The sequence below is a fragment of the Halorutilus salinus genome, assembly GCF_026242195.1.
Taxonomy (GTDB): Archaea; Halobacteriota; Halobacteria; order Halobacteriales; family Halorutilaceae; genus Halorutilus; species Halorutilus salinus.
This window is the reverse complement of sequence record NZ_RKLV01000013.1, coordinates 1-53417: the sequence shown is the minus strand read 5'-3', so window position 1 is coordinate 53417 and position 53417 is coordinate 1. Positions and strand designations below refer to the sequence as shown.

Below are 53417 nucleotides of genomic sequence, written 5' to 3'. Positions count from 1 at the left end.
ACGCTCACGCTCAAACAGCCGACGACTGGCTTAGGTCGTTCAGCTTCGCTTGGAATATGCTTATCTGAACACTACCCTCCTCGTGTACTTCGGTCAAGTGTTTAGCAAACATTGCTAACTTGGCAAATTCATAATCTCTAGAAAGCCATTCTTGTTGATTGTGTAAATGTAGCACCCTTTTAGATATCTGATATAAAAAGTCCTCCATACCGTCTTCGCTAAATGGAGAGAATTTCATATCAAGAAGGTTAGCTATCTTTGACATAACATTACCAAACTGTATAGTAAATTCCATGCCGGTGTCGGGTGTTTTTACATCTATTTCACATTCCTCATACTTTCTTGATTCCAATATATGTGAGACTTGGTCAGTAGACATGTTCATGTTCTCTGATATTTCTTCCAAATCCATACCGTACGCCTCTCGGAGCATCTTTATTGTTCTCGCTTCCCAGTCTTCGATTTCCATGCTTTTGATATCATAATGCCCCACTTAATTCTATGCCTGCTCTTGAGTCTTTGGGGACTCTTTCATTTAATTTGGTACTCATGAATCCAAGCAAGCTTGTGTTACGTGCGAATACCCTTTTGAAGGAATTAAGATAGAACCGTAATTCCAGAATATAGACAGCAACTACACTTCCTGCATATGGTCGTAGACCCTCTCGGTCGTCTGTATCGAACGGTGTCTAAGCCTGTTCCTCACGTCGTACAGACGGTTACCCTCCTCGTGGTTCATCATCCTGTACGCAACGCTGTGACGGAGCGTATGAGGCGTTACCTCCTCCGGCTCTCCGCGCGTACCGTCTATCCTGTACGGACGTACCTCAGCCGTCTCAGCGACCTTGTGGAGCATGTTGCGGACAGCCTGCGCGCTCATCCTGTCCGCCGACCGTGAGGGAAAGAGAGATTCCGTGTCCTTCCACCGGCTGTTGAGGTACGCGGAAAGCGTCCTCGTCGTGTCACTCGACAGTGACAGCGTCACAGGGTCCGGGGTGTTCTCGTTAGGGTAGTCCTTCTGTACCTCGGCAGGTAGGTACAGCTTCGAGTTGCTGTCTCTAAGCATCTCTACGCCGACCTGTACAAGCTCACCGACGCGGAGACACGTGTCGTACATCAACTGTATGAGTGAGTCGTCGCGTTGCTGTAGGTACGAAGGTCTACAGTCGTACACTGCGTTCCTTAGCTCTTCTACCTGCTCTGGATGTAGCCATACCTTAGCCTTCTCGTCAACTTTGGAGTCTGTAGTTTCGGGCATAGTTCTGTAGCTTCTTTATAAGTAGAAGGATCCGCATCGGGGTTAAACTTTGGACTCTGTAAGTAGAATCCTAAGTTCGTTGTTCAGAGGGGGGGGTCCTTCTTTATTCTGTCTATGCGGGAGTCCAAAGTTGGGTAATATCTTCCACCAATCCAGACTAATATCCGATTTCCGCGGGTGTCGACCTCGGTGTTCAACGCGGAGATTAGTTCATCTGAGTAGCCGTTTTCTACAGCATACTCATCAGCGCGGTATTCGAATCCCGGATAGAAGCGTCGGAAAATCAGGTCAACTCCCACCAGAGCGCATATAATAAACAATCCCCGCACAAAATAAGTGTGTTCCAAAACGTACACCATTCTCTCAAATCCCCAAGCATAACCAGATAAAAGTAAGAGAAAGTAAGTTATCATATATACCGCAAATCCTACCCCCACACCAGCGAGAACCATTAGCGATAGTTTTAGACCTGATTTGTCCCTCATATGACCCATCTCATGTAGAAAGACAGCCTCTTTCTCTCCTGCTTCAAACCTTTCACTGTTGACAAAAATATTCCCGAGAATATATCTTGAACTTCCTTTCCATATCTCATACGGACCCTCGGAATCAGATAGATTATTGAATTTTCTCTTTTGTTGCTTATCTATACGCTGACAACCGTAGAACTCCAATAGTTTAGCAAAAAGCCGACTTACCAAGCCTGTCATAAATCCAAACAAGGAGTACCTCATATTAAGCCTTCTTGAGTGCCTCAAAAGATAATCACAAGACTGCGTTGGTTACGGATATTTACAACTTACACGCGTTAGTAGTGTAGAATAGAGCTGAAAGAGTAACGCGCGTAAATTGATAGAACCCGTAACCAGAGCCTTCCGTCGTTCTGTGACAGCAGGGGCTATTTTACGTCATCTCTCAACTGAATATTCGTGTAAGCCCTCTGGTCGCTTGCTCTTCCTGTCTTCGCCTTCCCTATATGGGGGAACTTTAGCAAGGATTTCCCGAACGCCTCTTTGCTCTTTGGTGTCAAGCCCTCTTTATCGGAGAACGACTTGTACGCGTCGTATACGTCACTCACCTTCTCTGCGCCATCCATATCATCCTTCAAGCACCGTGAGTAGAAACGAACGACGGATGTGCTCCATGTAAGCCAGAGCTTACGAGTCTCTTCCGGTGTCAAGTCGGCGGTGAATCCGCCCTGCTCAGCCAGACGTTCATAACCGTTGAGCATCCAGTTCAGAATACCTGACGCCTCTCTATCTACAAGCTCTTCGTCCAAGTTGTCGACACGGTCTTCACGGGGTATACTTTCCGGGAAGGGTACTATGAGTATGCGCCGCCAGAACGCCTCGTCAGCTTCGTACACTTCGGGAAGCTGATTCGCACTAAAGACGTGTTTCGTCGTCGGGGTGAAAGTTAGCTTTTTTTGCACACCCTTGAGTTCGGCGTCCACCACATCCTTACCTGTGATTAGCTTGAACATCCCTGTATTCTCTATCATGCTACTCGGTATGTCAGCCGACACGTTGAGCCATCGGTCACGGAGAACTGCCTTACCAAACCGACGTGTGAGTTGGTGGGGAGTTGAGGCACCGCGTACCTCTTCAGGAAGCAATGCTGACAGTATACCGATGAACGTACTCTTACCAGACGCCTGTGGACCTGCGAGAAAGAGGGATTTGTGGTGAGGCATACGACCGTGCATCAGCACGTAACCGACGTACTCCTGTAGCTTCTTGCGGTCACTACCGCTTCTGGTGACCTCTTTGAGGTACTCATGGAACTCGGGACAGTTGGCGTCCTCGTCGTACCTCACAGGTAGCCTAAACGTCGCATAATCGGACTGACGCAGGTCACGCAGGTCTCTGGTTTCGAGGTCAAGTAGACCGTTACGAACTGGCACAGTCCTCTTCGGCAAGTCGAACTCGTCGCGGTCCACCTGGGTTCGTGCCCTGACGCGTTCAACGGTCTCGTTCAGGACGCGCGTGGAGAACTCCGAACCGAGCGCGGCGTCCAGAACGCGCCGGATACGGTCCTCGCCGTCGTCTTTCCACACGCCCTCGTCGCCGTGGTAGCGGTAGACGCTCTCGTCGTCACCAACAGTAGCGAAACGTTCGTATTCGAGAAGGGCACGCGCGGCTTCCTGCGTCTTCTCACCCTTCTTAGGTGTCTTCTCCTCTTCGGCTTTGTACTCTGAGAGCCACGAAGATAGAGCACCGACGGCACTACCTTCGTCTTCAAGGACGGCGTCCATGTCCACGCTACCGCCCTCGTCAGGGTCATAGTACTCGTCTACCTGGCTGAGTGCGGCGTCAACGGTCCGCTCTCCGTAGGTCTGTGAACCACGGTCCTCGTCCCACTTCGGACGCATCAAGCTGGACCGTCGGAAGAGGTTGTCTATCCGTTGACGGTCTCCTCCGGTCCAGAACGCCAAGAGACAACACAGGGCTTCGTCAGCTTCGGACTGTGACGGATAACCGGCGGTGCTACCGTTCCACAGACTCTCGAACTTGTCGCCGTTCTCTGCGTTCCGTGCCTTCCTCAGTAGTTCCTCGTCGTCAAGGTCTACGTCGGAGGGTTCCGACACGCCGGTGCCGACGCCGTCGTGACCGCCGTCTGTGGCGTCCTCGTCGTCTTCGTCGTCGCCACGGATGTAATCGGCGTGTACGTCTCTCAGTTCCGCGACGCGCTTCTCTACCGACTTCGGCGCGCCCACACCAACGTCGCCGGTGAACGTGAAGTATCGGCGTTCGTCGTACATCTCCACGTTACCGCTTCGGCTACCTTCCGGCGGCACCATACCCTCAACGATAACGTGCAGACCGGTTCCGGAGGGCGAATACTCGGTGTACGAATCAAGCCGTTCGACTATGTCGCGCGCCCAGTCATCGACCTTACCGGTCTCTGGTTTTACGCACTTGTCAAGGTCTACTCCGGCGTAACGACCGTCGCGCGAGAACATGAATCCGATTCCTTCGACCTCGTCGTCTGTCTCGTAATGGTCACGCGCGTTCTCGAAGGACGCCCAAGTGCTCTCGTCGTTCGACTTAGCGAAACCTCCGGTGTGTGGGTCCACAGGTATCTTCGTCGGTTCACCGTTCCGCTCTTCGACCTTCCAGCATACCCAACTGTCACATTCTTTCAATCCTCCGGGAATATTACTGCAATTAACCATCTTCCTCCTCCCACCATACTATCTCTACATTCATCTCGGAGTAAGCCATTCTCCATCCCCCTGATGGACTTGACTCTACCATTCCCTACCTCCTACAATAGTATTATAAAGTTCACCGAACAACTGAACAATGTCTGGGACGCGTGTCACAATTACTGGGCGCATCTCCAGTGCGCCCCCACCTCTACAATACATCAGGTCCTCTCCCCCACTACAGTATGGTTTTTTTCAATTAATCTACCCATAATATCTGCTTCTTCACTCATTCTCTACCCTCGCTAATTTGATGACTACCAGGTCTCCATCCTCCAGATTTAGGTTCTCACGTACTGGCTTAGGTATCGTAACGCGTCCTCCTCCAAACAGACGCGCGGTTGCTATGGGGAACGATTCTACCGATTGGGTATTTTCTCGACCCATGAGTAGAGTAAAGTACCCCCGTATACTATCAGTATATACAACAGATTTCGTTACAAATTCACATATAAAGGGTATAAAAATGAGCCAATTCAGCAAGTCACAGAAGAAAGCGCTACAGGAGTTGAGAAAAAAATCCGACGAAGAAACTGACTGGGAACCCCCTGCAAAGCCACTACCGTATGCAATAAAACAAACCTTTGACGAGGAGTCACGTGATGATATTGGATTTGATGATTCGTACAAAGAGAATCCTCTCTTGCTTGATAGTCCTGTAGAAGATATACCCGATAGGTACCGGGAACTCAAGTCAGATTTAATGAAATTAGATAACGCCGGACAGTTGCAACAGGAGGTATGGTTGCCGCACTGGACTAACTTAATTCACTCAGCGGAGGATGATTCTGATAGTGTTATCCCCGGATTTTATGAGCAAATACACATCGGGAGCGAGCTGGGGGAACTGGCTGAACTTTTGATGCTGGAACCAGATAAGCCCGAGAGCATCAGAGCATCTGTTACTATGGGCTTCCTTGACCAGATGTTATTAGGAGATGTGTGGAGGGAGTTAAAGTACTTAGAACAAATTAAAGAACACGTCGATAATTTGATAGAGAAGAAACAGAAGAAGTTTGTTGAAGATATTGATGAGGAGTTACCAAAGGAACTACGCCGGACTTCAAGACAGAATATCAAAAAGCAGGGAATTAAATTAGATACTGCCGTCAAGGCTCATATTGACAATGCGGTAGATGACTTCCTTGAAAAACACCCTCCTGAAGAAATAAAAGACAGTATAGAGCGGTATGTCGAACAGTATGATGAAATACCTGAAACTAACCCTTCCTTTGCCGAGACAATTGATGAGCTGGCGGATGAACACTATAATAAAAAACGGAAATTGAGAGATGAGTTGAATCGGGATGTGGAGGCACTGGTTGAAACTGAAGTAGGAGGTATCGCGGGCATAGAAGTCATCAATAATATGCCTGACGAGGGTGTGACCATCCGTTATTTATCTAATGAGGTTACCGGAGATGGCATGAGTTCTCCAAGCATTTTGAAATTATGCGAGCGACTTGAAGATGCGAGACTAACTGGGGGGGAAGAGCTTAGGGCATCTCCTATTCGTCTTGGAGATAGAAATAAACTACATGACCGGAATGTTGAGCTTACTCCGTATGGTAAGTTGCTTCGTGAGAGTATAGCACAAAATGAACTGGGTTACCGTGACCCGTTCCCCCATGTCTCTGAAGAGACTGTTGAGGAGGTAATCTAACTATACGTTCATACGTTGTTTAGGTATTTCCTCCGTTGTTCCAGCTTCTCAGACTCTGTGCGCGCGTCGTAGTGTTTCTCCAGCACGTCGCGCGAGACGTTACAGCGGTCGCTCACGACCTCCTCAGGAACATCCTTCAGTCGGAAGTGTGTAATTGACCCTCTACGTATCCGATGTGGACTCATGCTTGAGGGGCACTCGTACGCCTTACTGTTGGTAGTCCCCTCGCACTCGTCCATATCTCTGTTGTGAGGACAGTCCTCACCGAAGAAACACGGACGAGTTAACTGGTAGGTCACCTGCCGGATGTTGCTCTTGTCGTACCTCCCTTGCTCGCTCGTGAATAAGGGGTTTCTACCGTGGTTATCGGTGGCTTCATGCCTTCGATGCTCTACGTAGTCATCAAGTATCTGACAGGTCTTCGGACTCAAAGCCACAGGTCGTTCACCGTTCGCTCCGTTCTTTAGTGACGTGCCGGTTTCGGGTCGGTGTTGTACCTCTATGTACTCTTCCCCAGAGTTGTAGTCGCTCACATCAAGGCTATGAAGAGCACCCATGCGCATCCCCGTGTGCCACAACACCTGAAAGATAGTGTGTCTGCGGGAAGCATACTCAAACTTCTCCAAGTGTCCGATTATCTTCTCAGCCTTTTCAGCCTCAATCTTTACATCATTCACGTCTTCTCCGTCACTCAGCTTAGGTAACAACACCTTGTCATGGAGTCCCTGCTCAACCCCGTCTATCTTCTCACAGAACTTCAGGAAGACCCGCAGAGCTACTAACTGGTTCCTGAGGGAGACTTTCTTCAGGTCTCCGTCCTCACGCCTCCACACGCGGTATCTGTGGATAGACCTGCCTGTGAGGTTGTTCAGGTTCTCTATGTCGTTCTGTTCACACCACCGAACGAAATGCTTGAGTCGGTAGTGGTAGCCTTCCCATGTTGCCTCCGCGACCTCGTTCTTCTTCTCCGACAGAAACATGTCTCTGGCTTCCGTAGGCTCTATTGCTTCCGGTTCCATTTTCTTCACCTACGGAAACACCCCGCGCGCAGCCACGCACCGGAAAGTTCGTCAACCTCAGATGGTTGCGCGTTAGTGCGTGGACCCCGTCCCGCCGAGCGTCAGCGAGGCGGGAAAGGGAACGTAACCGCCGCAAGGCGGTGGAGTGACGGGTGTTCAAATCCGCGCTTTCCCATCCATCGATACGCTCCATGGATGCGCGGGAGCCATGCAACGCATGGCTCACTATCTTAACTTAAGATATCGGACATCTTGTGAGGTTTGCCCCAGACCGCCTTTGCAATCTAAAAATTCCTAAAAACCCGTCGCAGTGTTCCGGTAAGCTCCCCTCGCACGTTCACTCGTAAAACTCACTTGTTCGTCGTCAGAACGCAGAGCGTTCTGACTGGCTCAGAAATCCTTGAGTTCCGAACGGTGAGGAGAACCTTACAGACTAAGGGTTCAACACCTTTATATATAAAGGCGGTCTATTCAGACCATGCCATCAACCCTTGACTTCGAGGGGCGGTTGGAGGGCACAGCCGAACGTATCCATGAGTCCGAAGAGATACGTGAGGAGAACAAGGAACTACTGAGAGAGTACCAGCGTGACCGGACGCTCAACGGAATCAAGCCGTCGACGGTAGAGCGTGACCTGTCGGCGTTGAAAGTTCAGTCGGAGCACCTGAGTAAGCCGTTTGACGAGATGGACAAGGACGATGTCAAAGACCTCGTCGCGTGGATACAACGGAAGTACGACAACGACTTTACCGTGTCTATCCACAAGCGCGCTCTTCGTAATCTCTTCAAGAATCTAAACGGCGGTGAGCACCCTGACGAGACTGACTGGATAACGACTAACCACAACGGAAGCAACGGCAAGCTACCGTCCGACCTACTCACACCGGAGGAGGTAGAGGCACAGATAGAAGCGTGTCACAACGCGCGTGACAAGGCTCTCATAGCTATTCTATGGGAAACCGGCGCACGTATAGGCGAACTCATAGACGTTACCGTGGGCGACGTAGAGGACAGAAAGCACGGCATGAAGGTGACCATAGACGGTAAGACCGGTTCTCGAAGGCTACCGCTCGTCGAAAGCGTGCCGCGCCTCAACAAATGGCTGAACGAACACCCTAACCCACAGAAGGGCGCGCCGCTGTGGTGTAAGATACAGCAAGGTAGCGCCGACGACCAGCTCGGTTACAGGTACATACGGTCGAAGATTCTGAAACGGAGTATGAACGACGCCGACGTGGACAAGCCCTCGAACCCACATCACTACCGTCACAGCCGCGCGTCGCATTTAGCCACGAAGATGACCGAAGCCGAACTTTGCGAGTGGTTCGGTTGGGTTCAAGGCTCCGACGTTCCGGCGAAGTACGTCCACCTGAGCGGTCGTGACATCGACAACAAGTACGACGCGCTTCACGACCTCGTCGACGAGGAGGACGAGGAGGACGACGAGAGCGTGGTAGAGTGTCCGCGCTGTGACGAACTCAACGAGCCGGACGCGGCGTTCTGCTACCGCTGTGGTTTCGCGCTGGACGTGGACGCGGCGGAAGAGGTGGAGAAGGTTGAGGAGGATGTGACGGCGACGGCGGAAGGCGACGACCTCGAACGCGCGCAAGACCTCGTCCGTGAGTTAGCCGACAATCCGGAGGTTCTGGAAGAGCTACTGAACGAGTAGGTGGCTAATCCCACCTATCTTCGGCGTCAAAGTACCTGTTCAGTAGACGCCACGCGACTTCCCTACGCGTATCACCGAGTGTCTCTAATTTCTCTTCTACGATAGACGCCTGTTTTAATTCTTCCCAACAGTCCCTTACAGCACGCCCTCGTTCGGTCAGTTCGTAACCCCAGCCGCTTTCTGCGACAAGACCGTGTCCGTATTCACCGCTCTTTAGATATTTTCCGATGGACTGTGTCCACGTCTCCTTAGAGTTTGACTTTGTCCTGTCGGGTACGTTCGCCTTCTCGTTCTCCGATACCCATTCGAATATCTCCAAGAGTCCTTCGTCGGACAGCAACTTTATGACCGCCTGTTTCCTTTCGGTGTACTCTTCTTGTTCATCCTCAAGCCGTTTGGATTTTTGTAGCTCACCCTCCACTCTTTCAAACCCCCTGTATTCTTCGTCGCCATCATGCAATCTGTTCAGGTATTCAAGACCGTCGTATAACAGTAATATAGACTTTCTTACCTCTTCACGTCTTTTAGCCATCATGTCACGTTCAGCGTATTCTATCAGTATATCAAGATGGTCACGTAGGCGTTCCATCTCGTCTTTCGCTCGTGGCAACGTGATACTCTCGTATTCGTACCATCCGTCCTGTTTGACGTCCATGTAGAACATATTAATAGCCATCAAATCTGTGCGGAACTGCCGGATAATCTCAGGCAGATTTTGACCGACTTCGTTGTGTATCCGATACTTCGCTTTAGCTTCGTCTACGCTACATTCCGTAATCTTCCCCTCAAGTCGTTCTTCGCCGTTTATTTTTACCACATCTGGGAAGCACTTTTTTGACTTGAGGTATTCCCTCTCGCTGTTTTGAAGGGGTGAACGCGTCATTTCCTCATATTAGGAAGTACCCCTATAAAAGACTTGGTAGAGTTCCCCACGCTATGGTGAACCGTACATGCGCTCAACTGTACGCGTCAATACGAACGGAAGAGTTGTCGTTCCGTCGCACGTGCGTGACGAGCTTGGAGTAGAGCACGGCGACCTCGTAGAGATTGATGTCCGTCCAATTAGCAAAAATGACTGACGAACCGACTAACGAACAACTCGAACTCGTCGCGCGCCACGGAAGCGGAAAGTTCGTCCGCGCCTTAGCGACGGTGCGACTTCTCAAACGACAGGATCGAGAGGACGACCTGCGTGAGATAATCGGCGGTGACGACGTGGAGGTGGCTGAGGTATGAAGGAACAGGCGGACGCGTGGACAAGGCGCGCCCAGGACACGGCGGCGACGGCGGCGAACCGTCTTGACGGCGTATATAGTTCACATACGGATATAAGACTTTCGCGCCGCGCTCGTCCGAGGAGGTGCGCGTGATGGCGTCCGCTCGTCCGAAGCTCGTCGAAGAACCGTCGCAGGCGTTCAGCGACTGGCACAGAGAGAACCTACCAGAGACGGCACGCATGATGGACGTCGACCTGTGCTACTACGACGCCGACGGCGTCTACCTCGTCGGTGAGGTTATCCATATCCGACGCGGTACTCTTGAAGACGCCGGTACGGACGACTACGCCGTATGGTCACACAAACAAGATGTGCTTGAAAACCTGTCGGCGCGTCTCGGTGTTCCGGCGGTCGTCGTGTGGAAATCTCCGGAGAACGACGACGAAGTGGCGGTGAAGGTGCTACCGAACGAGGACGTGCGCCGCATGGACGCCGACGAGTACGCGTCTATGCTCAAACTCGCACGCCGACGACACCGCGAAGGGGGTGCGTCGACGTGAGCCGTGCCGACGACACCGACGACCTCGTTCTGGAAGTTCGACGACGAGGTGACGCAGACGCTGTCCACACCTGGACGCTTGCAGAGTTCACCGGCGTGCCTACCGACGACGGTGGGCGGTTTGGTTTCTCCGACGAAGACGGAAACGAACGGTTGCTACTGACACCGGACGAGTTACTCGAACTAAAGGAGGTGCTTGAATGAGCCGCGCGGCTACTGAGGTGGACTGGACGAAGCTGTGGCGCAAACTGGGACGACCGAGAGAGCCACAGAATCCAGAGAGGATGCTGAACGCGGCGCGTGCTCTCTTTGAGGACGTGTCGGACGACGCTGTGGACCGCGCGGCGGACCGTGGCGTGCTCGAACGCACGAACGACGGTGTGCGGTTCGTCGACGTGCCGGACGAAGAGGACGCCACCGACGAGGACGCCGAAAAGGACGGCGTCGAAGCCGATTCTGACGGCTCTCACCCACGGTGTTCCGCCTCAGAAGACGACGAAAACGACAATATAGCCGAACACTACGCGCGACTCACGCCGGTCCTCGAAGCTCTCGGTGAGTCGGACGGCGCGCACACTCTGGGCGTTCACGACCACCACGGCTGGTACAACAAGAGTCCTGAGAACGACACCGCCCTGATAGACGAGGGGTATGACCGGCGCGGTCGTCCGTTCGACCTCGTCCAAGACGCGGACGAGTTCCTGAGCCGGATAGATCGCCACTACTACTCGGTACTTAACTACCAGAGTCCGGAGGTACTTCGAGACGCCGAACCGTGCCGTTCGACCGAGGACGGCACAGAGTGGCGCGACAAGTCGCCTCTACCGAACTACGAAGACGTGGAGGCTCTCACGCTCTTTGTGGATGTGGACCTCAAAGACGAATATAAAGAGCGTCCCCTACCACCGGAGAAGCGCGCCACCTTCGAGGACGTTATCCGTGGCTTCGTTGACGCCTTCGGTGCGCTCGTCGGACAGGACAACGTCTACGTCTTAGATTCCGTCGGCGGTGCCTACGTCTTCGGTGCGCCGCGTGTCACAGCACCGATAGGTGACGCCTTCGACGGTGAGGAACGCGGCTGGATATTCGAGGAGTTTGCGAAACGCGTCCGCGAATGGATAGGTGAACGCGCCGACGAAGTGATACAGGAAGCCGAAGCCGACGGCCTGTGCAAGGCGGACCTTCTCGTTAACGTGAACCGTCAGTACAAGGCTCCTCTGAGCCTCCACAAGAGCATAGACGGCGTTGTTCATCCTCTGGACACCGAGGACGTGTCCTACGACTTCGTGCCGCACGATGCCGTAGGCGACACTCTCATAGACGAGACGGTAGAGTGGTGCGACGAGTTCACGGCACCGGCACAGTCCGACGAACATACCGAGAACCTCGTCAGTACGCTCTTCGAGGACTACGACGGCGCGGCGTGGCGCGACAGGCTCGAAGCCTTTGCGTCCAAACGACGAGAAGAGGAACGAGAACGAGAAGAGCGCAAGAAACGCGCCGTCGAACGCCGCGACGAACGAGAAGCCGGAGGGGTTGACTTCGAGAACGCCGAAGTGACGCCTCACGTTCAGGATGTGATGGACGCCGTCGACGACATAGACGTAGCCGACGTTATCCGGCGGTACGCTTCGGATGCATGGGACACGTCGAACCGAACACATGAAACGACGTTTTCCCTTCGTGGCGGAAGTCAGAGTCCGGTGAGTCTTGCGCCGTTGACGCTGCCGGAAACAGGTTCGTAGACAACGCCTGTAACGGTGGAGGAGGACCGGCTAAGGCGTATGCTCTCGGTCAGGGGATAATCAACACCGCCGACGAGGACCTCGTCGGAGAAGATTGGTGGCGTGCCGTAGACGGTCTACGCTCCGAAGGCTACGACATACCTGTCTGGGTACCGGAGGAGGGCACGCCGAAGAGCGACGACGGAGCCTATGACGAAACGCCTCTTTGGGCGGTCCGGAAGGGTGCCGTCGCGCTGGGTACGATAGACGCCGACGGCTTCGAGGAGAAAGAAGCCGACGGCGGCGGAAGCTACGAAGGATTCCCTGACGCTAAAGCGTACAACGAAGCTCTTGACGCGCTCGAAGAGGCTGGGATAGAACACGGACGAGACCGCGCCGAAACCTCGAAGTACGACAGTACGCCGTCCTCGGTCGACCTCGTCAAAGCCGACGGTGGCTACGGCTACGTCAGTTACGGTGACGACGGCGACGTACATGTGGACGAGGTGACCAACTTCACCCTCGAAACTGACGCGCGTGTAGAGCACGCCGACGACGGCACCAAGATGTTCAAGCTCACGGTCGTGCCGCGCGACGGTGAGCCGTATCAGGTGGACGTAGAGCCGCGCGCCTTCAACAGCCGCGACAGATTCGAGAACGAGGTTGTGACAGGCTTCTCCACATGGTTCCGTGGTCACAAGAAGGCACTAACCGACCTGCGTGAACTCGTCGCGGCGCAAGAGTCCGAAGTACTCGAAGGCACCGAACTAATGGGGCTGAACGAGGACGCCGACGAGTTCGTGACGCCGTCCGGCACGCTGAATGAGGACGGCTGGATGGACGAACCGGAGACGGTACACGTAGAGCGCGGTGTAGACGTAGAACGCAAGTGGAGCCTGTCGCCGGACGACGACCTGAACAAGAACGACGTGGACGAGGTACTACGTCTACTGCCGGAGATTCGACCGACGGACAGGTACCTCACGGTTCTGGGGTGGTTCTACGCCGCGCCGCTTGAACCTCGGTTCCTCGAAGAGTGGACCGGCGAATATCCCCTACTGTCCATCACAGGGGACACCGGAGCCGGTAAAACGTCGACGCTCTCGGTTCTGTGGCGCGCCTTCGGCATGGGTGACGAACCGCTCAACATGGACATGTCACCGTTCAGTCAGTTAGCGTCGTTCTCGTCTTCATGCGGCGTGCCGGTCTGGTTCGACGAGTACCGTCCGGCGGACGTAAACCCTCGTCGCGTCGACAAGTTCCACGACCTATGTAGGAAGACGACACGCGGCGCGACGGACTCACGCGGAAACGCCGACAGGACGACAGACACCTACCGTATCAAGTCGCCTGTCGTCGTCTCTGGTGAGCAACAGTTTCAGGACGCCGCGCTTCGTCGGCGTTCGGTGCTCGTCCACTTTCAGACAGGCGTCGCAGATGAGGGGACTGACACGCGCCGCGCCTACGCCCAACTCGTCGGTGAGAGCTTCGAGGAAGAGGACGGCGCGGTGTGCTACCCTGAACCGTCAGACCTGCGTGCGCACGCCTATGAGTATTACACATGGCTACTCGGTCAGGACGCCGACACCGTCGAAGAGCTGTGGCGCGGCGCAAACGAGGACGTGAAGGAAGTGCTTGAACGCCACAACGTCGGCGGACTTGACGGTTCAGAACGGACGGCGTTGGCGGTGACGCTCTTCGGTATGCGTCTCTACCAGTGTTTCGCGGAAGAGCGTGGTGTCTCGGTGCCTATAGACGCCGACGCCGTCGACGACGAGGTGGAGGACTCATTACTCCACGCCGCAACGAACGCGACCGGAGGAGAAGGACGGCGTCGGTCACATCTTGACGACTTCGTGGAACTCGTCGGCTACGCGGCGGCGGACGGCTACCTCGAAGAGGACGAACACTACACGCTGATACGCGACGGTGAGGTGCTCCGGTTCAACCTGTCGCGTGCCTATCCGAAGGTGAGACAGTACCACCGTGACCACGATCTCACTACGTCACTCTTCGAGGTGAGTGAATACCGAAACCGGCTGAAAGACGCGGCTGATAATGGCTACGTCGAAACCGTCAGTCAAAATACACCACCAATTAACCGCGCCGTCGGCGTCTACCTCGAAGAGGCTGGTGAGGTCGTAGACATAGACTCGTCCATGTTCGGTGGTGGCGTCGACCTACCGCCGCAACACGACGTGCCCCTCAACACGCTCGAAGAGGGTGACACAACGACCGTCACAGTCGAAGTCTGGGACGAGCGCGACATGGAAAGCGACAACGTCGCGCAAGTCGGCACACTCGAAGACGCCACCGGACGCGTTGACTTCGTCGTTTGGGACAACGGCGACGAGACGCCGACGCTCCACCCTGAGACAACATACCGCCTCGAAGGTGTGACAGTCGGCACGTACGACGACGCGCTACAAGTTCAGATTGACGACAGAACCGAGGTTGAGGAGGTGGCGCGCGGCACCGGCTGGTTGACGCCGGAGGACGCCGGAGACAACGAGCGTCTAATTGAGTCGCCTCAGTTAGTGGTCTTAGAAGAGCTACGCGACGACGAAGGTTTCGGTGAGGACGAGTTAGTGGAGCGCGTCGAAGAGCGCGGCGTGGACGAGGAGGACGCCGAAGCGACTGTTGAGACACTACTGACTGAGGGTGTGATACTTCGGAACAACGGACTGAGGTTAGCATGAACCTGACTTTACGCCACATCGGTGGTAGTTTACACCGATTTTACGCCGGTTTTACACCCCTGAACACCGCGTTGTCGGGCGAATTTTACGGATTTTACGGTATTCTGTGGGGGGATAGATACTTCCTTAGAACACACACAGACGAACGCCGCTCGTCCGTCGCGCGTGCGCGCGGTGTGGTTCCTATCCCCCTTAGGTTTGGTGTAAAATCCGTAAAATACACCAGAAGGCGTGGGGAAGGAGGGTGTAAACTGGGTGTAAACCGGTGTAAAATCCACCAGAAGGCGCGGTGTAAACCGCCGCCGTCGTGTGATTACCTTCGACGCCGCCGGAGCACCGACAACCAACTAACCGCGAACAAGCCGAAACCAATCCGACAAACATGACAGACAAACCACGAGACAACGAAGCGACAAACGGAGAAGCCCCCACGGAGGGGGACGCCGCGCCAAGCCGTGACGAAGTACTGTCGCTCCTCAAAGACGGTATGCGTGAGGCACACAAGAAGGTCAAGAGCGGACGTGTCTACGACGCCGAAAACGAGAAGGTGCGGCAGAAATGGATACGGACGCTGGCGTACACAGCCGGTCAGTACAGACAGATAAAGAAGGACGCCGACCTTGAGGAGCTTGACGAACGCCTATCCGAACTCGAAGAGCAACAGGAACGCGACGAGGTTAGGGTATGAACCACGCGCTACGTCTTCGGCTCGCCGACCTCGTCACCTCAACCGACGCGCTGTGGTTCGTGGTCACGGTGCTCGTCGGTACCGCTTACGCCGGAGGTGGAGCATGACGACGGCGCGCGACGTGGAGAACCGTATAGACGACCTCAAAGGCACAGACGAGGAAGACAACAACGACGGCGCGGTGTATATCTACGACACCGTCGACGCCACCGAACCTGCGTGTATAATCGGAGGTGACGAGCGTGACTAAGCCGTCGAAACGTGACCTACACGACCGCGTAGACGACCTCGAAGGTGACGACGAGGAGCTAAACCAACTGAGCGTAGCTATGATGCTTTCGGAGCCGGACAGGTACGACCTCGTCGACGAGGATCGGCGTATCTACCGCGACACAAAGACCGGTAGGTTAGGGCGCACGGCGTGGGTCGATGAACCGGAGGAAGCGACATGACGCCGTCGAAGCGTGACGTAGAACGCCGCGTGGACAAGCTCGAACCGAAGGACGAGGACGACACCCTAACCGTCCGTATCAACCACGAACACGTAGACGAGGACGGTGAGGTGGTAGACGAAGAGACGGAACTGTTCCGGTTAGGTACCGACGCCTTAGCAGACGGTCGTAGCGGCGCGTGTTGGCGTTCTCTCGGTCGGTATCCTTAGTCAATCCGCGGATTGACCACGGAGAAACGCCGACGAGACGGACGAGAACGGGACGCAGTCGTATTTTTTGACCGGATCGCGCGCGCGTGAGCTACCTGTTTCGGTCAATCCACCGACAGAACTCGTCGAAGTCGCGCGCACCGGCTTGTTCGGCTATGTTCCGAAGCGTGCCGGTGTTGACGCGGTCGTGGCGCGGCACGCTCACGGTACGAGGTTCGGCGTCGTGTTCCTCCGGAGGTTCCCACCTGAGAATCATGTGGCTACCGGTAGTGCGTATCCATTCGAAGTTTCCGACGTTGACGAGTACTTTCGTTATGTCGTCGCCTGAGAAGTCGCGTGTGACCATCTAACTCTCAGTTCAACACGTCAGGTAGCTCACCGCCGGTCTCGTTATCCTCCGGCTCTATGCCCACCTCACGAAGCTCCTCGTCGGTAGGCTCTCGTCCTATCTCACCCTTGTAGAGTGCGACCGCCTTGTCAAGGTTTTCGAGAGCTTCGTGGCGCGTTTCACCTTGCGAAGCTACGCCTTCCTCCTCGTCGACGGCGGACCACAGTCCGGTCTCCTCGTCCTCGGTGAGCGTTATCTTGCGGCGGACTTCGTGCTTAGTGCTCATGGTTTCACCATCCAGACGAGTGAGTTACCTACCATCTTGCTCTCTACGCGGTCCTTCTCTTCGAGTTTCCGAAGGCGGTAGTCGGCGGACTGCCTTTCGACACCCACGGCTTCGGCTACTTCCGAAGTTCCCGCCGGTTCGTGTTCACGGACGGCGTCAAGATACTCCTCGTCGGAGTATTTTTGTGATATCTCTCCGGTCTTTTCTCGTCCGTGTATCTCTCCACGTCCCATATATGCCGATATGGTGTCTTCCGACTTAATCCTTTGCTTTAGAACAAAGGGAAATACTTATTATCCTACGCTACATAGAATAGGGTAGAGACGCAGGGTGACCTTTCCGGTCGGTTCAGTAGGAAAGGTCCGGTGTTGTAGCACCGAACCTGTGTCTCTGGGTGACAGAGACATGACAACTAAGGAAACCAGCGAAAAGAACGTATCGGAAGCCGAACCACGCACAGTTCGCGCGCTCGAAGAGTACCTTACCGTACTACCAGAGCACGGACGCGTCAAGGGTGCTGACGACCTCGTGCTCGTCGTTTCGGCGTCACCGGAGGAGTACGTCGTAGACCTCCGTTCCGGCGCGTGTGAGTGTCCGGACGCCTCATACAACCTCGAAGGCGACGAACTCTGCAAACACGCACGATGCGCACGGTTCGCGCTCGGTCGTGACGCCGTCCCTGCCGAAGCTCTCGAAGCCGCCGACGTCAAACCCAACTTCGGCGTTCGTCAATCGGAGATTGACGAGCAGACTGAGCTACGCTCAGTATACGCGTTCGTCGACACCGATGAGATACACGTCGCCACGCCGGACGGCGGTGTGATTGAAGCCACGGACGACGTTCGTGAATCGGAAGATTCACGAGCCAACGAGAACGCGCCGCGTTCTCGTGACGGTGTGGTAGAAGCCGGTGACGACTCCAGGGTACTGACCGAGACGAATGGCGACGCGTGTGGGGATTGTGCTGAACTTCCCGATAAGTTACCTTGTTTTGAGTGCTACATGAGGGAGATCAACTTTGAGATGTAGACGTTCACAAAGCTTAGGTTTGAGACGGAGGGGGGTCACTTTTTATCTTTCCACAAATGATTCAGATACAATGATGGCAAAGGTATATAATATAGCGTGGATTAGTTAACAGGAACGGTGTAAAAATATGGGAGTATGGACAACGGTTAATGCTAAAATAATTGACAACGAAGACGAAAATATCAAAGACCGGCGGGATGAACTAATCAAAAAATGGTACGATAATGACTCGGTAGATCGTATATATTATTTCGAAGAGTATGTTTACGCAACTGCTGCGACTCCGAGTTACAGTTTCGCTTTTAAGTATCCTGAGTACATAGATGAGGTCATAGTTCTGGAAGCTGATGACACTACAGATCAAGGTACAGCGACGTATTTCCCTGATCCGGAGGGGGAAAATCCAACGCCCGATGACAGATACACTGAAGAGGAAGTTATCGACGGTCGTAACGTAGGTAAATTAGCATTAACCGTAGTAGGAGGAAGACACAAATTCGTAGCAAGAGATCCATATCACAACTCTCGTAATCATATATTCAAAGAAGTCGATGAAGACAGCCGAATTCTTGAGTAACTCCGTGTTTGTCTTCGGTAGGCGTGCGACTCGTTGAGGTAGCTAGCTACTACCACGGCGCACCGGCGCGCGGACGACGCCGAAAGACTGATTTCTGACGGCGTCGTTACTACTACTCAGAACGCTGATTTATATACTCGAAACGCCAAACTACGTTGAACCTTTTTATGTTCGGTGAGGAGAGGATTTGAACCCCTGGGGGCTGTGACACCCCACCGGCTTTCAAGGCCGGCGCAATAGGCCAGACTCTGCCACCTCACCCTGACGGATAGACGGGGGACGGACGCATATGCGTTACGCAACACGCCGAAGGGCATCGCCGGACTTTTGCGGCGTCGGCGCGCGTCTCCTCCATGGCAGTAAACGAAGGGAATACGGTCAGTGTGGAGTACGTAGGTAGGCACGAGGACGGCGACGTCTTCGACAGTTCGCGTGAGGACGTGGCTGTCGAGGCGGAGATTGCGCATCCGAACCGCGAGTACGAACCGCTGGAGTTCGAGGTCGGTGCGGGCGAGGTCGTCCGCGGCTTCGACGAGGCTGTCGTCGGCATGGAGGAAGGTGAGGAGAAGGAGATCACGGTGCCGCCTGAGAAGGGATACGGCGAACGTTCGGAGGAGAACGTCGTCGAGTACGACCGTGAAGAGTTCGGCGAGTCGCTCGGTGAAGAACCTGAGGTAGGTATGCATATACATACGGAGGAGGCGCACGGGGATATCGTTGAGGTGGAGGACGACTCGGTCACCGTCGACTTCAACCACGAACTTGCGGGCGAGACGCTTGTCTTCGAAATCGAGGTCGTCGAGGTGGCGTGAACGTACGAGAACGCGACATAGAGGACGGCTACGGGAGCGTGACGCTCGTTCCTGAGACGCTCGACGACCTCTGGCATCTCAGGTACGTCGTTGAGGAGGGCGACACAGTATCCGCGCTCACGCAACGGCGCGTCGAACGCAACGACGGTATGACGCGTTCGACGGGCGGCGAACGCGAGACGTTGTCCGTCGATCTCGAAGTAGGCGACGTCGAGTTCGCGCGTTTCGCAAACCGGCTCCGCGTATCGGGCGTCATCCGCTCCTGCGACCGCGAGACGGAGATCGGAAACCACCACACGGTGAACGTCGAGACGAACGACGAGATTACGGTCACCAAGACGTGGAAGTCCGACCAGTTGGAACGGTTAGAGGAGGCGGAGGAGGCGGACGAGAACGAGGTTGCGGTCGCAACGGTCGAGGAGGGCGAGGCGCACGTCCACACCGTCGAGGCGCACGGCGTCGAGGAGCGCGCGACGGTCACAGGAACGACGGGAAAGGGCGACGACGCAGCTCCGCGCGAGGAGCTTTTCGACGAACTAACCGCCGTACTCGAAAACGTCGACGCCGACGCTGTTGTACTCGCCGGACCCGGTTTCACCAAACGCGACGCTTACGACCATATACAGGAGAACGCCCCCGAACTCGCCGAGGGTATCACGGTCGAGGACACGGCGGGCGTAGGCGGACGCGGTGTACACGAGGTACTCAAACGCGGCGCTGTCGAACGCGTCGCCGAGGAAGCACGCGTGAGCAAGGAGGCGCGTCTCGTAGACGAACTCATGGAACGCGTCGGCGAGGAAGGCGCTGTAGCGTACGGTCTCGAAAACGTGCGCGACGCCGTCGAGTACGGCGCTGTCGACCATCTCCTCGTTGTCGACGAGTTCCTGCGCGAACACCGTGGTGAGATAGACCCGCTTATCGAGGGCGCGGAGCAGAAAGGCGGCGATGTAACCGTTCTGTCGTCGGAGTTTGAGCCGGGTCAACGCGTCAACCATCTCGGCGGTGTCGCCGCACTCCTGCGGTACCGACTGGATTAGTAAGCGTATGTTCAGTTTTCTTCGTCGCACGTTTACGTATTTAACATGAAGAATAATGAGAAAAGCTTAAGTAGAGTACCGTTCTTGTGTATAATAGAACATGATAGAAGACCACCAAGCGCCGGTCGTTCCGGACGCGCGACGTAGACACGCCGTCGTTGAGTCGCCCGAGTTTGGCGACGACGAGAGGAAGGAGGAGCAGGACGCCTTCGCCACCGAAGCGCCTTTCGTTCCGATGGTTTCGAAGCGGTCTTCCGACGTAGTAAACGCGTAAGCCTATCTCTTGTCGAGGAGTACGACCTCGTCCGCGACCGATTCGAGCGCGGAGGAGAAGCTTTCCGAAACACCAACCACAGTGGTTCGTGCGCCTTCTTCGTTCGCGCGGGCGAGGGCGGGCTTGAAGTCGGCGTCGCGCGTGGCGAGAACTATGTCGAAGCCTTCGAGAGTGTACGCCGTCGCGTCGACCGCGAGACGGACGTCGACATCCCCTGAAGTTACGACCGCCTCCATACCGTTCGTCTCGACAGCCTCTATGAGCGCCGAGGGCGCGCGGTGGTCAAGGTAGACACGGGCGACGTCAGGCTCCGCGACCGCGCGCAGATCCTCGAAGTCGACCTCAAACTCGTCACGTAGGAGGTTGGGACCGTCTACGAGGAGGGCGACGCGTCCATCACGGTCGCCTCTGAGGCGGTCGAGTACGCGCATACGCCGGGTTGACCGTCTCTGTGCATAAACTCGTCGGATAACGACGACGACGCACCGGTACGGTAAAATATACGTAGCGTGATAGACGTTGACAAGACGATGACCGGAAAGGAACTACGGCTTGGAAGGATACGCGACGACGAATCGGGGAACTTCGTCACCGTCCCTATGGATCACGGCGTGACGATCGGTCCCGTCGAGGGACTGAACGACGTACACGAGACTATAGACGCCATAGCGCGCGGGGGCGGCGACTCGGTTCTCGTACACAAAGGTGTTGTAGAGCACTCGTTCGGCAATGTACAGGAGGACGTGGGTCTCGTTGTGCATCTTAACGCCGCTACCTCGGTTGGACCCGACCCCAACAACAAGGTGATGGTGGGCGATGTCAAACGCGCCGTCCGTCTGGGTGCCGACGCCGTCTCCGTACATATCAACGTCGGTAGCGAAACCGAGCCTCACCAGCTACAGGATCTCGGTAAGGTCGCCGACGACTGCGACGAGTACGGTATGCCCCTCGTTGCGATGACGTACGTCCGCGGTCCCGATATCGAACCCACCGCGGAGAACGTCGCACACGCGACGCGTCTCGGTGCGGAACTCGGCGCTGATGTAGTCAAGACATCGTACACGGGCGACCCCGACGGGTACGAACGCGTTATAGACGGATCACCCGTCCCCGTCGTTATCGCGGGCGGACCCAAGGCGGAGACCGAACGCGAGGTTCTGCGCGACATACGTGACGCGATGGACGTTGGCGCGCGCGGTATCGCCATGGGACGCAACGTCTTCCAGCATGACGACGTCGAGGCTATGACACGCGCCGTCTCGCGCGTCGTACACGACGGTGCGTCCGTCGACGAGGCGCTGACAGAGGTGGATCGATGAAGGAGGTCTGGTACAAGGCGGACGAGGGGGACTGGGAAGACCGTCTTCCGCTTATAACCGCGGCGATCGAGAGCGGCGTCGACTACGTCCTCGTAGACGGCGACGAGGTCGGCAAGGTACGCGAACTCGGCGAGGTAGGCGTCGCGGCTTTCGTTTCGGAGAACGACGTCGGCGGTACGGGCGGTGGCGACGGGAAGCCCGACGTCGCTGTCGTCGGTAAGGGTGGTGAGGGCGACGGAACGGTGGAGTTCCCGCCCGACATGAGCGGTTCGAGCGACCTCACGACCGTACGGCGTATAGAGGATAACGAGACGGGTAGCTACGTCGAGATAGACGGCAAGGGATACGAACGTCTCGCCGCAGAGGCGGGCGGGTACGCCGACTACGTCGTCGTTGTCGGTGAGGACTGGAGGATAATACCGCTCGAAAACCTCATCGCCGATCTGCAGGACGAAGATGCGCGTATAGTCGCAGGGGTGGGTTCGGCGGAGGAGGCGAAGACGGCGTTCGAGACGATGGAGACGGGCGCGGACGGCGTTCTTCTCGATACGGACGACCCCGGAGAGATCAAGGAGACGGTACGTGAACGCGACAGGTTCGAGTCCGAGGAACTCGAACTCGTCGATGCGACGGTGACCGCCGTCGAACCGACGGAGATGGGCGACCGTGTCTGTGTCGACACGGCGACGTTGATGGAGCACGGCGAGGGTATGCTCGTCGGCTCCATGTCGAGCGGTCTGTTTCTGGTACATGCCGAGGTCGCGGAGTCGCCTTACGTCGCCTCGCGTCCGTTCCGTGTCAACGCGGGTGCCGTACACGCCTACATACGCGTACCCGGCGGCGGGACAAAGTACCTGAGCGAGTTAGAGGCGGGCGACGAGGTTCTGGTCGTCAACGAGGACGGCGAGACGCGTGAGGCGCTCGTCGGACGGTCGAAGATAGAGAAACGCCCTATGTTCCTCGTCGAGGCGGAGTACGAAGGCGAGAGGTACAGAACGCTCCTCCAGAACGCGGAGACGATACGTCTTGTGACGCCCGACGGCACCGTCTCAGTCACAGAACTCGAAGAGGGCGACGAGGTACGTCTGTACGTCGAGGAAGGAGGGAGACACTTCGGCACCAAGGTAGAGGAGAGCGTCGTGGAGAAATGACGCTCGACGTTTCGTCCCCCCGTACCGTCGCCGCCGTCTCGGAAGATGCGCCGCGTAAGGCGAGCGAGGCGCGCGAACAGGGCGCGGACGCCGTCGAGGTACGTATCGACATGTACGACGACGCCGACGCCCTTGACGACGTGAAGGCGTGCGACGCTCTCCCCGTCATCGTCACCAACCGCCCGAACGATGTTCAGACGGAGGAGGAGCGCGTCGGTGCGCTCGTACGCGCGACGGAACACGCCGAGGCGGTCGATATCGACGTTTCGTCGCCCTCCGGGTCGATCGACCGTACGGTCGACGCGGCGGACAAAAATGACGCCACGGTTATCGCGTCGCACCACGACTTCGACCGCACGCCGTCGGTAGACGAGATGTACACGGCTCTCGAAGATGCGTGGAACGTCGGCGACGTTGCTAAGATAGCCGTCATGCCGGACGACGAGGGCGACGTTCTCGATCTCCTGCGCCTCACTCTCGAAGCCCGCGACAACGGGGGCGCACCGTTCTGCGCCATCTCGATGGGCGCTCTCGGCTCCTACACGCGTTTCGTAGCGCCCCTCTACGGATCGTGTCTCACGTACGCGAGCTTCGGCGACGGAACCGCGCCGGGACAGCTTTCCGTACGGGAGGTGGTTGAGCACATGGAACGTTTCGAAGCATGAGCTACGAGGTTCTTGGACATACGGCGGACGCAAAGCTCCGTGCGACAGGTGCGACGCTCGCCGAGGCTCTGGAGTACGCGACACGCGGTTTCGCCGAAGTAGTAGGCGCGGACGGACTCGAACCGACCGACGAGGTACGCGTCGAGGTCGAGACGCCCGGTGAGGACGTAGAAGCGCTCCTTTTCGACTACCTCGCGCGCCTGATCTACGTTCAGGATGTCGAAGGCGTCGCCGTCGTGGACGCCGAGGTCGAATCCACCGCCGAACCGCCGCGCGTCGAGGCGACCCTGAGCGTCGCGCCCGTACGCGGTGGTCTTCTCGACATCAAAGCGCCGACCTACAACGAGATGGTAGTCGAGACGGACGACGGAAGCTGGACGGTGGAAGCCGTCCTCGACATCTAAGCCAGAAAGCTATTTCCGGCGTCGTTCCTTATGACACCCGGTATGACCGACTTTGACCTCAGACGAGTAGACGAGAACATCTACGAGATACCTCAGGACGGCGAGATGAACGCTCCGGCGCGTGTCTACGCCTCGGAGGATCTTCTCGACGAGATACGTCAGGACAAGACGCTTGAACAGGTGCGCAACGTCGCAACGATGCCCGGTATCGTCAACCACTCTATCGTCCTACCTGACGGGCATCAGGGGTACGGATTCCCTATAGGCGGCGTCGCGGCTTTCGACGCCGAGGACGGTATCATATCCCCCGGAGGGATCGGCTACGACATAAATTGCGGCGTCAGATTACTGCAAACAAGTCTCGACTACGACGACATACGCGGGAAGGAGGAGACACTCGTAAACGCCCTCTACGGCGCCGTACCGTGCGGACTCGGAAAGGGCGGCTACCTCGAAATCGACAAGGACGACCTACGCGGTATACTCGAAGGCGGCATCGAATGGATGGTCGAGAACGGACACGCGCGCGACGAAGACCTCCGCCGGTGTGAGGAGAACGGACGCCTCCCCGGCGACCCGTCGAAGGTTCCGTCGGAGGCGCTCGACCGCGGCGTGAATCAGGTCGGTTCGCTCGGTTCGGGCAACCATTTCCTCGAAGTCCAGCGCGTCGCGGATGTCTTCGATAAGGACGCCTCAGAAGCCTACGGTCTACACGAGAACGGCGTCGTTGTCATGATACATTCGGGTTCGCGCGGTCTCGGTCACCAGACCTGTACGGAGTACCTGCGCCGTTTCGAGAAGACGTACCCCGACCGTACGGACGAACTCGTCGACCGCGAACTCGTCCACGCCCCCATCGCCGACGAGATTGCGCAGGACTACCGCGACGCGATGTACGCCTCGGCGAACTTCGCTTGGGCGAACAGACAGGCGATGACTCAGGCTGTTCGGCATACGCTCGACCGCGTCTTCGGCGGTGTCGAGACAAGCCTCGTGTACGACGTCTGCCACAACATCGCAAAGAAGGAGACGCATACGGTCGACGGCGAGGAACGCGAGCTTCTCGTTCACCGCAAGGGCGCTACACGCGCATTTCCCGCAGGACGCGACGAGGTTCCCGATGTCTACGCCAACATCGGACAGCCCGTCCTCATTCCGGGAAGCATGGGCGCGGGTTCGTACGTCCTCAAGGGCGGCGAACGTTCGCTCGAACGGTCTTTTGGCTCGACGGCACACGGTGCGGGGAGGCTCATGTCACGGACGCAGGCGAAGCAGGACTTCTGGGGCGGCGACGTACAGGACGAGCTACGCGACGAGGATGTCTACGTAAAGGCGGAGTCGGGGGCGACGATCGCGGAGGAGGCTCCCGGCGTCTACAAGGATATAGACGAGGTGATACGTGTCTCCGACGAACTCGGTATAGGTGAGAAGGTGGCACGGACGCGCCCGATTGCGAACATCAAAGGATAACGTGGACGAGCGGTGTTATACCGCTCCCGCTCTCCTAATCAGCGATAGATTAGAAGGTCGCGCGGACAGTAATCGGGACGGATTAGCTACTCAAGTTCGTCCGCATCCGGCGTGTCGATGGGCGCTGAAGGCGCTGAAGGCGCGTCGGGAACCGCGACGGTGCCGTTCGTCCCCGTCGTGTTGAGGTCGTCGAGCACGGTGCCGATCTCCTCTATGTTCTCCGCGTACTCGGTGAAGTTCCCGTCACGGAGCGCCGAGTCCGCGCCGTCGTAGAGTTCGCGGAGGCGCTGTATACGCTCCGTAGAGGGCTGAGTCACGCCGGGTACCGCGGGCGGTGCGACCGCCTCACCGAACAGTGCGGAGAGTGAGGCGTCGAGCGTACGTTGCATCGTCACGCGGTCGTTGTGCGCCACTATGACGCGCTGTAGCTGGGGTAACGCGCCCTCGTTCTGTGCTTCGAGGAACAGGGGTTCGACGTACAGTATGGTGTCGTCGAGAGGTACGGCGAGAAGGTTGCCGCGGTCGACGCTCGAACCCGCCTGCGACCAGAGCGTGATGCTCTGCGAGATCTCGGTGTTCTGGTCTATACGTGACTCGACCTGTTGGGGTCCGAACACGAGATCCTGCTGGGACAGAAGGAACGACTCTATCTCACCGTAGTTCGGACGGTCGGATCGCGCCGCCATCCATCCGATGAGGTTCTGTCGCGCCTCAGGTATGAAAGGCAGTATCTGCATGAACTCGGGTTCCTCCTCGTTCGGGAGCTTCATGACGATGTAGTACGGTTCGACGGGTACGGTTTCGCCGCTAACCTCCTCGTTGGGTATACGCCATTCGTCCTCACGGTTGTAGAACGCCTGTTCGTTCTGCATGTGATAGACGAGGTTGACGCGTGCCTGTGTCTCAAAGACGTCCTGCGGGTAACGTACGTGGTCGCGGAGTTCGGGCGATATCTCGTCGAAGTCCTCGAACATCGACGGGAAGACCTTGCGGTAGGCGTTGATGATAGGGTCGTCGTCCTCGGTTACGTAGAACGTCGTCTCGCCCGAGTATGCGTCAACGACGACCTTTACGGAGTTACGCAGGTAGTTTATCTGTTCACCGTTGAACGGGTACCGTGCGGAGTAGGGGTAACGGTCGGTCGTCGTGTACGCGTCGTATATCCATTTGACCCGTCCGTTCACGACGACAGGGTAGGGATCTTCGTCGTATTCGAGGAACGGCGCGACCTCGTTGACACGCGTGTCAAGATCGCGGTTCATCTGTATCTTCGAGTCGTCCGTCACCGAGTTGGAGAAGTATATCTGGAACTCTCCGAAACGGAGCGAGTAGGCTATCTTTCTGAACGTCGACGAGAGCGGTATACCTCCGTCGCCCGTGTAGTCGTAGTAGGCGTTCTCACCGCGCCGTGGGTAGTCTAGTTCGCGCGTCCCCGAACCAACGATGTTGTAGCTGTCGGTCGTCTCGCCGTAGTAGATACGCGGCTGGTCTATCTCAAGATCGACCTCCGCACGCGGAGGTATCTGGTCGACGTAGTACTCGGGGAAGCCTTCATCACCCACCTCGCTGACGGGCGACATCACGAAACCCATGCCGTGTGTGTAGACGAGATGCTGATTGACCCACGACTGCGAGCCTTCGGGGAGTGCGTCGAACTCTATCTCACGTGTCGATATGTAGACCTGCCTGAGGTCTCCGTCGAAGGTGTAACGGTCTGTCTTGATGTCGTTGAAGTGGTAGTAGGTACGCAGGTTGTTCTGCTCGTTGTACGTCTGCATCAACGGACGTTTGTCCCAGAGACGTAGGTTGTCGATCGTACCGGGGTTGTTTTCTATCTGCTCGCGCGTGAGGTTCTCGGAGACGTTGAAGCTACGCTCGTTGATACGGTTGAGCGCGAACCCTGAACGCGTAAACTCTATCTCGTTGTCCAGATAAGGCTCCTCCTGATTGAACTCGTCGGGTTCGACGACGTAGCTCTGGTGTAGGAAACCGCCCGCGGTGCCCAGTATACCGACCAGTACGATACCCCCAACGGCGGCGTAGACGATACGGCTGTCACGGAGACGGACGTGCGCGTTGGCGATAACGGCGACACCTCCTAAGAAGGCGACGACTGCGAGAACGAGAAGAACGGGCGACGTGACAGACGCCTCCGTAGCGCCGACACCGAAGACAGCACCGCTTTCGGAGTAGACTAGACGGAGACGCGAGAGGTAGAAGTTGAGCGAGAGTACGATGAGCAACGCGCCTGCACCGACCGTGAGATGTCCGTACGCGTACGCAGAGACGCGACGCGCGAACGCCTCAGGGTCGAACTCTATACGTGAAGCGTCGAGTTCGTCGATACCTATGGCGTCCTCGTACTCCTCAAGACCGAACTCGTAGGCGTAGACGGCGACGGCGATCAGCAAGGAGACGGTTACGAGTAGGAGAAGGAAGCTGACGATAGCCTCGTACGCGGGCAGTGAGAAGACGTAGAAGGCGATAGGGCGTCCGAAGTACGGGTCTGCGGTGCCGAACGGCTCCGCGTTGACGTACAGAAGAAAGGTTTCCCACACGTCGGAGTACGCCGCGCCGAGCGCGACCGAGGTGACGACCACGCCGACCGTGTACCACGCCGAAGCTGAGTACGACGGTGTATGTTTACGTACGTTACGTACCGCTACGCGTAGCGACGCGTACAGTGCGACGAAGGATACGAGACCGAAGACGACGAAGACGACGGCTTGGTACGCGAAGACCTTGAGGAAGACGGCTTCGTAGCCGACGGAGACGAACCAGAGGTAGTCGGCGTACAGGCTGGGCGCGTTCGTCGCGACGTACAGTGCGACGAGTCCTACGAAAGCGGCTACGACGGCGGCGTTCTGCCTTCTCGACATACGAAAAGTAGGTACGGGCGACGGATAAGGGTATCCGTTCCCTACCTCGTCATTCGGCGTCGCGTATATGCGCGTTTATCGACTTGACCGTAATCTCCTCGTCGCGCGCGGATCCGAGTGCGTCGACAGCCGCCTCGGCGGCGCGTAACGTCGTTATGTAAGGCACGTCGCGGTCGACCGCCTCCCTGCGTATGTCAGCGCCGTCCTCGCGTGCGCGTTTCTCGTCGGGCGTGTTTATGATAAGGTCGACCTCGTCGCGTTTCATCAGGTCTACGACGTTGGGCGAAGCCTCGTGTACCTTCTCAACGAACTCCGCATCGACGCCGTTCTCTGCGAGGTACCTCTGCGTCCCTTCGGTCGCCACGAGTTCGTACCCCATCTCGGCGAAGCCACGCGCGACGGGCACGACGTCCCCCTTGTCCTTGTCGCGTACGCTTACGAAGACGGTGCCGTCCTCGGGTAGTTCGTTGCCCGCGGCTAGCTCTGCCTTGTAGTAGGCGCGTCCGAAGCCGTAGTCGACGCCCATGACCTCGCCCGTAGACTTCATTTCGGGTGAGAGCGTCGGCGATACGTCTTCGAGACGGTCGAAAGGCAGGACAACCTCCTTGACGGCTACATGGTCGCCGTAGGGCTCGCTCTCGTAAGGCATCTCCTTGATGGAGCGCCCCATCATCGCTTCGGCGGCGACCTTTGCGAGCGGTACGCCGACAGCCTTCGATACGAACGGTATGGTGCGTGACGAACGCGGGTTGGCTTCGAGGACGTAGACCTCGCCGTCCTGTACAGCCATCTGGACGTTCAGGAGTCCTTTCACGTCGAGTGCGCGTGCGATACGCCGGACGTAGTCGCGTGCGGTGTCGAGAACCTCGTCCTCGATGTTCTGGGGCGGTAGGACGCACGCCGAGTCGCCCGAATGGACGCCCGCCGCCTCTATATGCTCCATGATACCGCCGATGAGTACGTTCTCGCCGTCCGAGACGGCGTCAACGTCGAGTTCGACTGCATCGGCGAGGAAGTTGTCTATAAGTATCGGATGGTCGGGCGAGACGCGTACGGCTTCCTGTGTGTACTCGCGTAGTTCGAGTTCGTCCCAGACGACCTCCATCGCGCGTCCGCCGAGGACGTACGAAGGACGGACGAGGACGGGGTAGCCGATCTCCTCGGCGAGTTCGAGCGCCTCTTCCTCGCTCTCCGCCGTACCTCCGTCGGGCTGTTGGACACCCATCTCGTCCATGAGTTCGTTGAACCTATCGCGGTCCTCGGCGAGATCCATAGAGTCGGGGTCGGTGCCGACAACCTGCGCATCGGTGTCCTTACGTTCGAACTCCTCGGCGAGAGGAACAGCGAGGTTGACGCTCGTCTGTCCGCCGAACTGTGTCATCACGTCGTCGATACCTTCCGTCTCGACGATGTTGGTAACGTCTTCGAGCGTCAGAGGGTCGAAGAACAGCTTGTCGGATGTGTCGTAGTCAGTCGAGACGGTTTCGGGGTTGTTGTTGACTATCTGAGCCTCGTACCCCGCCTCCTTCAACGCCTGCACGGCGTGTACGGTACAGTAGTCGAACTCGACGCCCTGACCGATACGTATAGGTCCCGCCCCGACTATGAGTACCTTGTCGCCTTCGGTCTGTTTGACCTCGTTGACCGACTCCCAAGACGAGTAGTAGTAGGGCGTCTCCGCCTCGAACTCGGCGGCGCACGTGTCGACCATCTTGTACGTCGCATCGTCCCTCAGCTCCTCAACATCGGCGCGGGACACGTCTGCGTGGTCGGCTATCTCCTCGTCGGTGAAGCCGAGACGTTTGGCGTCGCGGACGTTCTCCTCCGTAAGACCGTCGGCGAGTTCCGCCTCCATCTCGGCTATCTTCTTCATACGCGCAACGTACCAGTCGTCGAAGTCGGTGAGTTCGGCGACCTCATCGACCTCGAAGTCGCGGCGGAACGCCTCGATACACGCGAACATACGTATGTCCGTAGGCGTTTCGAGGTAACGCCGCACCTCCTCGTCGGAGCCGAACTCAGGTTCGACTATATCGAGCGACCGCAGAGCCTTCTTTAGCGACTCCTCGAACGTCCGCCCTATGCTCATCACCTCGCCCGTCGACTTCATCGCGCTCCCTATGGTACGGTCGACGTCGGGGAACTTGTCGAAGGGCCAACGCGGTATCTTGGTGACGACGTAGTCGATCGTGGGTTCGAAAGCCGCGGGCGTCTCCTTGGTGATGTCGTTCTCAACCTCGTCAAGCGTCTTCCCCGCGATTATCTTTGCCGTCACACGCGCAATCGGGTAGCCCGTCGCCTTCGATGCAAGCGCCGACGAACGCGAGACGCGCGGGTTGACCTCGACGACCTTTATCTCGTCCGTCTCGTCGTTGTACGCCAACTGTATGTTACATCCGCCGACGATTCCGAGCGCGCGTATGACGCGTATCCCCGTCGACCGCATACGTTGGTGAACGTCGTCGGATATAGTCTGAGACGGCGTGACGACGGTCGACTCTCCGGTGTGAATCCCCATCTTGTCGATATTCTCCATGTTACAGATGGTGATGCACGTGTCGTTCTTGTCACGTATGACCTCGTACTCGAACTCCTTCCAGCCCTCTATCGACTCGTCGACCGTGACCTCGTTCGTCATAGAAAGCTCGATACCGCGTTCGACACGGCGTTCGAGTTCGTCGCGCGTACGTACGACGCCGCTTCCGCTTCCTCCGAGAGTGTACGTCGTTCGCATGATGACCGGGAGACCGAACTTCTCAACCGCCTCGTCGACCTGTTCGACGCTCTCGATGGTCATCGAACGCGCCGTGTCCTCGCCTATATCGTCGAGGAAACGCGCGAACTGCTCGCGATCCTCCGACTTGTGTATGGTCTCAAGCTCCGTACCGAGTAGCTCGACGTTGTACTCGTCGAGTATACCCTGTTCAGCGAGCTGAGCCGAGACGTTCAGACCCGTCTGACCGCCGAGGCTTGAGATAAGACCGTCCGGCTCCTCCTTCTTGATTATCTCCTCGACGTACTCGGTTTCGAGGGGTTCGAGGTAGACCTCGTCGGCGATTTCGGGGTCGGTCATTATGGTCGCCGGGTTGGAGTTTACGAGGACGACCTCTATACCTTCCTCGCGTATCGCACGGCAGGCTTGCGAACCCGAGTAGTCAAACTCAGCCGCCTGTCCTATTACGATTGGTCCGGAACCGATGAGAAGAACCTTGTCGAGGTCATCGCGCGTTGGCATCTTGTCCGTCTTTGTCAGGCGGGGGATAATAGGCTCACGGTTTCTGACGGTCGTGGGCGAGTTCGTCGACGACGGCGTCACGTAGCCCTTCGGCGTCCTCCGTCGCAGTAACCGTAACGTCGGCGTCGTCGTACGTCTCACCGAGGTCGGTCTTGTTGGAGACGACGAGAACGGGGGCGTCGAGTGACCGGATCTCGTCGAGTAGGGCGGTCTGTTCACCGACCGTGTAGCCGCACGTCTCCGACGGGTCGACGACGAAGACGACGAGGTCGGCGAGATGTTCGAGCGCCTCAACCGCTTGTTGCTCCATCTCGTTCCGCTCCTCGGCGGGACGGTCAAGCAAGCCGGGCGTGTCGACGACCTGATACGTCCTGTAGCCGTCCTCGATATGCCCCATACCGACGCCTTTGGTCGTGAACGCGTACTCGTTGATATCGGGGTTAGCGCGCGTCAGGGCGTCGAGGAGGGTCGACTTGCCGACGTTCGGCGCACCTGCGAGTACGGCGGTGGGTAGGTCGCGCACCTCGGGTACGTCGACGAGGCGCTGGCGCGCGTCGCGGAGTGTCTGGAGGTCGTCGGAAACGTCCTCAACGACCGACGAGATACGTGCGAAGGCGCGTTTACGAACCTCGATTGCTTCGGACGACGACGCGTTCGCCATCTCGCTCTGAGCCTCGTCGGCGATACGTCCGACCTGTTCGACAGCCCAGTCGACGCTCGAAAGCGCCTGACGTACCTCGTCTATATCGACCGCGGCGGAGGCGACGGCGATGTAGAAGCCGTCGAGACGGTCGAACGACGGGAACCCCTCGACGACGGCACCGAGACGCGAACCGACGCGGTTCGATGCCTTGGCGGTCATACCGCGCTGTGAGTCGACGCCGCTGTTCGTCTCCGAGACGCGCGACGCCTTCGCAAACGCGGCGTCGAGAACCTCCTCGGCGTCGGGTACGGGCGGTATACGTTCGAACGGTGTGGTCATGGACGGCGTAGCGGGCGACGGCGTAAAACGTTTCAGTTACGCAGACGGGTTTCGGATATGGAGCGAGCGAGAGCACATGTCCACGTTTCGGGGAAGGTACAGGGCGTCTACTACCGCGCGACCACACGCGACGAGGCACGCGAAAGAGGCGTGACGGGATGGGTGAAGAACCTCGACGACGGACGTGTGGAGGCTGTCTTCGAGGGAGACGAGGAAGCGGTGCAGGAGATGGTAGAGTGGTGTCACGGGGGGAGTTCGGCGGCGCGTGTTGACGATGTAGAGGTGGAGCGAGGGGAGGCGACGGGTGAGTTCGACGGCTTTGAGATACGTTACTGAGCGCGGGAAAAGCTTGATACTCTCGAAGGCTGAATACTACGCAATGACGGAGATAGTAAGAAACGAGGAACATAGCCGGGGCGCACCTACGGTAGAGGGTACAGGTATACGCGTAATCAACATAGCGTGCGCCTACGAGCACAACGGCTACTCACCCGACGAAGTAGCCGACTTCTACCCGTCGCTGACGCTCGAAGACGTACACACCGCGCTTGCATACTACTACGCCAACGTTGACGAGCTAAGGGACGGTCACGAACCCACCGCCGAAACCGTGGCATGATCTACTGCGACGAGAACGTCTGGATTTCAGGAGAGATACTTTACGCCTGAGACGCGGGGAGTATAACGTCCTTCACGTCACCCGCGCCTGCACGCCTCACAACACCCGCGACCACGTCGTCTACGTCGGCGAGCGACCTGTCGCCGCGTAGGACGACGAGACGCGCAGGTGCGCCTTCCTCGATAACGCCGCCTTCAACGCCGAGCGCACGCGCGCCGTTTACTGTCGCCATACGCAGAACCTCCTCGTCGGGGAGGTCGTAATGCTTCGATACGAACTCGGTCTCGCGCCAGACCGACGGGACGTTTAGCATCACGTTGTCGGTGCCGAGTGCAACGGTGGTCGCTTCGACGAGTTCTTCGACGGGCGGCTTTCCCACGCCGATTACGAGGTTACACCGCGGGCAGGCGACGACGGGCGTCTCCGTCTCTGCGAGACGGTCGAGATCCTCGTCGCGCGCGTGTACCATATGCACGAGAAACTCCGGGTCGTACGCGAACGCGCCGTCGATGTCGTCGGCGTCACGCTCGCCTGCGTGTATACCGAACGGCTTACCGCGTCGTCGCGCCTCCTCGCGTTCCTCCGTGAAGCCGTCGTCGCGTGCGCCGCTCGCGCCGTAGCCGTCGGCGACATCGAGAACCTCCGGAGGTCCGCTTCCAAGTGCGACCGCCTTGACGGGTGAGTCGTCGGTTACGGCGCGGAGATCCTCGGTTCCTTCGACGCCTTCCTCGCGGAAGTCGCCGAAGACGCCGACGCCCTCGGAGCGCATACGTTCGACCGTACGGCGCATCGCGGCGCGTTTCTCGTCGCGCGGCGTCGAACGGAGCATACGGTGTTTGTGGCTATCGGGTGGCGCGACGACCTCGTCGAGAGGTAGACCCCGTCCCGTCTCCTTAGCGACCGAGTCACCGATATGAGTATGCGCGTTGACGAGCGCCGGTATCACGACATCGTCGGTTTCGACCGCCTCCCCACGTACCTCAACGATACGCCCGTCCTCGACCATGACGGTTCCCTCGACAACCTCCATCGACTCACCGACGACGATACGCCCCTGTATCTCCATGGTTCAGAGACGCCGGGGACGCGAAAATGGCTTTCGAAGCTACGGTAGAGCGTCGGCACCGAGACGTTGGAGCGCCGTGTCGTGGTAGTAGGACGACCCGTCTATGACGGTTTCTTCGGCGACCGACGCACCGTAGAACTCGCTGTTCCTGATCTCTACCTTCGAGCCGGGTGCGTAAACTATACCGCGGAACTCGGAGCCGCCCTGGATATCTATCTCTGATTTGTCCCAGCCATTGTTGGACTGGGCATAGACGCGGAACGCATCCGTACTCTGTGCGTCGAATTCGACGCTATTGAGGACGAGATCAGCTGAGAAGGTGCTACGCTCGACGTATATCTCGACGGGGGCACCTCCGGTAACCTCAAACTCGCTTCCCTCAACTCGTATACGTCCGGAGTCTATGAACCCTTCCCCATCGAGCGCGATACGTACGGCTCCATCGGAGGTATCGAAGACGACGCGTTCGTCGTCCCAGCTTGACTGTATGGAGTTACTGGTATTGACGTAGTAGCCGCCGGAGTCAACTGTTACCTCTCCATCGGTACCACCGTCCGGTAGGGGAGGCGAGCCTTCAAGACCGGACACCACGCTCTTAACGCCCTCGTCAACCGACGGCGGAGGCATTCCCGCTGTTTCGTTCGGGGAGCCGTCAACCTTCTCGCCGGATACGGAGTCGTACATCGAGACTGTGACGGCTTCACCCGTGAACGAACCGCCGGTACGTTCGGCGGCAAACGGTGACGTACCACGGTTGGGTATGACGTCGTCGATATCGGACGGCGGTTCCACCGAAGAGACAGAGAATACGACGATGCCTGAGAGCAGAACCGTGAGACCAACCAGAAGGGCGACACCGATGACCGTAGACTGTGAACCGGCGGAGCATGTACGGCGACGCATCGGTACGGGGGTAGTTCAGCTCAACAGTTCAGTCTGTATGTTCATGAAGTAGAATAACCCGTGGTGTAATAAAGATCGGAGCCTGAACAGTGCCTGAACAGGTTCAACCGTCCGAGGAGGGTCGAAGAACTGTACAGACAGCCCTACGCTGTGGTGGGGTGACGATGATAAGACTAAGCGTGTCCGAGACGTAGATCGAGGGGTTCGGACTCACGTCTGTACCTGTCGTGGTACCCCTCAGCCCATCCGAGCATCCTGTCGGTGTCGTTCTGGAGAAGGACGCGCGCGATACCGTCTTCGTCGAAGGCGCTAACGAAGACGGTGTCATCTATTATCATCATGCCCATAGGTATCTCACCATCGTATACGTACGTCCCCGTCTCATCCGTCTCACCGATCTCGTCGAGCCTGTCGGTGTACCGTGAAATGATCGCGTCGGCAACCTTCTTCTCCACGACGTTCTTGACCGTAACACCACTATCGGCTATCGCATCGCTAAAAGCCTCGAAAGCCCTGTCGGTGATAACCGGGGAAAGACCACGTACACCGTCGGCGTCTTCGAGAGCCTCAATAAGACGCTCCGTCGGTGCATGCGGACTGTAGGAGCCGGAGACGGTTATCTCGGAGTCCACGAGGGTTTCCATACCGACACCGATCTCCGAGAAAGGTACGTACTCGAAGAAACGCGACAGCTTATCGAGCCCCGACATCGTTCCGACACAGTCGTCGAAGTACCCCTCAACGTACTCCCCAAGCGGCGTAGCCGTATAGATACCTTCGCTTTTCTCCGCCCAGTTGCGATCCTGTAGCTCCGACAGTATACGCTGGAAGGTGCTACGTGGCATTTCGAGACCTTCGCGTAGCTCTGCCGGTTCTCCGGAGTCCCGGACTATAGCCTTCAGAGCCACCACCCTGTTTGATGACGACGCGAGGTACTCGATACCTTCCGGCACCGTCTCCTCCGCCACCCCGTTTTGGATTTCGTAAGCCATCCTTTTTTAAATTTAGAGCTTTATACCGTTTTGACGGTTTGTACAAAAACGGTAACAACCACACGGATAAATATCTGTCGAGCGTTTCGGAAGGTGGAACACCCGAAATAAAAAGCCACCGGAACCGCGTAAATAACTCGACAAGCGTGACACGTCGGGGCTAAGAGGTAACAGCATGTTTTTATACGAACCGATACGAGGGTTAGTCTGTGAAAGGACGCGAGTGGTACCAGCAGGACGAGACCGCCGAGGAGTACGACGAATGGCGTTTCTCGCGCGGCGGCGAACTCGTCGACGAGGGTGAGAAGGAGGCGCTTTTCGACCTCGTCGGCGGCGTCGAAGGGAGGGATGTCCTCGAAGTGGCTTGCGGCACGGGTCGTTTCTCGGTAGAACTCGCCGAAAGCGGCGCGGACGTGACGGGTGTAGACATAAGCAAGCCGATGCTGATGAAGGGCGTCGGAAAGGCGCGCGAACGCGGCTTGGGCGTCGAGTTTCTCCGTGGCGACGCCAAACGTCTGCCCTTCGCCGACGACACGTTCGACCTCGTTCTCGGGATGCGTTTCTTCCATCTCGTCGACGAACCCGGAGCCTACCTGAGCGAGATGGCGCGCGTCTCTAAGGGGCGCGTCGTCTTTGACACATTCAACCGTGGAAGCGCACGCGTCGTCTACAACCGTTTCCTGCCCATGGGAAGCCGTCTCTACTCCGAGGAAGACGTGCAGGACGTGGTCGACTCGGCGGGCGTCGAACTCGTCGACAGACGCGATGACTTCGTTCTGCCGTTCGGTCTCTACCGCGCCATACCCAAGTCGCTCGCAAAGGGGTTCAGGGGTGTCGACGACGCCGTAAGGAGCGTCGGCGGCGACCGTCTTTCGAGCGTCACCTACTGGATGGTCGAGAAGTAGTTACTGCTTCTCCGCGAAGCGTTTCGCGGCGCTTTCGAAGAACGACGAGTAACGCATGAGTGAGGTTCCGAGTACGCTCATGACGAGGACGTAAGCGACGGCGAATGCGGGTACCGTATCCGTAACGAGAGGCGTGTCGAAAGCTCCCGTCGCGCCCGCGGCGACAGCGGCTATTACGAGAGAGAACTCGCCGCGTGTCACCATACCGAGACCGACGCGTGTGGAGCGCCTGACGCCGAGGTCGTAGACGCGTCCACCGACGTACCCCGTTGCGAACTTGACGGGGGCGGTGACGGCGACGGCGGCGACGAGAAGACCCGCGACGGGGACGATAAGCGACGGGTCGGTCGTGACGCCTATCCAGAAGAAGAAGAAGACGGCGGCGAAGACATCACGGACGGGTGATAGGAGCCTCTCCAGCACCTCGACGTGTCCCGTACCGCTGAAAGCCATGCCGACGAAGAAAGCCGCTACGGCTTCAGAGACGCCGAGTGCGAGCGCCGAACCCGCGACGAGTACGGTGACACCGACGGCGCGGAGCGTCTTCGCCTCGTTCGACCGTACGTCGAGGAGACGGTCGAAAAGGTCGCCGCCGATGTAGACGACGGCGACGAGGGCTGTTATGAAGCCGACGGCGACAGCCACGTCGGAGACGGCGTCTGTGAGTTCGCCGGTTCCGGTTACGAGAGCCGAGACGACAGCGAGGTAGACGGCGATAAACAGATCCTCGTAGACGAGTATACCGAGCATCGGGTCGCTCTCGTCGTTCGCGATCCAGCCGAGGTCGATGAGCGACTTGGTGATGATCGCGCTCGATGAGATGTAGACGGTACCGCCGACGAGGACCGCGGCTACGGCGTCGCCGAGCACGATGTAGCCGAGTAGAAAGCCGACGACGAGGTTGAGCAGATCGACCGTACCCGCGACGCCTATACGCCGTCTGTTCTCTACGAGACGGCTGAGAGAGAACTCCAAGCCGAGGAAGAAAAGGAGGAAGACGATACCGAGTTCAGCCCCGACCTCGACGAAGTCGTTGGCTTCGACGGCGGGCAGACCGTACTCTCCGGCGACGTACGGGCCTGCGACGACGCCCGACACGATGTAGAACGGTATGACCGACTGACCGAGGCGCGATGCGAGCGCCCCCGCGACGGCTACGACGGTAAACAGTATACCCGCTTCGAGTAGAAGTGCCGCCATCCATCAGCCGTCGTCCTCCGCCTCCTCTCTGAGCGTCTCGTAGCCCTCGCGCGGACCGACGAGGACGAGAGTCTGACCCGCCTCCAAGACGGCGTCGGAGCCGGGGTTCGGAACCGTGTTGTCGTCATCCTGTATAGCGACAACCGTCACGCCGTGTTCGGCGCGTATATCCGCGTCCGAGATGGTGACGCCGTCGAGCGCCGAACCCTCCTCTATCTCCACCCATTCGATGAGGTTTTCGTCGTCGGTCAGCGTCGCCTCCATGTTCTCGTCGGGAACGGGCTGGAAGTAAGCGCCTTCGAGTATAGAGCCGACGACGCGTGCCTCCTTGTTCGAGAGTTCGAGAACCTTCTCGGAGTCCTCGTCGGGGTCGGCGCGTGTGTAGACCTCGCGCCGCCCCGTGTTATGCAGTATGACTATGACCTCGTTGTCGTCGGATTCGAAGCTGAACTTCTTACCCACACCCGGTAGATCAGACTCCTTTACGTCCATGGACGGGGTTCGGAACGGTACGACAAAAGCGCGGCGGGAACTCAACGAGGACGATGAAGGCTTCTTTGAGGTCTTCGGAAGCGGTAGGACAGAAGCGCGGTGGGAACCGAGGAAGGGTCACCGGTACTCGGCGTCGACGTTTCCGAGCATGACGTGCTCGACATCGTCCTCGGATTCGAGACTGTCCTTGAGGCTGTTGATATACTCCTTGTGCTCCTCTAACTGTTCACGGAGATGTTCGTTTTCGAGTTCGAGACGTTCCTGCTCGCGCAGAACCTGTCTGGGAACCTCGACCTTGGGCGGGAACTCCTCGTCGTCGCCACCGCCGCGCCCCTCATGCACGAGTTCGACCGCGCCGTCGTGTTTAACGAGCATATCGACGTACTCACGGAAGATCTCGGAGAGTGAGGCGTCGCGTTCGTCTCCTATACGCGACAGCGTCTCGAACGTGTCCTCTGAGACACGGAAGGAGACTATCTTGTCCTTGTTTTCGGGCATCCTGTTGTACGTTCTTCGAACCCGTGTAACTTAACTCTAACTCAGAAGATAGTTATGCGACGGTCGCCACGGTGCTGTATGGTAGAAAGATACGCAAGGGCGCGCGTCGACGGACGGACGGTCGAAGGCGGTTTCGTGGACAACGGCGACGGTACGGTGACTATCGACGGAGAAACCGCCGACTACGCCGACCTTCTCGCCCCGTGCGAACCGTCGGCGCTCTACTGCGTCGGTAGGAACTACGCAGAGAAGATAGACCAGATGGAGTACGAGGTGCCCGACGTACCCGACTTCTTTATAAAGCCCGCGACGAGCGTCCTCGCTCCCGGCGACGGTATCGTCTACCCCGACTGGACGGACGAACTCACGTACGCGGGCGAACTCGCCGCGGTCATCGGCGAGGACTGTCACGACGTTGACGAGGACGAGGTGGGCGACCACGTACGCGGCTACACGGTTATGAACGACCTCGACGCACTCGATCAGGAACGCCGGACGGCGCGTAAGGCGTTCGACGGCTCCGCGCCTCTGGGACCCTGTGTCGCCGACATCGACCCGTCGGGACTCGGTATAGAAACCTACGTCGGCGGGGAGAAGAGGCAGGACGCCAACACCGACATGATGATATTCGGAGCCGAGGAACTCGTCTCTTTCATCTCGCGCAGGTTCACGTTACGCGAGGGCGATGTCGTCGCTTTCGGTAGCCCCGCGAACCCCGGAAGACTCGAACGCGGCGACGACGTAGAGATCACGTACGAGGGCGTGGGTACGCTCAGAAACCAGGTGGTCTGAGAGGGGTCACGGTTCGAAAGGGTTTGTGTGAACGCATGGCGGATACAACGGACGTGTGCAGGTCTGAGAGAGGTCACGGTTCGAAAGGGTTTGTCGCGGTTACGATCCTGTCGACATCGGTCGCATCGAAGCCGTCGTCGAAGGAATAGAGGTAGTCAAAGCCCTTCCTCCTCATGTACGCGACTATCAGTGAGTCGACGAAAGAAAGCGCCTCGTACCTGCAGAAGGTCGCCTTTGCGTCTGCGAAGTCGTCGGCGTTCGTACGTCTTATACGGAACCGGTCGTTCTCTTCGAGACGCGTCAGGAACTCTGTGGCGAGTTCGTGCCCTCCTTTCTCGTTCAGACCGTTCAGCGTCTCGGCGACGACGTAGCCGAGAACCACGCCGTTAGGCAGTGTCCCGTCGTCTATCCCGTGGAGTAGTTCGACGCCTTCGTCGTGTCGTGTATCGCGTGGGTACGCCGCGGCGAAAAGAACCGTCGTGTCTACGACCGCTTGGGGCATCAGTTAACACCGAAGGCGTCGTGTTCCTCGACGACATCGGTTTCGTCGCCGTCGTCGACGTACCTTTCGGGTTCCCAGTCATCGAACGTCCGCGTCGTTTTGTGTACGACATCGACTGTTAACTCACCGTCCTCGTAACGCCAACGCAGTGCGTCGCCGTCGTCTATCTCCAACGACCTACGTATCTCCGCGGGTATGTTCGCCTGATTCCCCGAAACCTTGCTCTCGGAGACGAACGCCTCTTTCTCGGTCATAGGGGATGTTCTACTCCCTGAGACATAAGTGTGGCTGTTACACTACCAGAGCGCCGCCATTCTCGGCGAACCTTTCGTCGCCGTCGTCTCTCTCGTAGACGACCTCGCCGCGCCGTAGGACGGTACGGGGAAAGACGCCGTCGAAGCCCTCGAAAGGCGTCCATCCGCACCGCGTGTGTAGACGGTCGTCGCGGATCGTCTCGAACGTCTCGTCGAAGATAGCTATATCAGCGTCGTTTCCTTCACGTATCGCCCCCTTGTCCCCGAAGCCGAGGATACGCGCCGGTGCTTGGGCGACGAGTTCTACGACGTGCGACAGCAGGAGTTCGTCGTCGAGTGCGAGCGCGAGAAGAAGAGGGTAGACCGTCTCGACACCCGGTACGCCCGACGGAGCTTCCGCGACCGTGGCGTCCTTCTCCTCCGCGGTATGCGGCGCGTGGTCTGTGGCGACGCAGTCGACAGCGCCTTCGATGAGACGTTCGAAAAGGCGTCTACGCGCGTTCTCGGAGCGCAGGGGCGGGTTCATCCTGCCGTACGTACCGAGTTCTCCGAGATCGTCACGCGAAAGCAGAAGATGGTGCGGCGTGACCTCGCAGGTGTGGCGCGTCTCGTCGATGATGTCGACCGACCGCGGATGCGACACATGAGCGAAATGGACGGCTTCGTCTGCGACATCGACGGCGCGCTCCACCGCCGTGATTTCCGCCTCGGGCGGACGGTGACGCGACCAAGCATCGGCGTCGTCGTTGTCGAGATCCACGTCGACGAACTCGTCGGAGTCCTCCGCATGGACGGTCACGAGTTCGCCACGTGAACCGACGCGTCGTACGGCGCGCTCGAAAAGCGACGCGTCGACGCCCATCTCGCCCGTCGAGTCCGCCATGAAGACCTCGCCGTACGCCGAGACGGGGCGGTCGAAAAGCTCGTCGGGTCGCCAGTCGGGGGTTACGCCCGCGTTGATACCGTGGTCTACGACGGCACGTGACGCGAGTTGGCGTTTCTCGTCGAACGCCGCGCCGTCGACCGTCGGCGGGTCGGTGTTGGGCTGGTCTACGACGGTTGTCACGCCGCCCGCGACCGCGGAACGTGAACCCGAACGCCAGTCCTCCTTCTGTGTCGCACCGGGTTCGCGGAAATGGACGTGTGCGTCGACAGCGCCGGGTAGTACGAGCGCGCCGTCCGCATCGACGGTGCGATCCACCGAACCGTCGCGTACCGACTCGGCGATACGCGTAACGACGCCGTTCTCTACACGTATCTCGACATCCTCGGGTTCGCGTGTCGCACCATGGAGTACGCGACCGTTTACGACCGCGACGGAGGTCATTCGGCGTCTAACCCCGGTTCGCGTGTCTCGACAACCCCCGACAGATCGCGTTGGGGGAACGGCATCTCGATACCCTCTTCGTCGAAACGGTTCTTGACGTTCTCTATGTACTCCGAACGCGACTTAACGAAGTCGGACCGCGACGGGTCGGATATCCAGATACGTGACTGAAGCCCGACGTACGAGTCGGCGAGCTCCGTGACGCGTACCGACGGCGCGGGGTCGTTGAGTATACCGTCGTGCGCCTCCGCCTCCTCGACGATAATCCCCGTCGCCTCCGCTATGTCGTCCTCGTACCCTATACCGAAGACGAACTTGAGCCTAAGACGGTCGCCGTCGACAGGGTTCTTGACGACGTTCTCCGTAAGCGACGAGTTGGGGACTGTGAGGAGTTCGTTGTCGAAGGTACGTACGCGCGTGACACGGAGGGATATATCCTCGACGACGCCTGAGTACGTACCGTCCTCCCACTCTATCCAGTCGTCCGTTTTGAACGGACGTTCGGTGTAGATGAAGACGCCGCTGACGAAGTTACGTATGACGTTCTGCGTGGCGAGACCGATGGCGAGCGTAGCGGCGGCGGCGATAGTGGCGAGCGAGGTAAGTATACTCCCGAACCCCGCGGCGGCGAACGCTGTGCCGAAGGCTACGAAGACGACGAGGAAACGCGTTATACGCATCAGGGGACGGCGGGCGTGTCTGTCAACACCTCTGTCGTCGAGTATACGTTTTATCAGAGGTTCGGCTGTCGAACGCGCGATCAGGTAGATACCGACGAAGACGGCGACGAAGACGGCGGCGGTGAAGACGGGGTCGGCGAGGTAGCTACCGAGCGGTGAGTCTCTCAGGTACCGCGGTGCCTCTAACAACGTGTACTCCTCCTATGCATCATACCCCGGTGAACGTGTTTATACTGTATAGACCTTGTGCCTGTACCCGACAGACTCTTTGCGCCGACGGACGTTTCGGTGGTATGCCGACGGTAGAGTACCTCAACTACGAGGTTGTCGAGGAGAAGGGATGGGACGTGGACGGCGATCCGTTCGAGAAGGCGAGCGAAGCTGACCTGTCGGACGAGGACTACGGCGAGTTCGAGGTCGACGAGGACGAGTACATACTCGACGCCGCGGAGCGCGAAGGGCACGCGTGGAACCACGAATGCCGCGCGGGGACGTGCGCAACCTGCGCCGGTATCGTCGTCGAGGGCGAGGTCGAGATGGACGTACCCCCCATACTCAGCCCCGGCGAGGCCGACGACGGCTTCCGACTGACGTGTATCGGATTTGCGAAGACAGACGCCAAGATACTTTACAACGCCAAGGGGTCCGACAGGCTCGACATACTCGTCTGACTACACGAGGTCGGGCGTAAACGGGTACTCCCACGTCTCCCCGTCCGACGCCTTGACCGCGGCGATGACGCAGAAGACGAGGTTGAGTATACCGAGCACGACGAGGAAAAGTACGCCTATGACGATCAGTATCAGGAAAGCAGAGATAATGCTGTAGACGGTGAAGGCTATCTGCCAGTTGAGCGCATTTCTGGAGTTCTCCTTGACGAAGCCGTCCTCGGTTACGATATAGACGACGAGGGGTCCGAGTATCCAAGTGACGAGCGCGATAAGATGTGTGAGCGCCCCCATCGTCGTGTCGCCGGAGTCACCGACGCGGGTTCCGGCGTCACCTGCGCCAACGCCCTCGGTGTCCCAGCCCGACGAAACGGACGTGCCGCCGTCGAGCGACTCGCCGCACCGGCTACAGTACGCGCTGTCGTCCGAAACCTCCTCGCCACACGACGGGCAGTACATGCATACGGTGTCGGAGCGGGGCGACTAAAGGCTCACGGTCGTCAACGTCCGACCAACCGTGGGTTATATGGCCGTCGTATCCGTACTACCGACGATGACAGCCGAAAGCTACTTTATCTTCGTTGTAGAGACCCTCCTACCTCTGCTGATCTTCGCCGTGTTACTGGGTTTAGTTGTCTACGTCTCGACGTACCTCGCGCTGAGGAACTTCTTCGGCGGAAAGAGCTGGGATGAGGTTAACGAGTAGCTACAGTAGCTCCGCGAACCCGAACTCCGGCTTCGTCTCCGTGACGCGCGCCTCCACCGTCTCGCCCTCCTCGCCGTCCTCGACGAAAAGTACGTATCCATCGACGCGTACGATACCGTCGCCCTCGTCGCCTTCGTCGGTTACCTCCGTCTCTATTACGTCGCCTTCGCTCACGGGCGCGTCGACGCGTCCGAGACCGACGACGTAGACCTCCGAACTCTCGTCGCGGGACGCATCGGGTGAGTATGTCGCGATGTCCTCGAAGGCGTCGTCTACCTCGTCGCGGAACTCGTTCACAGTATCGCCCTGAAACACCTTGACGACGAGGTAGCCGCCGGGTACGAGGAGACGGCGCGCGACTTCGAGTGAGTTACGCGCGAGATGTACGGAACGCGCGTGGTCGAGCGTCCATTCTCCCGATATGTCCGGCGACGCGTCGGAGATGACGACGTCGGCGCTGTCGTCGACCGCCTCCGAAACGCGCTCCTTCGTCTCGTCCTCAGTAACGTCACCGCGCAGGAACTCGACCTGCGCGCCCGAACCGCCGCCCGCCTCCGGTGCGTTGAATTCCTTGACCGGAGCGAGGTCGACACCGACCACCTTTCCTTCGTCCCCGACGCGCTCCGCCGCAACCTGCGACCAACCGCCCGGCGACGCGCCTATGTCGACGACCGTGTCGCCCGGCGAGAGCACGCCGAACTCGTCGTCTATCTGTCTAAGCTTGTACGCCGACCGCGCACGGTACCCTTCGTCGTCGGCGCGTCTCTTGTAGTCCACACCGCGGTTTCGAGCCGGTTTCGCAAAGCTTTTTCTTTTAGGCATTCCTAACATAGGGTATGTCAGCCGAAACCGAAGAGGAGTTCGATGAAGAGGATCTGCCCGACGCGTGTCTGGGTACGCTGAACAGTATCAGAAGCTACTCGACAAAGCCCGGAAGAACTGTGTTCGTGGAGCAAGGCAACCCCGACGGCTGGATATCGACCGACGAGACAGCCGAGGTACTCAAGTAAAAAACGTCCGCGGTTAACCGCTGTCTTCTGTTCCTCTACTGTCTATCTTCTGTTTCCCTACCGTCCTCCTACCTGACCGCTTTCTTCGATCGCCTTACTGCTTCAACGAGTCGTCTTCGAGGTAGTGCTCGATATGGTGCGCGTCCTCCTCGACCTGCACGAGGTTGTCACGCAGAATCTCGGCTGTCGTGTGATCGCCGAGATCCTGAACGAGCGCGATATGGTCACGGAGCGTCTCGATTATATCGCCGTACATCTCAAGGTCTTTCCCAAGCGACGTCCGTATGTCGTAGACGTCCTCGTCCTCAGCCTCAACCGGCGACTTCTCGTCCAACGTTACCATGCTCGCGTGGGGAACGCCGCCGAGAGCCTGTGCGCGCTCTGCGAGTTCGTCGGCGAAGTCCTCGGCGTTTTCGGCGGCGTCACCGAGGAAAAGATGCAGGTCGCGGAACTCCGGACCCTCCACGTTCCAGTGGTGCTTCCTAAGCTGGTGGTACAGCGTGTAAGTCGCCGCGAGGTCGGTGTTCAGCGCGTCGATTATCTGCTCCGACTTCTCCTCGTCGATACGTAGTTCGTTGCTCTCTACATCGCCCGCTTCCTGAAGTACCGAACCGTGCTCTTGGGTGCTCATGCTCATCCTCACGTAGGGTACGGAGCCTCTTATAGCTTTCTACTGTAAAAGATTTGTTTTGGTTAGCCAAAATATTTTTTTGATAACCTTCACCATGCTCTTGTAAACGGGGGACAAAACAGTGTTATGGAAGTCGTAGACATAGACCATGTCGCACTCCGTGTGACGGACATCGACGAGTCGCTTAGGTTCTACCGCGGGGCGCTTGGGCTGGAGGTACGTGATAGAGACCGTTTTGAGAACGGCGAGACGCCTTTCGTCGCCGTCGTCACGGGCGGACGGCATCTGCATCTCGTTCCGACCGACGACGAGGTGGACGTCGGCGGCGAACACGTCTGTCTCCTCGCCCGTTCGTCGGAGGAGGATACGTGGGACGAGGCGGAGGCGCTCGCCGACGAGATACGTGACGCAGGATACGAGGTCGAGAATGGCGAACCCCACGGGCGGTACGGAGCCTACGGCTACGACCCCGCCGTCTACGTACGCGATCCCGACGGACGCCGTGTCGAGCTAAAGCTACATTAGGACGGGTTCTGCCCCCTGTACGTAACGCGAAGCCGCCGACGGTGCCCCTCCGTCGTATGTGTACGGCGGTCGGTTAGGTAAGACTAAGGAGCGCTGGCGGTAACCCAAGACACGATGTCGGGATCACGTGCGCCGAGACCGTCCGACGGGGACGTTTCGACGTACACGAAGCTAAGGAAAGCTTTCCTAACGGGGGTCTCCATCGTCGTACCCGCCGTCGTGACGCTCTACGTCCTGAAGATAGCCTTCGACTTCCTCTTCGGCGCTCTGAGTCCGCTCGTGGGTCTCATCGAAGGACTCGGCGCTATCGGCGACGAGGGTACGCTGATAGCGAAGGCGCTCGCGCTCGTCCTTCTCGTGGGCGCTATCTTCGCCGTCGGCTCCGCCATGCGTCTGAGCTATGGAGAGCGCGCCGTCGGCTACTTCGATGAGGTCGTGGAGGCGGTGCCGGGTATCGGGGCTGTCTACACGAGCTTCCGACAGATGGGTGACGTTCTCCTCGACGGCGACGCAGAGAGCTTCCGCGAGGTCTACCTCGTTGAGTTCCCGTACGACGGCTGTTACGTCGTCGGCTTCCAGACATCGGAGCCTCCGGAGAGCTTCGAGGACGCGACGGGCGAGGATATGGTTACGTTGTTTCTACCTCTCGCCCCCAACCCGATGATGGGTGGCTTCCTCGCGCATATGCCTAAGGAGAACGTGGTCGAGGTGGATATGACGGTTGAGGAGGGCGTGCGGTCGGTGGCTACGCTCGGTATAGGCGTCGCGGACGACGACGAAACGGGTGTCGATGACGATATCGACGTAAAGAAGCTTCTCGGAAGGTACGAGGAAAAGGTACTCAACAGGGACGATGATGAGAGGAACCGGTAACGAAAACGATTTGCGCGACGGGGCTTCAGTTTATGTAAGAGAGATGAGCGACATAATCGCCGTCGTCGACGATGAAAAGTGCAACCCCAACAAGTGCGAGCACGAATGCATCAACTTCGACCCTCTCAACAGGTCGCCGACGGGGGCGGACGGCTTCCATATAGACGACGAAACAGGGAAGGCGCGTATCTCCGAGAGCGTGGTTATGGAAGGGCACCGGGTGTGCGCGACGAAATGTCCCTTCGACGCTATACAGATAGTCAACCTCGAAAAGGAGACGGGCGAGAAGCTACACCAGTACGGCGAAAACGGCTTCAGGCTGTACGGTCTTCCCGCGCCGAAGGAGGGCAAGGTCGTGGGTGTTCTCGGTCGGAACGGAACGGGTAAGTCGACCGCCCTCCGTATACTCGCGGGCGATCTCAAGCCCAACCTCGGCGAGTACGACGACGGCGTCGGCTGGGACAACGTGGTGACGGCGCACCGTGGCACGGAGCTACAGACCTACTTCGAAAGGCTTGCGGAGGAAGGCGTCGTCGCTTCGTCTAAGATTCAGCGCGTCGACGAGATACAGGACGCCTTCGGCGGACGCGTCGACGAACTCCTTGAACAGCTCGACGAACGCGGTAACGTCGGACGCCTCGTCGAAACGCTCGACATGGAGGAGGCGGTTTCGAAGGACGTCGGTTCGCTCTCCGGCGGAGAGCTACAACGCGTCGCTGTCGCGGGATGTCTCGCGCGCGACGCCGACGTCTACCTTCTCGACGAACCGTCGTCGTTCCTCGACGTGAAGCAGAGGCTCAACGTTGCGCGGGCTATACGGAACGAGACGGCGGACGCCGACGGCGACAGACGCGCCGTCGTCGTCGAACACGACCTTGCGACACTCGACGTTGTCGCCGATCTCGTCCACGTCGCCCACGGCGAACCCGGAGCTTACGGTATGATATCGAACGCGATGTCGTCGCGCGTCGGCGTCAACCAGTACCTGCGCGGATACCTCAAGAGCCACAACCTCCGTATACGCGACGAGGAGATCACGTTCGAGCGCGGTACGGCAGGTACGTCGATAGGCGAAACCGTTGTCGAGTACCCGACGCTGCAAAAGAAGTTCGGCTCCTTCGAACTAAACGTCGAGTCGGGCGACCTGCGCGAGGGTGATGTCGTCGGCGTCTTGGGCGAGAACGCGATCGGTAAGTCGACGTTTGTCAAGATGCTCGCGGGCGAACTCGAACCCGATAACACAAGCCTCGACGCGCCCGCGACGTTCGCGCACAAGCCTCAGCATCTCGAAGCTCAGGACGTCAAGGTTGAGTACCTCCTGATGCAGGACGTCGAGATGAACCAGCGTTTCGAAAGCTTCGTCGAGCGCCCTCTCGGACTCGATGAACTGTACGACAGAAACGCGACCGATCTCTCAGGCGGCGAACTCCAGCGCGTCGGCGTCGCGGCTTGTCTGGGACAGCAAGCCGACGTCTACCTCCTCGACGAGCCTTCGGCGTACCTCGATGTCGAGACGCGTGTCTCACTCGCAAAGACGTTACGCCGGTTCGCACGCGACGCCGAGGTACCCGTCGTCGTCATCGATCACGACCTCGTCTTCCTCGACTACATCGCCGACCGCGCCATGGTCTTCGACGGCGAACCGGGTGTTCGCGGACACGCGGGTGCGCCCGACGACGTTTCGGACGGCTTCAACGACTTCCTTTCGACCGTGGATATGACGTTCCGTAAGGATCCCGACACGGGCAGACCGCGCGCAAACAAGCCGGGGAGCCAGAAGGACAGGGAGCAACGTCAGACCGACGAGTTCTACGAGTAACGGCTTTCCCCGATCGACGGCTACCAACAGGTTTAATCTGCCGTCGCGCATCGGTAGAACGACAGACAGCCGATACCTCTAATGAACTACCAGCGCCTCATAGACTGGGTTGACGACCGTATCACCGAGTCACCCGGAAAGGTAATACTCGCGTTTCTCCTCGTCACCGCCGTCTTCTTTACGGGGTTGGGTAGCGTAGAGAGCGAGTCGGGTCAGCAACAGTTCATAGAGGATCTTTCTTCGTTTGAGGCTTTCGAGGATATACAGCGTAACTTCAACGAAAGCTTCTCAGAGACCGACCTGTCGACCACTATCCTCGTGGACTCGCAGAACGCACTGTCGAAACAGGGGCTTCTCAGGACGTTACGCGGACAGAAGAGGCTGGAGGAGTACGACCCGCTGATAGTGATCTCGTCCGACAGCCCCGCCGAGACGGTGGCGCGCGAACTCGACCCCGACGCTTCCACGGTTTCGGAGATGATACTCGCCGTCGAGTCGGCGACGGAGGGCGAGATAGACTCCGCGGTTCGTTCGGTGGACGCGGTAGGCGGCGGTTTAGGTGACGTGAGCGACGACTTCAACCCGGAAGCCGCGTCCGCCACCGCGGCTGAGATGTCGATAACACACGAGGGTTCGGAGGAACCTAACAACAGGGAGGAGAAGATAAACCGCGTGCTGTCGACCGTCGACGGTAAGTTCCGTGTTCTCGGCGACGCGCCCGACACGAACACCACCTCTCTCCTTATCGTGATGCCCGCGGCGTTGTTCTTCATAACGCTGTTCCTGATCGTCGCCTACCGCGATCTCATAGACCTGCTCATCGGTCTCCTTGCGATAGTAATAACCCTGATCTGGACGTTCGGCTTCCTCGGTCTCGCAGGAATACCGTTCAGCGTTCTCATAGTCGCCGTACCGCCTTTACTCATAGCCGTCGGCATCGACTTCGGTATACATTCGGTCAACAGGTACAGGGAGGAGACCGTCAAAGGGAAAGGTATCGTCGAGTCGATGAGGATAACCACCGACCAGCTTCTCGTCGCCTTCTTCATCGTAACCGGAACGTCGACCATAGGCTTCCTGTCGAACCTCGTTAGCGCCTTCCCGCCCGTACGTGACTTCGGTCTCGCCGCCGCCGTCGGCATCTCGTTCACGTTCCTCATCTTCGGTATCTTCCTCCCTTCGATGAAGGTCTACGCCGACAGGTCGCGCGAGTCATTGCCTATACCACAGATGGGTAACACGCCGCTTGGCTCCGACGAATCGCCGCTGGGTAAGGCGCTTAGCGTCGGCGTGGTCGCGGCTGACAAGGCTCCTGTCGCGCTCCTCGTAGTTATAGTCGCTTCGACGGGTGCCGTAGGCGTGTACGCGACGGGCGTCGACACGGGGTTCGGACCCGACGACTTCCTCCCCTCCGCCGAGACGCCCGACTACCTCCAGAGCCTGCCTGAGTCCATACGTCCGCCCGCCGAGTACGACTACGTTAAGAACGATAACTTCCGTGACAGGAAGTTTGATCAGACCGATCAGGTTCTTATGTACGTACAGGGACCGATGGAGAGGAACGGCGCTCTCGATCAGATAGACCGTGTCGGGAAGACACCGCCACCGACCTTTGAGCGCGATGGCGGGCGCGTTGATGACAGTAGCGTTATAGGTATCATCGAGGCGGTGGCTGAGACCGACCCGCGTTTCGCCGAACTCGTAGAGAGGAACGACGCAAACGGCGACGGAGTACCCGAAAACAACCTCGACGAGGTCTACGACGCCCTCTACGACACACCGTCGAGCGGTATAAGCAACTTCGTCAGCGAGGACAGGGACAGCGCACGTATCGTCTACTCGGTCGACACCGACGCGTCGGATACCGCCGTCACCGAGGACGCGTACGCTCTCGCCGACAGGTACAGGTATGACGCACAGCCGACGGGGTTTGCGGTTATCTTTCAGGAGGCTACGGACGTGATATTCACAACCGTCGTCGAGAGCCTCGTACTTACACTCATAGGAGCCGCGATCTTCCTCGTAGCCGTCTACTGGGTTCTCAAAGGAAAGCCCGCGTTGGGTATAGTCAACACGTTCCCTATCATTACCACCGTCGTACTCATAGTGGCGACGATGCGTTACTTCGACATTAGCTTCAACGTCATAAACGGCTCCATAGTCGCTATAACCATCGGTCTCGGTATCGACTACTCCGTACATGTCGTCCACAGGTTCGCCGATGAGTTCGAGGAGAAGGACCTTATACCCGCGCTCCGGCGTACGGTCGTCGGAACCGGGGGCGCTCTAACGGGTAGCATGCTGACGACGGTCTTCGGCGTCGGAGTCATAGGTCTCGCCGTCAACCCCGCTCTCGCCGTCTTCGGTATACTCACGGCGTCGAGCGTCTTCTACGCCTACCTGACATCGCTGTTCCTCCTGCCGACCGTCGTCGTCGCGTGGGAACGTCTCGTCGGCTTCAGGTAGCTTAGTCGGATGCGCCGAGAGGTTCGGAGTAGATATGCCTGCCGTCGAAAAACAGCATGTCGACGCCCATACCGGCGATGGACAGGCTTCCGAGGACGGCGAGTACGAGAGGGAGCGTCTCCGTAGTCCCTGTGAACCCGAACGGCAACGAAAGACCGAGGAAGACGTTACCCAGACCCGCAAGCCTGTACCATCCGAAACGTTCCGTAACGCGTGTGTCGAAGCCCGCAAGGAGGTTGAGAACACCCGCAACACCGAGCGCGGATACCTGAACGGCGAACAGAGGGCTGTCGAGTAGAGCGCCGGGGATGAGAGCAACAGACGCCGTGGAGGTCAGGAGTAGAAACGCACCGACGACGGCGCTAAGACGCCGTTGGGTTTTCTGTTTCATACGTCGAACTGGCGTCTACCGGACAAAAAGCTTCGGCTGTGGGAAGAACCGTCATACGAGGCGGTTACTGTCTGTCACGGTTACTGTTATGAGTCTCCGCGCCCATCTTCACGTATGCCCGAAACACTCGAACTCGTCTGTACCGACGACGGCTGTACGCTCGACATGTTCGAGCTACATTACACGTACGAGATACCCGACGACACGACGAAAGACGACTTTTCGTGCCCGTACTGCGGAGGGAACGAACTGACCGGGACGGACGTCTAAGCATGCCGGAGGTCGTTCAGATATTCGTCACGACGCCTTCGCTCGATGAGGCGCGCCCTTTCTACGAGGACGCGCTCCGTCTCAAACCCGAACGCGTCGGCGAGACGAGCGTCGAGTACGCGACACGAGGCGAGGGCGGCGGAGCTTCTCTCAAGGTACAGGAGGAGTTCGACGACGAAACCTTCGCCGAGTTCGGTCTGCGCCCCCCGCCCGAACCGCCCGCGCGGGGCGACGGGGCGGTCTTCGTACTCGGCGTCGAAAGTATCGACGAGACCGTGAAACGCGTCGAGAACGGCGTCGGTGAGGTCGTGCAGAAACAGCGTTCGGTTCCGTGGGGCGACCGTATCGCACTCGTCCGTTCGCCCGCGGGGTACGTCTACGAGCTAAGGGACTGAGACAGCGCCGTCGCCCTCGTCTTCCGCCGTTTCGAGCGAAGCGAACCCCGCGCGTACCTCCTCGTACGTCTCGTCGAGAGCCTGAACGATGACCTTTGTGTCGCTCGTGACGGGCATGAAGTTGGTGTCACCCTCCCACCGCGGGACGATGTGTGTATGGAGATGGTCGTCTATAGAGCCGCCCGCGCCCGTACCGAGGTTCAGACCCGTGTTGAAGCCGTCGGGCGAGAGCGAGGCGCGGAGAGCGTCGAAGGTCGCCTGTTTGAGACGCGCGTGATCGACGAGCGTCTCGTCGTTGAGTTCGGCGTACTCCCCCGTATGCGTATGCGGAACAACCATGACGTGTCCGGGGTTGTACGGGCTGTTGTTGAGGACGACGAAGGACTGCGACGACCGAGCGACGACGCGTTTCCCACGGTCGTCGTCCGTGTCCCTCATACCGCAGAAGACGCATCCGTCGTCTCCTCCGTCGTCGCGTCTTACCCAGTCGATACGCCACGGAGCGAAGACCTGTTCCATACAGAAAGGTCGGCTTGGTATGACTTGGCTCTGGTGAATCACTAGGTAGCGATGGATTGTATCGTTAGAGCAAGGAGAATGAAGCGGGAAACATCGAGTTG

Annotated in this window: 65 protein-coding genes and 1 tRNA gene; 35 read left to right on the top strand and 31 right to left on the bottom strand. The window is 58.2% G+C overall.

The annotated features are described in order from the left end of the window. Positions 1-10: 10 nt before the first annotated feature. The 5 genes from EGH25_RS11145 to EGH25_RS12340 form a co-directional block, all read right to left on the bottom strand. Positions 11-469 carry a hypothetical protein gene (locus EGH25_RS11145; RefSeq protein ID WP_266088580.1) on the bottom strand — a complete coding sequence of 153 codons (459 nt, stop codon included), beginning with the start codon at positions 467-469 and terminating at the stop codon, positions 11-13. 165 nt (positions 470-634) lie between these two features. Beyond that, on the bottom strand, positions 635-1258 hold the full coding sequence (locus EGH25_RS11140; RefSeq protein WP_266088578.1) for a tyrosine-type recombinase/integrase: 624 nt from the start codon (positions 1256-1258) through the stop codon (positions 635-637). 83 nt (positions 1259-1341) lie between these two features. Continuing rightward, entirely contained in the window at positions 1342-1968 is a 627-nt protein-coding gene (locus tag EGH25_RS11135; RefSeq protein WP_266088576.1) for a M48 family metalloprotease, read from the bottom strand. 188 nt (positions 1969-2156) lie between these two features. Then, positions 2157-4334: a phage/plasmid primase, P4 family gene (locus EGH25_RS12175; protein ID WP_266088574.1), complete on the bottom strand. Its 2178-nt coding sequence runs from the start codon at positions 4332-4334 to the stop codon at positions 2157-2159. Between the two features lie 357 nt (positions 4335-4691). Continuing rightward, on the bottom strand, positions 4692-4853 hold the full coding sequence (locus EGH25_RS12340; RefSeq protein WP_276591987.1) for an AbrB/MazE/SpoVT family DNA-binding domain-containing protein: 162 nt from the start codon (positions 4851-4853) through the stop codon (positions 4692-4694). Here EGH25_RS12340 and EGH25_RS11125 point away from each other — a divergent pair. Beyond that, positions 4852-6129: a hypothetical protein gene (locus tag EGH25_RS11125; RefSeq protein ID WP_266088572.1), complete on the top strand. Its 1278-nt coding sequence runs from the start codon at positions 4852-4854 to the stop codon at positions 6127-6129. The genes EGH25_RS12340 and EGH25_RS11125 overlap by 2 nt on opposite strands. 8 nt (positions 6130-6137) lie before the next feature. On the opposite strand, the gene EGH25_RS11120 is transcribed toward EGH25_RS11125, so the two are convergent. Further along, positions 6138-7148 carry a tyrosine-type recombinase/integrase gene (locus tag EGH25_RS11120; RefSeq protein ID WP_266088570.1) on the bottom strand — a complete coding sequence of 337 codons (1011 nt, stop codon included), beginning with the start codon at positions 7146-7148 and terminating at the stop codon, positions 6138-6140. Positions 7149-7626: 478 nt separating this feature from the next. Here EGH25_RS11120 and EGH25_RS11115 point away from each other — a divergent pair, with 478 nt between their 5' ends. Next, entirely contained in the window at positions 7627-8817 is a 1191-nt protein-coding gene (locus tag EGH25_RS11115) for a site-specific integrase (protein WP_266088568.1), read from the top strand. Between the two features lie 4 nt (positions 8818-8821). Here the strand turns inward: EGH25_RS11115 and EGH25_RS11110 are convergent, their stop codons facing one another. After that, positions 8822-9700, bottom strand: a complete 879-nt coding sequence (locus tag EGH25_RS11110) for a hypothetical protein (protein WP_266088566.1) — start codon at positions 9698-9700, stop codon at positions 8822-8824. A gap of 67 nt (positions 9701-9767) precedes the next feature. On the opposite strand from EGH25_RS11110, the gene EGH25_RS12335 reads away from it, so the two are divergent. The 5 genes from EGH25_RS12335 to EGH25_RS11090 all read left to right on the top strand — a co-directional run bounded on the left by EGH25_RS12335 (position 9768) and on the right by EGH25_RS11090 (position 12338). Then, positions 9768-9896 carry an AbrB/MazE/SpoVT family DNA-binding domain-containing protein gene (locus EGH25_RS12335; RefSeq protein ID WP_420841105.1) on the top strand — a complete coding sequence of 43 codons (129 nt, stop codon included), beginning with the start codon at positions 9768-9770 and terminating at the stop codon, positions 9894-9896. Continuing rightward, positions 9889-10053, top strand: a complete 165-nt coding sequence (locus tag EGH25_RS11105) for a hypothetical protein (protein WP_266088564.1) — start codon at positions 9889-9891, stop codon at positions 10051-10053. The genes EGH25_RS12335 and EGH25_RS11105 overlap by 8 nt, the downstream gene beginning before the upstream one ends. 133 nt (positions 10054-10186) lie before the next feature. Next, the gene (locus EGH25_RS11100) at positions 10187-10594 is read left to right on the top strand and encodes a hypothetical protein (protein WP_266088562.1); all 408 of its coding nucleotides are present in this window, start codon (positions 10187-10189) and stop codon (positions 10592-10594) included. Further along, on the top strand, positions 10591-10797 hold the full coding sequence (locus EGH25_RS11095) for a hypothetical protein (protein WP_266088560.1): 207 nt from the start codon (positions 10591-10593) through the stop codon (positions 10795-10797). Before EGH25_RS11100 ends, EGH25_RS11095 begins: the two co-directional genes overlap by 4 nt. Continuing rightward, positions 10794-12338 (top strand): hypothetical protein, encoded by a 1545-nt coding sequence (locus EGH25_RS11090; protein WP_266088558.1) that lies wholly within the window; start codon positions 10794-10796, stop codon positions 12336-12338. The genes EGH25_RS11095 and EGH25_RS11090 overlap by 4 nt, the downstream gene beginning before the upstream one ends. 116 nt (positions 12339-12454) lie before the next feature. Here EGH25_RS11090 and EGH25_RS11085 read toward each other — a convergent pair whose 3' ends face one another. Next, positions 12455-12814 (bottom strand): hypothetical protein, encoded by a 360-nt coding sequence (locus EGH25_RS11085; protein ID WP_266088556.1) that lies wholly within the window; start codon positions 12812-12814, stop codon positions 12455-12457. Between EGH25_RS11085 and EGH25_RS11080 the strand changes: the two genes are divergently transcribed. The 5 genes from EGH25_RS11080 to EGH25_RS11060 all read left to right on the top strand — a co-directional run bounded on the left by EGH25_RS11080 (position 12815) and on the right by EGH25_RS11060 (position 16365). Next, positions 12815-15016, top strand: a complete 2202-nt coding sequence (locus EGH25_RS11080; RefSeq protein ID WP_266088554.1) for a hypothetical protein — start codon at positions 12815-12817, stop codon at positions 15014-15016. 382 nt (positions 15017-15398) lie between these two features. Next, positions 15399-15704 (top strand): DUF8136 domain-containing protein, encoded by a 306-nt coding sequence (locus EGH25_RS11075; RefSeq protein WP_266088552.1) that lies wholly within the window; start codon positions 15399-15401, stop codon positions 15702-15704. Positions 15705-15807: 103 nt separating this feature from the next. Then, the gene (locus EGH25_RS11070) at positions 15808-15954 is read left to right on the top strand and encodes a hypothetical protein (RefSeq protein WP_266088550.1); all 147 of its coding nucleotides are present in this window, start codon (positions 15808-15810) and stop codon (positions 15952-15954) included. Next, a complete protein-coding gene (locus EGH25_RS11065; RefSeq protein WP_266088548.1) occupies positions 15947-16156 on the top strand; it encodes a hypothetical protein in 210 nt (69 codons plus the stop codon). The genes EGH25_RS11070 and EGH25_RS11065 overlap by 8 nt, the downstream gene beginning before the upstream one ends. Then, positions 16153-16365, top strand: coding sequence for a hypothetical protein (locus EGH25_RS11060; protein ID WP_266088546.1), 213 nt, complete (start codon positions 16153-16155; stop codon positions 16363-16365). The genes EGH25_RS11065 and EGH25_RS11060 overlap by 4 nt, the downstream gene beginning before the upstream one ends. Positions 16366-16456: 91 nt before the next feature. On the opposite strand, the gene EGH25_RS11055 is transcribed toward EGH25_RS11060, so the two are convergent. The 3 genes from EGH25_RS11055 to EGH25_RS11045 are packed head-to-tail and all read right to left on the bottom strand — an operon-like array spanning position 16457 to position 17212. After that, positions 16457-16711, bottom strand: a complete 255-nt coding sequence (locus EGH25_RS11055; protein ID WP_266088544.1) for a type II toxin-antitoxin system HicA family toxin — start codon at positions 16709-16711, stop codon at positions 16457-16459. A 7-nt stretch (positions 16712-16718) separates the two neighbouring features. Then, complete coding sequence (locus tag EGH25_RS11050; RefSeq protein ID WP_266088542.1) at positions 16719-16979, bottom strand: type II toxin-antitoxin system HicB family antitoxin; 261 nt, start codon at positions 16977-16979, stop codon at positions 16719-16721. Then, positions 16976-17212 carry a helix-turn-helix domain-containing protein gene (locus tag EGH25_RS11045; RefSeq protein WP_266088540.1) on the bottom strand — a complete coding sequence of 79 codons (237 nt, stop codon included), beginning with the start codon at positions 17210-17212 and terminating at the stop codon, positions 16976-16978. Before EGH25_RS11045 ends, EGH25_RS11050 begins: the two co-directional genes overlap by 4 nt. 172 nt (positions 17213-17384) lie before the next feature. Between EGH25_RS11045 and EGH25_RS11040 the strand changes: the two genes are divergently transcribed. Both EGH25_RS11040 and EGH25_RS11035 read left to right on the top strand, forming a co-directional pair. Continuing rightward, positions 17385-18008 carry a hypothetical protein gene (locus tag EGH25_RS11040; protein ID WP_266088538.1) on the top strand — a complete coding sequence of 208 codons (624 nt, stop codon included), beginning with the start codon at positions 17385-17387 and terminating at the stop codon, positions 18006-18008. 127 nt (positions 18009-18135) lie between these two features. Further along, positions 18136-18585 carry a hypothetical protein gene (locus EGH25_RS11035; RefSeq protein WP_266088536.1) on the top strand — a complete coding sequence of 150 codons (450 nt, stop codon included), beginning with the start codon at positions 18136-18138 and terminating at the stop codon, positions 18583-18585. A gap of 172 nt (positions 18586-18757) precedes the next feature. Here EGH25_RS11035 and EGH25_RS11030 read toward each other — a convergent pair. Continuing rightward, positions 18758-18846 (bottom strand) — tRNA-Ser (locus EGH25_RS11030). A gap of 92 nt (positions 18847-18938) precedes the next feature. On the opposite strand from EGH25_RS11030, the gene EGH25_RS11025 reads away from it, so the two are divergent. The 3 genes from EGH25_RS11025 (at position 18939) to EGH25_RS11015 (ending at position 20708) form a co-directional block, all read left to right on the top strand. Further along, a complete protein-coding gene (locus tag EGH25_RS11025; RefSeq protein WP_266088534.1) occupies positions 18939-19397 on the top strand; it encodes an FKBP-type peptidyl-prolyl cis-trans isomerase in 459 nt (152 codons plus the stop codon). Beyond that, the gene (locus EGH25_RS11020) at positions 19394-20434 is read left to right on the top strand and encodes an mRNA surveillance protein pelota (protein ID WP_266088532.1); all 1041 of its coding nucleotides are present in this window, start codon (positions 19394-19396) and stop codon (positions 20432-20434) included. Before EGH25_RS11025 ends, EGH25_RS11020 begins: the two co-directional genes overlap by 4 nt. 100 nt (positions 20435-20534) lie before the next feature. Further along, complete coding sequence (locus EGH25_RS11015) at positions 20535-20708, top strand: hypothetical protein (RefSeq protein ID WP_266088530.1); 174 nt, start codon at positions 20535-20537, stop codon at positions 20706-20708. Positions 20709-20710: 2 nt separating this feature from the next. Here the strand turns inward: EGH25_RS11015 and EGH25_RS11010 are convergent, their stop codons facing one another. Further along, entirely contained in the window at positions 20711-21139 is a 429-nt protein-coding gene (locus EGH25_RS11010) for an NYN domain-containing protein (protein WP_266088528.1), read from the bottom strand. Positions 21140-21238: 99 nt separating this feature from the next. Between EGH25_RS11010 and EGH25_RS11005 the strand changes: the two genes are divergently transcribed. The 5 genes from EGH25_RS11005 to EGH25_RS10985 are packed head-to-tail and all read left to right on the top strand — an operon-like array spanning position 21239 to position 25717. Further along, complete coding sequence (locus EGH25_RS11005; protein ID WP_266088526.1) at positions 21239-22027, top strand: 2-amino-3,7-dideoxy-D-threo-hept-6-ulosonate synthase; 789 nt, start codon at positions 21239-21241, stop codon at positions 22025-22027. Further along, the gene (locus EGH25_RS11000; RefSeq protein WP_266088524.1) at positions 22024-23178 is read left to right on the top strand and encodes a 3-dehydroquinate synthase II; all 1155 of its coding nucleotides are present in this window, start codon (positions 22024-22026) and stop codon (positions 23176-23178) included. Before EGH25_RS11005 ends, EGH25_RS11000 begins: the two co-directional genes overlap by 4 nt. After that, entirely contained in the window at positions 23175-23843 is a 669-nt protein-coding gene (gene aroD / locus EGH25_RS10995) for a type I 3-dehydroquinate dehydratase (protein WP_266088523.1), read from the top strand. Before EGH25_RS11000 ends, aroD begins: the two co-directional genes overlap by 4 nt. Then, positions 23840-24247, top strand: coding sequence for an archease (locus tag EGH25_RS10990; protein ID WP_266088522.1), 408 nt, complete (start codon positions 23840-23842; stop codon positions 24245-24247). The genes aroD and EGH25_RS10990 overlap by 4 nt, the downstream gene beginning before the upstream one ends. Positions 24248-24289: 42 nt before the next feature. Beyond that, entirely contained in the window at positions 24290-25717 is a 1428-nt protein-coding gene (locus tag EGH25_RS10985; protein ID WP_266088521.1) for an RtcB family protein, read from the top strand. An 86-nt stretch (positions 25718-25803) separates the two neighbouring features. Here EGH25_RS10985 and EGH25_RS10980 read toward each other — a convergent pair whose 3' ends face one another. From EGH25_RS10980 to EGH25_RS10970, 3 genes are read right to left on the bottom strand one after another with little or no spacing between them, the layout of a single operon-like run. After that, positions 25804-28596 (bottom strand): UPF0182 family membrane protein, encoded by a 2793-nt coding sequence (locus EGH25_RS10980; RefSeq protein ID WP_266088520.1) that lies wholly within the window; start codon positions 28594-28596, stop codon positions 25804-25806. A 49-nt stretch (positions 28597-28645) separates the two neighbouring features. Then, entirely contained in the window at positions 28646-31831 is a 3186-nt protein-coding gene (carB, locus tag EGH25_RS10975; RefSeq protein WP_266088519.1) for a carbamoyl-phosphate synthase large subunit, read from the bottom strand. A 34-nt stretch (positions 31832-31865) separates the two neighbouring features. Next, a complete protein-coding gene (locus tag EGH25_RS10970; protein ID WP_266088518.1) occupies positions 31866-32813 on the bottom strand; it encodes an NOG1 family protein in 948 nt (315 codons plus the stop codon). Between the two features lie 57 nt (positions 32814-32870). On the opposite strand from EGH25_RS10970, the gene EGH25_RS10965 reads away from it, so the two are divergent. Both EGH25_RS10965 and EGH25_RS10960 read left to right on the top strand, forming a co-directional pair. Further along, positions 32871-33149 carry an acylphosphatase gene (locus EGH25_RS10965; RefSeq protein ID WP_266088517.1) on the top strand — a complete coding sequence of 93 codons (279 nt, stop codon included), beginning with the start codon at positions 32871-32873 and terminating at the stop codon, positions 33147-33149. A 43-nt stretch (positions 33150-33192) separates the two neighbouring features. Further along, positions 33193-33432, top strand: coding sequence for a DUF433 domain-containing protein (locus tag EGH25_RS10960; protein ID WP_266088516.1), 240 nt, complete (start codon positions 33193-33195; stop codon positions 33430-33432). Positions 33433-33472: 40 nt separating this feature from the next. Here EGH25_RS10960 and EGH25_RS10955 read toward each other — a convergent pair whose 3' ends face one another. From EGH25_RS10955 to EGH25_RS10945, 3 genes are all read right to left on the bottom strand, one after another. Next, complete coding sequence (locus EGH25_RS10955; RefSeq protein ID WP_266088515.1) at positions 33473-34498, bottom strand: amidohydrolase family protein; 1026 nt, start codon at positions 34496-34498, stop codon at positions 33473-33475. A gap of 39 nt (positions 34499-34537) precedes the next feature. Beyond that, entirely contained in the window at positions 34538-35401 is an 864-nt protein-coding gene (locus EGH25_RS10950) for a DUF7305 domain-containing protein (RefSeq protein ID WP_266088514.1), read from the bottom strand. Between the two features lie 173 nt (positions 35402-35574). After that, entirely contained in the window at positions 35575-36393 is an 819-nt protein-coding gene (locus EGH25_RS10945) for a helix-turn-helix transcriptional regulator (RefSeq protein WP_266088513.1), read from the bottom strand. 209 nt (positions 36394-36602) lie between these two features. Between EGH25_RS10945 and EGH25_RS10940 the strand changes: the two genes are divergently transcribed. Beyond that, positions 36603-37298, top strand: coding sequence for a class I SAM-dependent methyltransferase (locus EGH25_RS10940; protein ID WP_266088512.1), 696 nt, complete (start codon positions 36603-36605; stop codon positions 37296-37298). On the opposite strand, the gene EGH25_RS10935 is transcribed toward EGH25_RS10940, so the two are convergent. From EGH25_RS10935 to EGH25_RS10925, 3 genes are all read right to left on the bottom strand, one after another. After that, positions 37299-38498 carry a cation:proton antiporter gene (locus EGH25_RS10935; RefSeq protein WP_266088511.1) on the bottom strand — a complete coding sequence of 400 codons (1200 nt, stop codon included), beginning with the start codon at positions 38496-38498 and terminating at the stop codon, positions 37299-37301. Positions 38499-38501: 3 nt separating this feature from the next. Beyond that, positions 38502-38990, bottom strand: coding sequence for a cation:proton antiporter regulatory subunit (locus EGH25_RS10930; RefSeq protein ID WP_266088510.1), 489 nt, complete (start codon positions 38988-38990; stop codon positions 38502-38504). Positions 38991-39107: 117 nt separating this feature from the next. After that, a complete protein-coding gene (locus EGH25_RS10925) occupies positions 39108-39488 on the bottom strand; it encodes a DUF8146 domain-containing protein (protein WP_266088509.1) in 381 nt (126 codons plus the stop codon). A gap of 78 nt (positions 39489-39566) precedes the next feature. Between EGH25_RS10925 and EGH25_RS10920 the strand changes: the two genes are divergently transcribed. Next, positions 39567-40280: a fumarylacetoacetate hydrolase family protein gene (locus EGH25_RS10920; protein ID WP_266088508.1), complete on the top strand. Its 714-nt coding sequence runs from the start codon at positions 39567-39569 to the stop codon at positions 40278-40280. Positions 40281-40353: 73 nt separating this feature from the next. Here EGH25_RS10920 and EGH25_RS10915 read toward each other — a convergent pair whose 3' ends face one another. The 4 genes from EGH25_RS10915 to EGH25_RS10900 are packed head-to-tail and all read right to left on the bottom strand — an operon-like array spanning position 40354 to position 43232. Then, positions 40354-40782: a type II toxin-antitoxin system VapC family toxin gene (locus EGH25_RS10915; protein WP_266088507.1), complete on the bottom strand. Its 429-nt coding sequence runs from the start codon at positions 40780-40782 to the stop codon at positions 40354-40356. Then, positions 40782-41036: an AbrB/MazE/SpoVT family DNA-binding domain-containing protein gene (locus EGH25_RS10910; RefSeq protein ID WP_266088506.1), complete on the bottom strand. Its 255-nt coding sequence runs from the start codon at positions 41034-41036 to the stop codon at positions 40782-40784. The genes EGH25_RS10915 and EGH25_RS10910 overlap by 1 nt, the downstream gene beginning before the upstream one ends. A gap of 37 nt (positions 41037-41073) precedes the next feature. Further along, positions 41074-42363: a dihydroorotase gene (locus tag EGH25_RS10905; RefSeq protein WP_266088505.1), complete on the bottom strand. Its 1290-nt coding sequence runs from the start codon at positions 42361-42363 to the stop codon at positions 41074-41076. Then, on the bottom strand, positions 42360-43232 hold the full coding sequence (locus EGH25_RS10900) for a mechanosensitive ion channel family protein (protein ID WP_338071907.1): 873 nt from the start codon (positions 43230-43232) through the stop codon (positions 42360-42362). Before EGH25_RS10900 ends, EGH25_RS10905 begins: the two co-directional genes overlap by 4 nt. Positions 43233-43336: 104 nt before the next feature. Between EGH25_RS10900 and fer the strand changes: the two genes are divergently transcribed. Next, on the top strand, positions 43337-43714 hold the full coding sequence (gene fer / locus EGH25_RS10895) for a ferredoxin Fer (protein WP_266088504.1): 378 nt from the start codon (positions 43337-43339) through the stop codon (positions 43712-43714). On the opposite strand, the gene EGH25_RS10890 is transcribed toward fer, so the two are convergent. Then, positions 43715-44170: a magnetosome magnetite crystal formation protein family gene (locus EGH25_RS10890; protein ID WP_266088503.1), complete on the bottom strand. Its 456-nt coding sequence runs from the start codon at positions 44168-44170 to the stop codon at positions 43715-43717. A 94-nt stretch (positions 44171-44264) separates the two neighbouring features. Here EGH25_RS10890 and EGH25_RS10885 point away from each other — a divergent pair, with 94 nt between their 5' ends. After that, on the top strand, positions 44265-44417 hold the full coding sequence (locus tag EGH25_RS10885; RefSeq protein ID WP_266088502.1) for a hypothetical protein: 153 nt from the start codon (positions 44265-44267) through the stop codon (positions 44415-44417). On the opposite strand, the gene EGH25_RS10880 is transcribed toward EGH25_RS10885, so the two are convergent. Then, entirely contained in the window at positions 44418-45239 is an 822-nt protein-coding gene (locus EGH25_RS10880; protein WP_420841104.1) for a 23S rRNA (uridine(2552)-2'-O)-methyltransferase, read from the bottom strand. A gap of 14 nt (positions 45240-45253) precedes the next feature. On the opposite strand from EGH25_RS10880, the gene EGH25_RS10875 reads away from it, so the two are divergent. Continuing rightward, positions 45254-45427: a hypothetical protein gene (locus EGH25_RS10875; RefSeq protein WP_266088498.1), complete on the top strand. Its 174-nt coding sequence runs from the start codon at positions 45254-45256 to the stop codon at positions 45425-45427. 94 nt (positions 45428-45521) lie between these two features. On the opposite strand, the gene dpsA is transcribed toward EGH25_RS10875, so the two are convergent. After that, a complete protein-coding gene (gene dpsA, locus EGH25_RS10870) occupies positions 45522-46058 on the bottom strand; it encodes a DNA starvation/stationary phase protection protein DpsA (protein ID WP_266088496.1) in 537 nt (178 codons plus the stop codon). A 126-nt stretch (positions 46059-46184) separates the two neighbouring features. Between dpsA and EGH25_RS10865 the strand changes: the two genes are divergently transcribed. The 4 genes from EGH25_RS10865 to EGH25_RS10850 all read left to right on the top strand — a co-directional run bounded on the left by EGH25_RS10865 (position 46185) and on the right by EGH25_RS10850 (position 51741). Further along, positions 46185-46583, top strand: coding sequence for a VOC family protein (locus EGH25_RS10865; protein ID WP_266088494.1), 399 nt, complete (start codon positions 46185-46187; stop codon positions 46581-46583). Between the two features lie 114 nt (positions 46584-46697). Then, positions 46698-47456: a DUF502 domain-containing protein gene (locus EGH25_RS10860; RefSeq protein ID WP_266088493.1), complete on the top strand. Its 759-nt coding sequence runs from the start codon at positions 46698-46700 to the stop codon at positions 47454-47456. Between the two features lie 43 nt (positions 47457-47499). Next, positions 47500-49275: a ribosome biogenesis/translation initiation ATPase RLI gene (locus tag EGH25_RS10855; RefSeq protein WP_266088491.1), complete on the top strand. Its 1776-nt coding sequence runs from the start codon at positions 47500-47502 to the stop codon at positions 49273-49275. Between the two features lie 81 nt (positions 49276-49356). Further along, a complete protein-coding gene (locus EGH25_RS10850) occupies positions 49357-51741 on the top strand; it encodes an efflux RND transporter permease subunit (protein ID WP_266088489.1) in 2385 nt (794 codons plus the stop codon). A gap of 1 nt (position 51742) precedes the next feature. On the opposite strand, the gene EGH25_RS10845 is transcribed toward EGH25_RS10850, so the two are convergent. Beyond that, a complete protein-coding gene (locus tag EGH25_RS10845; protein WP_266088487.1) occupies positions 51743-52132 on the bottom strand; it encodes a DUF7994 family protein in 390 nt (129 codons plus the stop codon). A gap of 114 nt (positions 52133-52246) precedes the next feature. Here EGH25_RS10845 and EGH25_RS10840 point away from each other — a divergent pair, with 114 nt between their 5' ends. After that, positions 52247-52402, top strand: a complete 156-nt coding sequence (locus tag EGH25_RS10840; protein ID WP_266088485.1) for a DUF7559 family protein — start codon at positions 52247-52249, stop codon at positions 52400-52402. 2 nt (positions 52403-52404) lie between these two features. After that, positions 52405-52797 carry a VOC family protein gene (locus EGH25_RS10835; RefSeq protein ID WP_266088483.1) on the top strand — a complete coding sequence of 131 codons (393 nt, stop codon included), beginning with the start codon at positions 52405-52407 and terminating at the stop codon, positions 52795-52797. Here EGH25_RS10835 and EGH25_RS10830 read toward each other — a convergent pair. Beyond that, positions 52786-53316, bottom strand: coding sequence for an HIT family protein (locus EGH25_RS10830; RefSeq protein ID WP_266088481.1), 531 nt, complete (start codon positions 53314-53316; stop codon positions 52786-52788). The two genes, EGH25_RS10835 and EGH25_RS10830, sit on opposite strands and share 12 nt — an antisense overlap. Positions 53317-53417: the final 101 nt, after the last annotated feature.

Bases quoted from the DNA above. Each gene is read 5' to 3' on its own strand.
- EGH25_RS11145 (WP_266088580.1), bottom strand. From the start codon at position 469: ATGGAAATCGAAGACTGGGAAGCGAGAACAATAAAGATGCTCCGAGAG.
- EGH25_RS11140 (WP_266088578.1), bottom strand. From the start codon at position 1,258: ATGCCCGAAACTACAGACTCCAAAGTTGACGAGAAGGCTAAGGTATGG.
- EGH25_RS11135 (WP_266088576.1), bottom strand. From the start codon at position 1,968: ATGACAGGCTTGGTAAGTCGGCTTTTTGCTAAACTATTGGAGTTCTAC.
- EGH25_RS11125 (WP_266088572.1), top strand. From the start codon at position 4,852: ATGAGTAGAGTAAAGTACCCCCGTATACTATCAGTATATACAACAGAT.
- EGH25_RS12340 (WP_276591987.1), bottom strand. From the start codon at position 4,853: ATGGGTCGAGAAAATACCCAATCGGTAGAATCGTTCCCCATAGCAACC.
- EGH25_RS11120 (WP_266088570.1), bottom strand. From the start codon at position 7,148: ATGGAACCGGAAGCAATAGAGCCTACGGAAGCCAGAGACATGTTTCTG.
- EGH25_RS11115 (WP_266088568.1), top strand. From the start codon at position 7,627: ATGCCATCAACCCTTGACTTCGAGGGGCGGTTGGAGGGCACAGCCGAA.
- EGH25_RS11110 (WP_266088566.1), bottom strand. From the start codon at position 9,700: ATGACGCGTTCACCCCTTCAAAACAGCGAGAGGGAATACCTCAAGTCA.
- EGH25_RS12335 (WP_420841105.1), top strand. From the start codon at position 9,768: ATGCGCTCAACTGTACGCGTCAATACGAACGGAAGAGTTGTCGTTCCG.
- EGH25_RS11105 (WP_266088564.1), top strand. From the start codon at position 9,889: ATGACTGACGAACCGACTAACGAACAACTCGAACTCGTCGCGCGCCAC.
- EGH25_RS11100 (WP_266088562.1), top strand. From the start codon at position 10,187: ATGGCGTCCGCTCGTCCGAAGCTCGTCGAAGAACCGTCGCAGGCGTTC.
- EGH25_RS11090 (WP_266088558.1), top strand. From the start codon at position 10,794: ATGAGCCGCGCGGCTACTGAGGTGGACTGGACGAAGCTGTGGCGCAAA.
- EGH25_RS11085 (WP_266088556.1), bottom strand. From the start codon at position 12,814: ATGTACGTCGCCGTCGTCACCGTAACTGACGTAGCCGTAGCCACCGTC.
- EGH25_RS11075 (WP_266088552.1), top strand. From the start codon at position 15,399: ATGACAGACAAACCACGAGACAACGAAGCGACAAACGGAGAAGCCCCC.
- EGH25_RS11070 (WP_266088550.1), top strand. From the start codon at position 15,808: ATGACGACGGCGCGCGACGTGGAGAACCGTATAGACGACCTCAAAGGC.
- EGH25_RS11060 (WP_266088546.1), top strand. From the start codon at position 16,153: ATGACGCCGTCGAAGCGTGACGTAGAACGCCGCGTGGACAAGCTCGAA.
- EGH25_RS11055 (WP_266088544.1), bottom strand. From the start codon at position 16,711: ATGGTCACACGCGACTTCTCAGGCGACGACATAACGAAAGTACTCGTC.
- EGH25_RS11050 (WP_266088542.1), bottom strand. From the start codon at position 16,979: ATGAGCACTAAGCACGAAGTCCGCCGCAAGATAACGCTCACCGAGGAC.
- EGH25_RS11045 (WP_266088540.1), bottom strand. From the start codon at position 17,212: ATGGGACGTGGAGAGATACACGGACGAGAAAAGACCGGAGAGATATCA.
- EGH25_RS11040 (WP_266088538.1), top strand. From the start codon at position 17,385: ATGACAACTAAGGAAACCAGCGAAAAGAACGTATCGGAAGCCGAACCA.
- EGH25_RS11035 (WP_266088536.1), top strand. From the start codon at position 18,136: ATGGGAGTATGGACAACGGTTAATGCTAAAATAATTGACAACGAAGAC.
- EGH25_RS11025 (WP_266088534.1), top strand. From the start codon at position 18,939: ATGGCAGTAAACGAAGGGAATACGGTCAGTGTGGAGTACGTAGGTAGG.
- EGH25_RS11015 (WP_266088530.1), top strand. From the start codon at position 20,535: ATGATAGAAGACCACCAAGCGCCGGTCGTTCCGGACGCGCGACGTAGA.
- EGH25_RS11010 (WP_266088528.1), bottom strand. From the start codon at position 21,139: ATGCGCGTACTCGACCGCCTCAGAGGCGACCGTGATGGACGCGTCGCC.
- EGH25_RS11005 (WP_266088526.1), top strand. From the start codon at position 21,239: ATGACCGGAAAGGAACTACGGCTTGGAAGGATACGCGACGACGAATCG.
- EGH25_RS11000 (WP_266088524.1), top strand. From the start codon at position 22,024: ATGAAGGAGGTCTGGTACAAGGCGGACGAGGGGGACTGGGAAGACCGT.
- aroD (WP_266088523.1), top strand. From the start codon at position 23,175: ATGACGCTCGACGTTTCGTCCCCCCGTACCGTCGCCGCCGTCTCGGAA.
- EGH25_RS10990 (WP_266088522.1), top strand. From the start codon at position 23,840: ATGAGCTACGAGGTTCTTGGACATACGGCGGACGCAAAGCTCCGTGCG.
- EGH25_RS10985 (WP_266088521.1), top strand. From the start codon at position 24,290: ATGACCGACTTTGACCTCAGACGAGTAGACGAGAACATCTACGAGATA.
- EGH25_RS10980 (WP_266088520.1), bottom strand. From the start codon at position 28,596: ATGTCGAGAAGGCAGAACGCCGCCGTCGTAGCCGCTTTCGTAGGACTC.
- carB (WP_266088519.1), bottom strand. From the start codon at position 31,831: ATGCCAACGCGCGATGACCTCGACAAGGTTCTTCTCATCGGTTCCGGA.
- EGH25_RS10970 (WP_266088518.1), bottom strand. From the start codon at position 32,813: ATGACCACACCGTTCGAACGTATACCGCCCGTACCCGACGCCGAGGAG.
- EGH25_RS10965 (WP_266088517.1), top strand. From the start codon at position 32,871: ATGGAGCGAGCGAGAGCACATGTCCACGTTTCGGGGAAGGTACAGGGC.
- EGH25_RS10960 (WP_266088516.1), top strand. From the start codon at position 33,193: ATGACGGAGATAGTAAGAAACGAGGAACATAGCCGGGGCGCACCTACG.
- EGH25_RS10955 (WP_266088515.1), bottom strand. From the start codon at position 34,498: ATGGAGATACAGGGGCGTATCGTCGTCGGTGAGTCGATGGAGGTTGTC.
- EGH25_RS10950 (WP_266088514.1), bottom strand. From the start codon at position 35,401: ATGCGTCGCCGTACATGCTCCGCCGGTTCACAGTCTACGGTCATCGGT.
- EGH25_RS10945 (WP_266088513.1), bottom strand. From the start codon at position 36,393: ATGGCTTACGAAATCCAAAACGGGGTGGCGGAGGAGACGGTGCCGGAA.
- EGH25_RS10935 (WP_266088511.1), bottom strand. From the start codon at position 38,498: ATGGCGGCACTTCTACTCGAAGCGGGTATACTGTTTACCGTCGTAGCC.
- EGH25_RS10930 (WP_266088510.1), bottom strand. From the start codon at position 38,990: ATGGACGTAAAGGAGTCTGATCTACCGGGTGTGGGTAAGAAGTTCAGC.
- EGH25_RS10925 (WP_266088509.1), bottom strand. From the start codon at position 39,488: ATGCCCGAAAACAAGGACAAGATAGTCTCCTTCCGTGTCTCAGAGGAC.
- EGH25_RS10920 (WP_266088508.1), top strand. From the start codon at position 39,567: ATGGTAGAAAGATACGCAAGGGCGCGCGTCGACGGACGGACGGTCGAA.
- EGH25_RS10915 (WP_266088507.1), bottom strand. From the start codon at position 40,782: ATGCCCCAAGCGGTCGTAGACACGACGGTTCTTTTCGCCGCGGCGTAC.
- EGH25_RS10910 (WP_266088506.1), bottom strand. From the start codon at position 41,036: ATGACCGAGAAAGAGGCGTTCGTCTCCGAGAGCAAGGTTTCGGGGAAT.
- EGH25_RS10905 (WP_266088505.1), bottom strand. From the start codon at position 42,363: ATGACCTCCGTCGCGGTCGTAAACGGTCGCGTACTCCATGGTGCGACA.
- fer (WP_266088504.1), top strand. From the start codon at position 43,337: ATGCCGACGGTAGAGTACCTCAACTACGAGGTTGTCGAGGAGAAGGGA.
- EGH25_RS10890 (WP_266088503.1), bottom strand. From the start codon at position 44,170: ATGTACTGCCCGTCGTGTGGCGAGGAGGTTTCGGACGACAGCGCGTAC.
- EGH25_RS10885 (WP_266088502.1), top strand. From the start codon at position 44,265: ATGACAGCCGAAAGCTACTTTATCTTCGTTGTAGAGACCCTCCTACCT.
- EGH25_RS10880 (WP_420841104.1), bottom strand. From the start codon at position 45,239: ATGCCTAAAAGAAAAAGCTTTGCGAAACCGGCTCGAAACCGCGGTGTG.
- EGH25_RS10875 (WP_266088498.1), top strand. From the start codon at position 45,254: ATGTCAGCCGAAACCGAAGAGGAGTTCGATGAAGAGGATCTGCCCGAC.
- dpsA (WP_266088496.1), bottom strand. From the start codon at position 46,058: ATGAGCACCCAAGAGCACGGTTCGGTACTTCAGGAAGCGGGCGATGTA.
- EGH25_RS10865 (WP_266088494.1), top strand. From the start codon at position 46,185: ATGGAAGTCGTAGACATAGACCATGTCGCACTCCGTGTGACGGACATC.
- EGH25_RS10860 (WP_266088493.1), top strand. From the start codon at position 46,698: ATGTCGGGATCACGTGCGCCGAGACCGTCCGACGGGGACGTTTCGACG.
- EGH25_RS10855 (WP_266088491.1), top strand. From the start codon at position 47,500: ATGAGCGACATAATCGCCGTCGTCGACGATGAAAAGTGCAACCCCAAC.
- EGH25_RS10850 (WP_266088489.1), top strand. From the start codon at position 49,357: ATGAACTACCAGCGCCTCATAGACTGGGTTGACGACCGTATCACCGAG.
- EGH25_RS10845 (WP_266088487.1), bottom strand. From the start codon at position 52,132: ATGAAACAGAAAACCCAACGGCGTCTTAGCGCCGTCGTCGGTGCGTTT.
- EGH25_RS10840 (WP_266088485.1), top strand. From the start codon at position 52,247: ATGCCCGAAACACTCGAACTCGTCTGTACCGACGACGGCTGTACGCTC.
- EGH25_RS10835 (WP_266088483.1), top strand. From the start codon at position 52,405: ATGCCGGAGGTCGTTCAGATATTCGTCACGACGCCTTCGCTCGATGAG.
- EGH25_RS10830 (WP_266088481.1), bottom strand. From the start codon at position 53,316: ATGGAACAGGTCTTCGCTCCGTGGCGTATCGACTGGGTAAGACGCGAC.